Consider the following 56,048-nt stretch of genomic DNA (forward strand, 5'->3'; position numbering starts at 1 on the left):
CATGCCCGATGTCCTTGAGGCGCACCAGCGCGACGTCGCCGGACTGCGCGCGCAGGATCATGTTGTCGAACTCGGCCGGCTCCGTCATGCGGCCCTTGGTGGCAATCGGAAAGGTCAGCTGGACCGCGCCGTCGGTGGGCGACTGGCCGATGCGGCCGGCCGAGAACTGCTGGTTCTGGTTGGCCACCGCGTTCTTCACATCCTCGGTGGTGATGCCCAGCGATGCCATCCGGTCCGGCTTCAGCCAGATGCGCATGGCGTAGTCCGGACTGCCGAAGATGGAGGACTGGTTGGCGCCCGGAATGCGCTTGAGCGCGTCCAGCACGTAGATGTTGGCGTAGTTGCCGACGAAGGTCTGGTCGTAGCTGGCGTCCGGCGAATAGATGGCGATCACCATCATGAACGCCGACGAACGCTTCTGCACCGATACGCCCTGCGAGGTCACGGCCTCCGGCAGCGTGGGCAGCGCCAGGTTGACGCGGTTCTGCACGTCGACCTGGGCCAGTTCCGGATCGGTGCCGATCTCGAAGTACGTGGTCAGCGTCAGGTCGCCCGTCGATGAACTGGTCGAGTTCATGTACATCATCCGGTCCGCGCCGTTGACCTGCTGCTCGATCGGCGCGGCGACGTTCTGCGCCACCACTTCCGCGCTGGCGCCCGGGTACCTGGTAGTGACGGTGATCGACGGCGGCGTGATGTCCGGGAACTGGGCGATCGGCAGCTTGGTCAGCGCCACCAGCCCGCCCACGGTGATGACAATGGAGACGACCGACGCAAAGATCGGCCGGTCAATAAAAAAATGGGCAAGCTTCATGGCTTGCCTCCCGCCGTGGCGACGCCGGACGCCGGCGTCGGCGCCGGTGCGGGTGCGGGTGCGGCCGCCACGCCGCTGGCCGCGGCGGGCGCGGCAGCTGGCCCGGCCTGCACCGCCTTGACAGGCGCCCCGGGCGCCAGCCGCAGCGTGCCGCTCACCGCGACCCGTTCACCCGGTTTCAGCCCGGATCGCACCACCCAGTTGTCGCCGGTCCACTCCCCCACGTCCACCACCCGCTGCTGCGCCTTGTTGTCAGGACCGATCACCCAGACCGCCTGGCCGCGCTGGGTCTGCACGATCGCGTCCTGGGGCACGGCGATGGCCTTGGCGCGCTTGGCGCCATGCACCTTTACGCGCACGAACTGGCCGGGCCGCAGGACGCCTTCCGGGTTGGACACCTCCGCGCGGACCAGGTAGGTGCCGGTATCCGCGCTGAACGACGCGTCGGCAAAGGCGATGCGCCCGTGGTTGGGGAATGACTTGCCGTCCGCCAGCACGATCACGACATCGAACGCATCCTGCTCCGGGAACTTGATGGCGCCCGATTCGCGCTCGGTGCGCATCTTCAGGACTTCGTTCTCGGACAGGCTGAAATTGACCCACATCGGATCCAGCTTGGCCACATAGGTAAGCAGGCTGTTGGTGGTGTCGATATAAGAGCCGGCCTGCCGCTTGGCAAAGCTGGACAGCCCCGCCACCGGCGACTTGATCGTCGTATAGCTCAGGTTGAGCCTCGCACTGATCACGTTGGCGCGTGCCCCTTCCACGGCGGCGGCCGCGGCCTGGGCCTTGCCGGTGGCGTCATCGAGGTCGCGCTGGCTGAGGGCGTTGCGCTCGGCCAGCGGGCGCACGCGCTTGAGGTCGGCCTGGGCCGTCACCAGGCGCGCCTGCTGCTGCGCCAGCTCTGCCTCAGCGGCCTGCAGGGTTGCCTCGAACGGCTTGCGATCCATCAGAAACAGGGTCTCGCCGGCCTTGACCAGTGCGCCTTCGGTATAGACGCGCTTGTCCAGGAAGCCATTCACCCGGGCCCGGATTTCCACCTGCTGCGAGCTCTGCGTCTGCCCGACAAAGTCGAACACGATCGGCACATCGCGCAGCGCCACTGTCATGACTCCGACCTCGGCTGCGGGCGGCGCGGCCGGCGCGGCTTTCTCCTTGCCGCATCCGGCCAGTGCCAGGACAGGAAGCAGCCATAGCGCGCCGCGCCAGTTGAACACGCTTTTCACAGGACCCCCCAACCAGAAATTTGTTGCGTTGCCGTAGCGCGGCCGAAGCGACCGGCGTTGCAGTCGCCCGGCCCACCGGGTGCACCTTTGCCCACCCCTTTCCTCCGGCAGAGTAAGGCCGGGCCCAGTCAGCGCCAATTCAATCTTTCTTGCGCACGTATTAAGTCCTTTCGAGCCGCGTCACGCGCGCGCCATCCCTTTGTTCTGCGCCCGCCGTGCCGTGTCCGGACAACTATCGCCGCCGCGGCGATCAGCGCCGGAACCCGCCATGAAAGCCACCACCGCGCAAACCCCGGCCGCCGAATCCGCCCCCCATGCCGCCACCCATGCCGCCGCGCCCTTGCCACTGCTGCGCGGCTGCGCTGAAGCGCCGCTGCCCCAGCTCGCGCGCCTGGCGCTGCTGGTCCAGCCGGCCGGTGACATCGTTGCCGGGCTGTACCGGCTCCCAGCCGCCGGGGGTGTGCTTTTGCCAGCCGTTGTCGGTGTGCTGATACACGGAGCCGTCGTGGCCGGCATATACGTTGCCGTTGTTCCACACCACCGCGTTGTTCTTGTCCGGGTTGGCGACGAAGCCGCGGCTGCCGGCTGTGTGCTGGCCGGTCTGCGTATTGCCGGCAATGCCCGCCTCGGCCGCGCCGACGCGGCCGGTCTGGGCGTTGTAGCCCGCCGCCTGCCGCCCCGCCGCATAGTCGCCGGTGTAAGTGTTGCCGGCCACGCCGCCGCGCGCCGCGCCTTCGCGCCCGGTCGACGGGTTGGCGAAGGCGCCCTGGCGGCCGGCCGCATAGTTGCCGGAATAGGGATTGAACGCGGCGCCGCGGCTGCCCTGGTAGCGCGCGCCGGTGGCGGGGTTGTAGCCGGCGCCCGCGGTGCCGCGCCATTCGGTGCCGGTCCAGGCGTTCCAGCCCTGCGCGTGCGTCACCGTACCCTGGCCCCAGCGGCCGTAGAAGTTGGCCTGGTTCACGTTGACGTAGTTCCAGTTGTACGGGCCGCCCCACCAGTATGGGCCCCAGTACGGCGAGGCCGCGCCCCAGAACGCGCCCGCGGCGAAGCCGAAGGCAAAGCCCTCGGCCAGGCCGATGCCGAAGCCGGCGCCGTAGCCATAGGTAACCGGATAGCCGTAGTAGACCGCGCCCACGTAGGGGGGATAGACATAGCCCGTGCCGTAGACCACGGTGCCGTCGGCACTCACCACCACCCCCATGTAGCCGGGCGTGTAGCCCACCACCACGGTCTGCGGCGTGACGGCATAGATACGCACGTAGGTGACGTAGTACACCGGCGAGGTCGGCGGGATGGTATAGATCGCCGACGGCACCTCGGTGGCCACCTGCCACGGGCCGGCGGGCGCCGGCGCCGTGAACCAGACGCCGTTGGCCACCGCGTAGTAGTGGCTGCCATCGACCTCGATCACCGGCGTGCCGGTATTGATCGCGTAGCTGAGCGAAGTGCCGGTGATCGGCACGAAATGCGGCGCGCCGTCATACGCCACCGTCAGGCTGGCCTTGCTGCGCGACACCGTGGCGGTCTGCGGGATGGTGGCGGCGATCTCGGCCTCGCGCGCCTGCGGCGTGCCGGGCACGGAGACCAGCACATTGGCCTTGGGATCGGTGGGCGGGATGCGGGCAAAGTCGGGCGGCAGCCGGCTGCCCGGCACGTACTGCCACGGCCCGGTCAGCATCGGCGCGCGGAACCAGCGCCCCGAGACCAGCACGTAATACTGGTTGGCGGCCGGATCGACGAAGACCGCGTGGTCGGCGTTGGCCATGGTCAGCAGGCTGACGCCGCTGACCGGCGCCATCTGCGGCGCGCCGCTGGTCACCACCAGCTCGGTCGGCTGGGTGGCAAAGAGGATGGCCGGGGCGCGGGCGGGGCGCTTGCCGTCGGCGGGCAGCATCGTGTCGGGCTTCATGCTGGCGGCCGCCTTGCCGGCCGCGCTCTCCAGCGCCTTGGGCACGGTCGTCATCACTTCCCAGGCGCCGCCGGCGGATTCCGAGCGATACCAGTAGCCGGCCACCTTCAGCCATAGCTCGCCGTCAGCCGCGCGCAGCAGCAGCGCGCGGCTGTTCAGCGCGCGCTCGTACGACGTCCCCGGCACGGTACGCCAGGCGGGCTCGCCATCGACCAGCACCAGCAGCGTCGGCGTGGTGGCGAACAGGATCTGCGGCGCGTCATTGCGCACCGCGACGCGGCCGGCTTTCGCGATTTGCTGCGACACCGCGTAGCTGGCCTGCAGCTGGTCCAGCGGCACCGTCAGCCCGTTGGCCGGCAGACGCGACACCAGCGACTGGCGCACGCGGTCGGCGGCGTCGGGCTGCGTGGGCACTTCGACGCTGTCGACCGTGATGCGGCTCAGCTGCACCAGCCCGGAGGGCTTGTCGATATCGCCGGTGGCCGAGAAATGGACCACGCCGTAGGTCGGCGAGCCCGTCTTGTCGCCCACCGCCACCGCGGCGCGTCCGGACAGGCGGTTGCCGTCCCAGGTCTCGATCTGGGGCTGGTACAGCTCGATATGGTCGGGGGCCGCATCAAAGTTGCGCGGCCAGGTCAGGGGTGCCGTGGCCACCGCCGACGACTTCTCCGGCGTGGCGGCCTGCGCGGCGAGCGGGGCCAGCGCCAGCCAGGCCGCCGCGATCAGCGCGCTGGTCTGCTTCATCCGAAACGACATGGGGTTTCTCCGGGAGGGCGCCGCCTGCCGGCTGCCGGCTGCCGGCAGGATGCGGGCAGGATGCTGCACAACAGGCGGCCCATTGCGCGAATCTAAATTAGCCCTTCAAGCCGAACAATCCGAATTGAAAACATTCAGGATCCGCCAGAAAAAAGACAGATCAGAGGCGGGCGCCGGCCCAGCGGGTGCGCATCTTGCATCGCCTGCGCCCTCCGCCGCGGCCCTTGAAGCGGTCCGTCGCGGCCTCATCTCTTGGCACTCCACCCCGGCCCACGCCCATGCCTCCACGCACCACCATCCTGACCGCTGCGTTCGTCACGGCCCTGCTGCACGGCTATATCGGGCTGCGCCTGCTGCCGGCGATGCCGGTACCGATGGCGGTCAAGGCGCTGGGGGTAGCCTGGCTGGCGCTATCCTGCGCACTGCTGCCGGCCGGACTGCTGGCGCGGCGCGTCAGCCAGCCCTGGTCGGACCTGGTGTCCTGGGTCGGCATGCTCGCCATGGGATTCTTCTCATCGCTGCTGGTGCTGACGCTGGTACGCGACGTGGCCCTCGCCGCCGCCTGGCTGGCGGGGCAACTGCTTGGCTGGCGCGCGCCCGGCCTGGCCGCCGGCAGCGCCGTGGCAGTGCCGCTGCTGGCATTGCTGGTCACGCTGGCCGGTTATGTCAATGCGCGCCGCCTGGCGCGCGTGGTCGAGGTCGACGTGCCGGTGCAGGGCCTGCCCGATGCGCTGCACGGCTTCACCATCGCCCAGATCAGCGACATCCATGTCGGCCCCACGATCAAGCGGCCTTACCTCGACCGCATCGTCGACCGCGTCAACAGCCTGCAAGCGGACGCCGTCGCCATCACGGGCGACCTGGTCGACGGCACCGTGCGCGAACTGTCGGCTCACACCGCGCCGCTGGCCCGGCTGCAGGCGCGCCATGGCACCTACTTCGTCACCGGCAACCACGAGTACTATTCCGGCGCACAGCCGTGGATCGACGAGCTGCGCCGCCTGGGCGTGCGCGTGCTGATGAACGAACACGTGGTGCTGCACCATGACGGCGACGCGCTGGTGCTGGGCGGCGTCACCGACTATTCCGCCGGCCGCTTCCACGAAAGCCATCGCAGCGACCCGCAGCGCGCCATCGCCGGCGCCCCCGCCGATGCCGGCGTACGCGTGTTGCTGGCCCACCAGCCACGCACCGCGCCCGCGGCGGCGCAAGCGGGTTTCGACCTGCAGCTGTCGGGACATACCCACGGCGGCCAGTTCTGGCCGTGGAACCTGTTCGTGCCGATGCAGCAGCCCTACACCGCGGGCCTGGTGCGGCATGGCTCGCTGTGGATCTATATCAGCCGTGGTACTGGATATTGGGGCCCGCCGAAGCGGTTCGGGGCGCCGTCGGAGATTACGCGGGTGAGGTTGGTGCGGGGGTAATTAGGAAACTGCCGTAGAAGGCGAAGACATTGCGCGGGCATGGCGCAGTAAAAAACCCCGCTCATGTGAGTTGGGGCTCTTGTTTGTAGCGCGGATTCTGCATGCTCATCGCTACCGGCGGTCGGGGCCCTTGCGCTTTACTTGCCCTTCAGGTTCATCGAGCTGAATGCCTTTCGCGCCAAGTCGGAGATACGTTTCTTGTTCCGCCTTAGCTCGGCGATTTCGGATCTCGTCAGATGTACGGAAACCGATGAGGTATCCCGCTTCATCCGCGGTGAGGGCGTGGGTGGCAATGCCGAAGATCTTGCGGATTTCATCGCCATACCTCCTTTCCAGTTCACGAATTACCCTGCCGGGTGCCATCAGTCTACCAGAGCGCCCTGCGCACACGAGGACGATTGCTGCGATCACGCCGCCACCGTGACATTGAATATAGTTGGCAAGCTCGGCTAGCGTGCCCCCCATTGTAGTAACGTCGTCGACCAGCACATAACGCCCATCTGGCACGACATATCCGGAAAAGCTAGCGCGCAGATTCAGCCGCTCCATTGGGTCTGCGCCGGTGTGGAATACCTTGGTCGTCTGCACGATGGTTTCATCGACTGATCCGTCCAGGACATGGTGTAAATACATTGCCAGCACTTGCGGGATGGCATTCTCGCCTGCGGCTTCTTTGGCATGGGGCGCGACGAAGATGCATGAACGTGGAAAGGCTTCGTCGAGCAACCTTGTCACCAGCGGCGGTGCAAGGTCGGCAATCAGCTGTATTGCCGCTTCGGCGCTGCCGGCTTTGGCACCCTTGTAGCTCGGATGCGCCTTCAGTTCGGCATCGGACCGATAGAGGAAAAATGGCGAATCGACCGTCCCCGGAAACGGGTACTCGCGATCCTGTCGAACCTCGAATGGCAGCCGCCTTCGGTGACGTCCAGGTAGCCGCTTTAGAACGAAGAGGTGGATTGACTTTCGCATCCACCAAACCTATCCGGCATCACACTAATGCCAAAGGTCTGGCGACGTGTTTCAGAATTTTCGACAGCGCATACAGCCAGCACCATAAAAAAACCAGGCCCACAGGCCTGGCTCTCTTGCTTGCTCAGCAGTGCCTCACCGCACAATCGGCTTGTACCGGATCCGCTTCGGCTTGGCCCCTTCCTCACCCAGCCGCTTCTTCTTGTCCGCCTCGTATTCCTGGTAGTTGCCGGGGAAGAACTCCACATGCGAGTCGCCCTCGAACGCCAGGATGTGCGTGGCGATCCGGTCCAGGAACCAGCGGTCGTGCGAGATCACCATCACGCAGCCGGCGAACTCCAGCAGCGCGTCTTCCAGCGCGCGCAGCGTTTCGACGTCGAGGTCGTTGGACGGTTCGTCCAGCAGCAGCACGTTGCCGCCGGCGATCAGCGTCTTGGCCATGTGCAGGCGGCCGCGTTCGCCGCCCGACAGCGTGCCGACCTGCTTCTGCTGGTCGCCGCCCTTGAAGTTGAAGCGGCCGATATAGGCGCGCGACGGGGTTTCGTAGCGGCCCACGGTCAGCACGTCGGCGCCGCCCGAGATCTCCTCGAACACGGTCTTGGTGCCGTCCAGCGCGTCGCGGCTCTGGTCGACAAAGGCCATCTTCACGGTCGGCCCGATCTTGATCTCGCCGCTGTCCGGCTGTTCCTTGCCCGTGAGCATCTTGAAGAAGGTCGACTTGCCGGCGCCGTTCGGGCCGATGATGCCGACGATGGCGCCCGGCGGCACCTTGAAGCTCAGGTTCTCGATCAGCATGCGGTCGCCGAAGCCCTTGCTGACGTTGTCGAACTCGATCACTTCGTTGCCCAGGCGCTCACCCACCGGGATGAAGATTTCCTGGGTTTCGTTGCGCTTCTGGTATTCCTGGCTGTTCAGTTCATCGAAGCGGGCCAGGCGCGCCTTGGACTTGGCCTGGCGGCCCTTGGGGTTCTGGCGCACCCACTCCAGTTCCTTGTGCAGCGCCTTCTGGCGCGCCGATTCGCTGGCCTCTTCCTGCTTCAGGCGCGCTTCCTTCTGGTCCAGCCACGAGCTGTAGTTGCCCTTCCAGGGGATGCCGTGGCCGCGGTCCAGTTCGAGGATCCACTCGGCGGCGTTGTCGAGGAAGTAGCGGTCGTGGGTCACGGCCACCACGGTGCCGGGGAAGCGCGTCAGGAACTGCTCCAGCCAGTCGACCGATTCGGCATCCAGGTGGTTGGTCGGTTCGTCGAGCAGCAGCATGTCGGGGCGCGACAGCAGCAGGCGGCACAGCGCCACGCGGCGCTTTTCACCGCCGGAAAGATGTTCGATCTTTGCATCCCACGGCGGCAGGCGCAGCGCGTCGGCGGCGATTTCCAGCTGCAGTTCGACGTTGTTGCCGTCGCTGGCGGCGAGGATGGCTTCGTACTTGGCCTGGTCGGCGGCGAGCGCGTCGAAGTCGGCGTCCGGCTCGGCATAGGCCGCGTAGATCTCGTCGAGCTTCTTGCGCGCCTCGAACACGCCGCCCAGCGCCTCCTCGACTGACTCGCGCACGGTCTGCTCGGGGTTGAGTTGCGGCTCCTGCGGCAGGTAGCCGATGTTCAGGTTCGGCATCGGCGTGGCCTCGCCCTCGATTTCCTTGTCGAGGCCGGCCATGATCTTGAGCAGCGTGGACTTGCCCGAGCCGTTCAGGCCGAGCACGCCGATCTTGGCGCCCGGGAAGAACGACAGCGAGATGTCCTTCAGGATGTGACGCTTGGGCGGAACGATCTTGCCCACGCGGTTCATGGTGAAAACGTACTGTGCCATGGGTGCGTGTTGGTGATGGTGCTGGAGTAGGTGCGGGAATGGCGGAGTGTATCAGGCACGCCGGCGCGCGCAGCCTGGGCCCGGCCAGCTTTGGCCTCCGCCGGTACAATCACAGGTTCGTCTTTCCGCTGATTTTTCAAGCCATCGCCATGAGCAAACCCGCCCTGACCCTGAAGTTCAAGTGCAAGAAGTGCACCAAACCCGTCACGCTGTACCTGCAGAAGACGTCGGCGTGCTCGCACATCACCCCGTACCAGGGTTTCTGCAAGTGCGGCGAAATGATGCGCCACGCCACCGGCGACAAGGACGCGGTCGAGTCCTTCGTCAATTCGCTGGACAACAGCTGGATGCACCACCATCACCACCACCACTGAGCCGGCCACCGTGGTGAACGAGACCTGGCGTCCCGCCGGCAAGGACCCGATGCGCTTCCTGGGCGGCTATCCGCCCGGCGTGCTGGAGCAGGTGCGCGAGCTGGTCGCCGCCGGCCGGCTCGGCGACCATCTGGCCCGCCGCTACCCGGGGCGCCATACCGTGCAGACCGACCGCGCGCTGTACCAATACACCACCGACCTCAAGCAGGAATACCTGCGCAGCGCGCCGCCGCTGCACAAGGTGGGATTCGATGCGCGCCTGGATTCCGCCCAGCGCGCGCTCGGCCTGCATACCGCGATCTCGCGCGTGCAGGGCGGCAAGCTCAAGGCCAAGAAAGAGATTCGCGTCGCCTCGCTGTTCAAGGAGGCGCCGCCGGAATTCCTGCGCATGATCGTCGTGCACGAGCTTGCCCACCTGAAGGAGAGCGAGCACGACAAGGCCTTCTACCGGCTCTGCGAATACATGGAACCGCGCTACCACCAGCTCGAGTTCGATACGCGGCTCTACCTGGCCTGGCGGGAGCTGGAACGCGCCGCTCCCGCCGCCGGCATCGACCCGGGCGCTCAGGCGTCGCAGGCGTAGCGGAACGACCCGTTCAGCGTCCTGGGCAGCACCAGCGTGCGCAGGTTGGCCGCCTGGGCCTTGGCGCACAGCCCGGCGCGCGTGGCGGCGTCCCGGTACTTGGTGGCGTATTCGATCTGGAATACCGGCTTGCCCTGCCCCGTGAACGCGGTATAGGCACCGCACTCGCGGTACTGGAAGCACTGTTCGTTGATGGCGAAGTCAAAGCTCGCGGCCAGCTCGGCCACCTGTCCCACGTCGTTCTTCAAGCCCACCGCCAGCCCGCGCGCATGCGCCTGCGCCGCCAGGAAGCGGTTGTAGTCGAGCTGGGTCTCGGCCGTCAGCGGCAGGCCGGGGCTGTTGGTATAGCCATCGACATTGTCGGGATCGACCGCATCGCAGCCCTTGCTGACCGCCAGGTCCATGCGCGCCTGCATGATGCGACGCACGTTGGCCGAGCGCGTATCCAGCCAGCGCTCGCCGGCCCAGCCCGACAGCGGCGCGCCCTGGTCCGCCTCGGTGAACTGGTTGAAGTCGGGACGCCAGTCCTCGGAACTGCCCGCCGAGAAATAGCAGATCACGCGCCGGCCCTGCGCCTTGAGCGCGTCGATGGTGGCCTGCGGCGTATCGAACAGGTCGAAGTCATAGGCGGTCACCGCATAGCTGGTATTGAGCCTGCCGGTCAGCTGGATCTGCCAGGTGTCGGTAAGCGCCGGGGCCCAGCGCGTGGTGGCGCTGGTGGTAGTTTCGGCGATGGACCGCGTCGTGGCCGCGGCCGTGGGCGACACCATCTCGGTCTGTCCGCCGTCGCCACCGCAGCCCCCCAGTGCCAGGCTCAGCGCAACCGACAGCATCACCGCGGCCTTCTTCGCATCGTTGCCGTGCATATTCTTCCCCCTTCCCTGTGATGAACCCCGTTCGAAGCGAGCGGCCCTGTTGTCGATATGCCGCGGCGGCCGGGCCTGCCGCTGCGGTCCCCGCAATGTAGCGGATTCAGGGCCTGGTCCGGAATGCAGGCAGGCCCCACTGTTCGTGCGGCGCAACACATGATGCGCTTGACCCATGCCGAGGCGCTATGTATAAAGAGCGCGTGGGTAGAAGCGGTCGATTGGACAGCAGCGGTGCAATGCCGCGACGTCCAACTGGAGATTGCTCACTGACGGAGTATTTCGTCGGTGGCGCAGTGGTCCAGACGCTCCCCTGACAAAGACTCCCGATCGCAGCATGCAAGGCCGGCCCCGCGGCGTTGTTCGCGCGCGCCCGCCGCATGCGTGTCCAACCTAGTCATTGTTAGGGGATCTCCCATGATCATCGACACCAGCTGTTATCCGACGAACCTGGTGGACCTGGCCTGGCGCCACGACGGCGACCCGTTCACCGGCGAGCGCCTGATCCAGATGATGGACGGCCCATTCACCATCAACGGCAAGCCGCGCCGCATCGACAAGGCCTTTATCCAGCCGCCGCAGGGCAACACCATCTACACCTGGACCGACGGCGTGAAGTCCGGCGGCGAATCGATCGACGCGTACATGGCCTATACCGTCGAGATGGTGAAGAAGTATCCCGACCGCTTTATCGGCTGCTTCGTCTACAACCCGCGCTGCGGCGTGCAGAACGGCGTCAACGCGATCGAGCACTACGTGAAGAAGCTGGGCTTCAAGATGGTCCAGTTCCAGGCCAACATGCACGCCTACCGGCCGGACCGGGCGCTCGACTGGCTGCGCCCAGCGCTGCAGAAATGCGCCGAGCTGGGCGTGCTGGTCAAGCTGCATACCGGCGACGGCCCCTACAGCATCCCCACCGAATGGGTGCCGATGATGAAGGAATTCCCGACGGTGAACTTCATCATGGCCCACTTCGGCGTGCAGACCGGCGGCGTGTACTGCTTCGAGCCGTTCCAGATGGCGATGGACATGCCCAACGTCTACTGCGAATCGGGCTGGTGCCTGCAGTCGCGCATCGTCGAATTCGCCAAGGTGCTGCCCAAGCACAAGATCCTGTTCGGGTCCGACACTCCGCCGAACGAGCCCGGCATGTGGCTGCGCCTGCTGGAAGTGCTGTGCTTCGAGCCGCCCCAGGGCCTGAACCTGGATGAAGACACGCTCGAGGACTACCTCGGCAACAACGTCGCCCGGATGATCGGCCTGGCGCCGACGCCGGTGCCGCGCACGCTGGAAGAAGCGAAAGCGCGCCTGGCCGCCTGAGCGCAATGCCCGCGCCAACGACAACGGACTCCGGAGCACCCGAACATGATTATCGATACCCACCTGCACCCGACCAACCTGGTCGACGAAGCCTGGCGCCACACCGGCGAGCCTTTCAACGGCGAGCGCATGCTCAAGATGATGGACGGCCCCTACATGATCAACGGCAAGCCGCGCCGCATCGACATGGGCTTTATCCAGCCGCCGCCGGGCAACACCGGCTACCGCGACGGCAACCGCCGCGGCCGCGAAGGCATCCGCGACTACATGGCGTATATCGCCGAGCTGTGCCAGAAGTATCCTGACCGCTTTATCGGCAACTTCACCTTCAACCCGCGCTGGGGCCCGGAGGAAGGCGCGCTGGAACTGGAATTCCACGTCAAGGAGTACGGCTTCAAGATGCTGAAGCTGCATGCCAACATGCACGGCTACCGTCCCGACCGCGCGCTCGACTGGCTGCGCCCGGCGATGAAGGTCTGCGCCAAGTACAACGTGGTGGTGCTGATCCACACCGGCGACGGCCCGTACACGATCCCGACGATGTTCTATCCGATCATCCGCGAATTCCCGATGGTCAATTTCATCATCGGGCATTTCGGCATCCAGACCGGCGGCAACTATTCGTTCGAGGCGTTCTGGATGGCGATGGACACGCCCAACGTGTATTGCGAATCGGGCTGGTGCTTCCAGTCGCGCATCGTCGAGTTCGCGCGCCAACTGCCGCGCGACAAGATCGTGTTCGGCACCGACACGCCGCCCAACGAGCCCGGCATGTGGCTGCGCGAGCTGGAAATGCTGTGCGGCCCCGCGCCGCAGGGCATGGACCTGGACGAGGACGGGCTCGAGGACTACATGGGCAACAACATCGCCCGGCTGGTCGGCATCGAGCCGACCGCGCCGCCCAGGACGCAGCAAGAGGCCCTGGCGCGGCTGAAGGATACCTACGCCAGCACCCGGTAGTCGCCAGCTGTTCGGCAGGCAGGCACGGCACGGCGGCCGGGACCATTCCCGGCCGCCGAAGCAGCCTTCGCCCTGGCCCACCCTGACCGCAGGAGCCGATCCATGAACTCACCCTCAGCGCCCTTCGCCACCGCGACGCCGGCGCGCCAGCCTTTCCACGATACCTCGCAGGACTTCCACCAGTTCCTGGCCGCCTACCGCGAGGCCTTTCCCCACGACGTGCTGCATATCCGCGAGCCGGTCGGCGCCGACCAGGACCCCACCGCGCTGGTGTGGGCACTGGCCGCGCAGGGCCGCCATCCGGCCCTGCTGTTCGACCATGTCGAAGGCCTGGGCACGTCGCTGGCCACCAACCTGTTTGCCTCGCGCGAGCGCGTCGGGCGCATGCTTGGCGGCGTGCCGCCCGCCGGCATCCATGCCGAATACCAGGCCCGCAGCCGCCGCATGGTGGCGCCGCGCGTGCTGGACAGCGGCGCCGTCACCGGCCACGTCGAGACGCAACACATCGACCTGCGCACGATTCCGGCGATCCGGCATTTCGCCACCGACCGCGGCCCCTACATCACCAACGCCATCCTGATCGCGGAAGATCCCGACAGCGGCATCGGCAACGCCAGCTACCACCGCTCGATGCTGCATTCGCCCACCGAGATCGCCACCAGCCTGCATTCGCGCGGCCACCTGTGGCGCATGCAGCAGCGCGCGGCCGAACTGGGCCGCCCGTTGCCGGTGGCGATGGTGATCGGGGCGCATCCGCTGTTCATGCTGGCCGGCGCCGCGCGGCTGCCGTTCGGCGTGGACGAGCGCCATGTGGCCGGCGGCCTGTTCGGCGCGCCGCTGGAAGTGGTACGCACGCCGCGCCACGGCATCCTGGTGCCGGCGCATGCCGAGATTGTGCTGGAAGGCGTGATCGATCCCGAGGCTCGCGTCGACGAAGGCCCGTTCGGCGAGTTCACCGGCTACTCGTCGGACCGCTCGACCAACAACCTGCTGCGCGTGCAGAGCGTGATGCGGCGCACGGACGCGTGGCTGGTCGACGTGGTCGGCGGCAATTCGGCCGAGCACCTGAACCTGGGCCGGATCCCGCGCGAGTCCGAGATGGTGGAGAAGCTGCGCGAGCGCTTTCCCGGCGTCACCGCGGTGCACTACCCCAGCTCCGGCACGCATTTCCACGCCTACGTGGCGCTGCGCCAGAGCCGCCCCGGCGAGGCCCGCCAGGTGATGCTGGGCCTGCTCGGCTGGGACCCGTACCTGAAGACGGTGGTGGCGGTGGACCAAGACGTCGACATCACCCGCGACGAGGAAGTGCTGTGGGCCATGGCCACGCACCTGCAGCCGCACCTGGACGTGGTGGTGGTGGACGGCCTGCCCGGCAGCGCGCTCGATCCGTCCGCGTCCGGCGTCGGCACCACCTCGCGCATGGGGCTGGATGCGACGCGCGGGCCGGGCTTCGACGGCATCCGCGCGCGCATCGATCCTGCCGCGATGGCGCGCGCGGTCGCTCTGCTGGCGCGGCTGGAGCGTGCGGCATCCCACGTGCCGTGAGGCGCGGCTCAGGGATAACCCGCTGAAAACGGCGGATTCATCGTTTCACCCGATCGATAAATCCGCCGCGAACGTTGTACCTTCCCTGCGCCGCTGTCATGCTGGATTGACGAGACAGGACAGGCGCGGGCTTCGCACGAGAGGATGGCAGCACCATCCCGCAAGAGGAAGCGCCGGCACCTTGGCGACACGTTAGCGCAATGCGCAACCGGCGTGATACCGACCAAAGGAGACAGCATGAACCCCACCCTGCCTACGCAAGGGAATGCCGCCGTGCATCCCGTCGACGAGGTCCTGCCCCCGCCGCGCCTGCTGGCCCTGGGCCTGCAGCATGTGCTGGTGATGTATGCCGGCGCCATCGCCGTGCCGATGATCATCGGCGGCGCACTCAAGCTGCCCAAGGACCAGGTCGCCTTCCTGATCGCCGCCGACCTGTTCTGCTGCGGACTGGTGACGATGATCCAGAGCATCGGCATCTGGAAGGTCGGCATCCGCCTGCCGGTGATGATGGGCGTCACCTTCACCGCGATCGCGCCGATCATCGCCACCGGCTCCAATCCGTCGCTGGGACTGCCGGCGGTGTTCGGCGCGGTGATGGTGGCGGGCGTCTTCACCTACTTTGCCGCGCCTTATGTCGGCAAGATGGTGCGCTGGTTCCCGCCGGTGGTGACCGGCACCGTGGTGCTGGTGATCGGGATCTCGCTGATGCGGGTGGGGATCAACTGGGCGGCGGGCGGCAATCCCACCCTCAATACCGCGGCAGGCCCGGTGCCCAATCCCAATTTCGGCCTGCCGGTGAACATTGCCATCGCCGCCGCGGTGCTGTGCACGGTGCTGGCGCTGGTGGCGTTCGCGCGCGGCTTTCTGTGCAATGTTGCGGTGCTGATCGGCATTGCGGTGGGCTTCGGCATCGCGCTGGCGCTGGGCAAGGTCAGCTTTGACGGCCTGCGCGGCGCGCACTGGGTCGAGTTCATCACGCCCTTCCACTTCGGCTGGCCGACCTTCGACGCCATGACCTCGGTCACGCTGTGCGTGGTCATGATCGTGATCATGATCGAAGGCGTGGGCCAGTTCCTGGCGCTGGGCGAGATCGTCGGGCGCCCGGTCGACTCCGAAGACCTGGCGCGCGGCCTGCGTGCCGACGGTGTTGGCGCGCTGGTGGGGGCGGTGTTCAACACCTTCACCTACACCTCCTACGCGCAGAACGTGGGGCTGGTGCAGGTCACCGGCGTGCGCAGCCGCTGGGTCTGCGCCACCGCCGGCGGCATCCTGATCGTGCTGGGCTGCCTGCCCAAGCTGGCCTTCTTCGCGGCGTCGATCCCGCAATACGTGCTGGGCGGCGCGGCGCTGGTGATGTTCGGCATGGTGGCGGCCACGGGCATACGCATCCTCGGCCATGTCGACTTTGTCGACAACAAGAAGAACGCCTACATCGTCGCCGTCAGCGTGGCGCTGGGCATGATCCCGCTGGTGTCCGACAAGTTCTTCGCGCAGATGCCGGAGCTGCTGGCCAAGTTCTGCCAGAACGGCATCCTGCTGGGCACGCTGGCCGCGGTGCTGCTGAACCTGCTGTTCAACGCGCGTTCGCCGGCCCCCCAGCCCCACGGCCTGGCCAAGGAACCGGCATGACGAAGTTGGCCGGCAGTCAGCCGGCCTCGGCCAGCCTGGCGCGGTAGCGCATCAGCAGGTCGCGGAAGGCCTGCGCCGGCGGCGACAGCGACCGGTCCGCGTGCCCCAGCAGCGAGATCTCGCGGTGGATCACCGGATCGGTCGGCATCACCGTGGCCAGCCCCAGCGCGCCGGTAAGACGCGTGACTGCCGCGCTCATCACGGCAATGCCCAGCCCGGCGTCGACCATGCCGACCATGGTCAGCGGCAGGAACACCTCGTGCACCCGCTGCAGCGTGATGCCGCGCGCGGCCAGCGCGGTATCGAGGCAGTCGCGGATCGGGTTGCCCTTGTGCGGCCCGATCACCGGCAGCCCGGCCACATCCTCCCAGCGCAGCGTCTTGCGCCGGCGCAGCGGATGGTGCGCGGGCATCACGATCACGAAGGCATCGTCCATCAACCGGTGCGCGCTCAGGTCGGGCTGGCCCGCGGGAATGGTGCCGATGCCGAAGTCGACCTCGCCCGAACTCACCATCCTGGTCACTTCATGCTCGGACACATCGTGCAGCTCCACCTTCACGCCCGGATGGCTGACGCAGAACTCGCGGATCACGCGCGGCAGCATCAGCGCCGCCTGGATCGACGATGCCGCGATCGATACGCGCCCGCGTCCCAGCGTGCGCAGCTCGCTGGAGTTCTCGATCACGCTGTCGATATCGGCCACGGCCTTCTTCACCAGGGGCAGCAGTTCCGCGCCCGCCTGCGTGATATGCAGCTGGCGCGTGTGCCGGTCGAACAGCTTCAGGCCGAGGTTGGCTTCCAGCTCGTGGATCAGCGCGCTGACCGACGACTGCGACAGGTCCAGCTTTTCCGCCGCGCGGGTGAAGTGGCGCTCCTGCGCCACGGCGATGAAGGCGCGCAGCTGGCGCAGCGACACGTTCATGTTGCTGAGGTTGGGCACGTTGTCTACCTCCGGAGGTTCGGGGTGCGCGCTTGCTGTGGCCTGGGTCCGGCTGGCGCGTCTGATTCAGAGGGTAACACGATCAATTAATCCGTTTCCGGGTCTTTACCGATGAAGACCGGCCGCCCATGATGGCTTCGACGGCGCGCGCCTCGCATGACCTCGGCAGGACCGGCAGCCGCCGCCGATGGCACAGACCAGGAGGAGCAATGAGAGCGTTTGAGTATTTCGAACCGGCGACGCTGGCCGAAGCCTCGGCCATGCTGCACCGGTGCGGCGGCAGGGCCAGCGTGCTGGCCGGCGGCACCGATCTGCTGGTGCAGATCAAGGAGTCCGTGCGCAAGCCCGAGCAAGTCATCAACATCAAGAAAATCCCGGGCATGGACGTGCTGACCTTCGATCCGGTCAACGGCCTGCGCATCGGCGCGCTGGTGACCACGCGCGCGGTCGAGACTTCCGGCTTCGTGCAGCGCCATTACGCCGGCCTGGCAAAGGCGGTGACGGATTTCGCCTCGATCCAGGTGCGCCATCGCGCCACCGTGGTCGGCAATGTCTGCCGCGCGTCGCCGTCGGCGGATTCGATTGCGCCGCTGGTCGCCGACGGCGCCTCGGTGCACCTGTACGGCATGTCCGGCTCGCGCGAGCTGCGGGTCGAGGACTTTGTCACCGGCGTCGGCAAGACTGCCATCGCGCCGGACGAGATCGTCACCCGCATCACCGTGCCGGCGCCTCGGCCCGGCACCGGAAAGGTCTATCTGAAGCATGGCCGCCGCGTGCAGATGGAGCTGGCCACCGTCGGCGTGGCGGTATCGCTGACGGTGGAGGGCGGCCACTGCGCCGATGCGGCCATCGTTCTGGCGGCGGTCGGCCCCACGCCCGTGCGCGCGCTGCGCGCCGAGCACGTGCTACGCGGCCAGCGCGTGACCGACGCCCTGATCCTGCAGGCCGCGCACGCCGCCATGGATGAAGCCCGTCCGATCAGCGACGTGCGCGCCAGCGCAGCCTACCGGCGGCAGATGGTCAGCGTGCTGACCCGCCGCGCCCTCGAACAAGCCCTGGAGGCCGCCCTGCGCGGAGCATCATGCGAAAAATGATCGAACTCGTCATCAACGGCGAGCCGCGCGAACTGGCGGTGGCACCGCACAGCACGCTGCTCGACGCCCTGCGCCACGACGCGGGCCTGACCGGCACCAAGAAGGGCTGCGACGTGGGCGAATGCGGCTCGTGCACCGTCATCATCGACGGCAGGCCGATGAACAGCTGCCTGGTGCTGGCGCCCGAGGCGCACGGCTGCCACATCACCACCATCGAAGGCGTGCAGCCCGCGCCCGACACCGTGCATCCGCTGCAGGAGCAGTTCATGCGCTGCGGCGCCGCGCAGTGCGGCTTCTGCACGCCGGGCTTCGTGGTGATGGCCAAGGCGCTGCTGGACGAGAACCCGCATCCCACGCGCGACGAGATCCGCTTTGCCATTGCCGGCAATATCTGCCGCTGCACCGGCTACACCAAGATCATCGAGGCCATCGAGCAGACCGCCGCGGCCATGGACCCCGCCGGGTGCGTACACCGTACCCGCGCCAGCGAGGAGGCATGATGACCCACGCCGTGATCGGACACAGCGTCAAGCGCACCGACCTGCTCGGCAAGGTCACCGGCAACGCCAGATACGTTGCCGACATGCCCTTCCCCGGCCTGCTGTACGGCAAGATCAAGCGCAGCAATGTCGCCCACGCCCGCATCCGCCGCATCGACACCTCGCGCGCGCTGGCGTTGCCCGGGGTCAAGGCCGTGCTGACGCACGAGAACGTGCCGCGCGTGCTGCATGCCGGCTCGCCGCATCCGCGCTCGGCGTCGGTGACCTGCGACCAGTACATCCTGGACGACAAGGTGCGCTACTGGGGCGAGGGCGTAGCCGCGGTGGCGGCGGTCAGCGAAGAGATCGCCGAGCGCGCGCTCGAGCTGATCGAGGTCGAGTACGACACGCTGCCCGCGGTCTTCACCACCGAAGACGCGGAGCGCTCCGACGCACCGCGCATCCATGAGCGCGAGCCCGGCGGCAACCTGGTGCTGCCGCCGGTGATCGTCAGGCGCGGCGATGTCGAAGCCGGCTTTGCCGAGGCCGACTTCATCCTCGAAGGTGTCTACGAGGGCGGCCGCCCCACCCCCGCCTACATGGAGCCCAACGTGCTCACCTGCAGCTGGGACGGCAACGGCAACCTGACGGTGTGGATCTCGACCCAGACCGCCTTCATGGTGCGCGGCATCATGGCCGAGGTGCTGGGGCTGCCGCTGCACAAGGTGCGCGTGCTGGTCGACCACATGGGCGGCGGCTTCGGCGCCAAGCAGGACCTGTTCCAGCATGAATTCCTGTGCGCGCTGCTGGCGCGCGAGACGCGCCGGCCGGTGCGCATGGAATACACGCGCGAGGAGACTTTCCTTGGCGGCCGCACGCGCCATCCGGCAAAAATCTGGCTGAAGCAGGGCTTTCGCAACGACGGCACCATCACCGCGCGCCAGGCCAGGGTGGTGTTCAATTCCGGCGCCTACGGCTCGCACGGCCCGGGCGTGACCAATGTCGGCACCGCCGCGCTGGTCTCGCTTTACCGGTGCGACAACGTGCTGCTCGAAGGCCGCTGCGTCTACACCAACAGCCCCATCGCCGGCGCCTTTCGCGGCTACGGCGTGGTGCAGACCTACTATGCGCTCGACGTGCAGATGGACGAGGCCGCCGCGCACCTGGGCATGGATCCCGCCGAACTCAAGCTCAGGAATGCCGTGCGCGAAGGCGATATCGCGCCGTCGAACCATCCGCTGATCGGGCACGGCCTGGAGGCCTGCATCGAGCACGGCATGGCACTGCTCGACTGGCCCGCGCTGCGCCGCCGCCCGCGCGACACCACCGGCGCGGTCCGCACCGGCTGGGGCCTCGGTTGCGAGATGCACGGCAGCAGCGCCTATCCCGGCATCAAGGAGCAGGGCAACGCCATCATCAAGATGAACGAGGACGGCACCGTGGTGCTGCTGACCGGCGCGGCCGGGCTGGGTACCGGTGCGCATACCGCGCTCGCGCAGATCGTTGCCGAGGAACTGACGTTGCCGTTCGAGGCGGTATCGGTCGTGCACGGCGACACCGACGTGGTGCCCTGGGACATCGGCGCCTTTGCCAGCCACACCACCTACATGGTCGGCAAGGCCGCGCAGATGGCGGCCGGCGAAATCAAGCGCCAGCTGTTCGAGCGCGCCGCGACGCTGATGGAGTGCGAGCCCGAGGCCCTGACGCTGGCCGACGGCATCATCGCCGTGCGCGACCGCGACGGCCCCACGCTGACGGTGCGCGAGGCGGTGATGCCGCGCAAGGGCATTCCCGCCGCGCAGCTGGTGGGCACTGCCACCTATCACCCGACCAAGTCGTATTCGTTCGCCGCGCATTTTGTCGAAGTCGCGGTCGATACCGAGACCGGATTCATCACCGTGCGCCAGGTAGTGCCGGTGCATGACGTCGGCAAGGTGATCCACCCGGTCGCGGCCGCGGGCCAGATCGAAGGCGGCATCCAGCAGGGCATCGGCCATACGCTGTACGAGGACTACCAGATCGACATGCGCACCGGCCGCTCGCTCAACGCCAACTTCGTCGACTACAAGATGCCGCTGGCGATGGATATGCCCGAGATCCGCACCGTGATCCTCGAAGCCGCGCCAGATCCCGGCGGCCCGTTCGGCGCCAAGGGCGTCGGCGAAGACCCGATCGTCGCGATCGGGCCGGCGATTGCCAACGCGGTGTTCGATGCCATCGGCGTGCGCTTCCGCCACTACCCGATCAAGCCCGAGCAGGTGCTGCAGGCGCTGGCGGAGAAGGCGGCGCGGGAAGGCGGGCGCGCATGAGCCGCAAGCAACGCCTGGTGGTCGCCATCACCGGCGCCAGCGGCGCGGTGTACGGCGTGCGCATGCTGCAGGCGCTGGCGGCGCTGGAGGGCTGGGAGACCCACCTGGTGTGCTCGCCGTCCGGCCTGCTGACCGCGCATCATGAACTGGGCCTGCAGCGCCCGCAGATCGAGGCCATGGCCGACGTGGTGCACAACGTGCGCGATATCGGCGCCACCATCGCCAGCGGATCGTTCCGCTGCGACGGCATGGTGGTGGCGCCCTGCTCCATGCGCACGCTGGCGGCCATTGCCACCGGGCTGGCCGACAACCTCGTCACCCGCGCCGCCGACGTGATGCTCAAGGAGCGCCGCCGGCTGGTGCTGCTGGCGCGCGAGACCCCCTTCCACCTGGTGCACCTGCGCAACATGACCACGGTGACCGAGATGGGCGCCATCGTGCTGCCGCCGGTGCCGGCCTTCTACGCGCATCCGCAATCGGTGGACGACATCGTCGACCACACCGTGGGGCGCGTGCTGGACTTGTTCGACGTGCCGCACGATGGACTGGTGCCGCGCTGGCAAGGCCTGCGCCCCAGCGTCGCCACCGCTTGAAGAGTACTTCCGCCTCGCGCTCGCGGGGAACGCAGCACCCTAATCAGGAGACAACATGAACGCACCTGCCGTCGCACAACAGCCGCCCGTCCCGGTCACCATCCTTACCGGCTTCCTCGGCTCGGGCAAGACGACGCTGCTCAACCACATCCTGACGCAGAAGCACGGCCACCGCATCGCCGTGATCGAGAACGAATTCGGCGAGGTCGACGTCGACTCCGACCTGGTGATGACCTCGGACGAGGAGATCTACCAGATGACCAACGGCTGCATCTGCTGCGTGGTCGATGTGCGCACGGACCTGGTGCGCATCCTGCAGAAGCTGCTGGAGCGCCCCGAGCGCTTCGACCATATCCTGGTCGAGACCAGCGGCCTGGCCGACCCGACCCCGGTGGCCGCCACCTTCTTCATGGATAACGAAGTCGCCAGGCAGGTCACGCTCGACGGCATCCTGACGCTGGTCGACGCGGTGCATATCGAAAGCCATCTCGACGACCCCCAGCTGACCGGCTTCGACAACCAGGCCGTCGACCAGATCGTCGCCGCCGACCGGGTGATCCTCAACAAGACCGACCTGGTCGACGCCGTGCAGCTCGACCGGCTGGAAGCCCGCATCCATCGCCTGAACGAGGGCGCGCAGATCCTGCGTTCCAACTTCGCGCAGGTGGATCTGGGCAAGATCCTGGGCATCGGCGGATTCACGCCGGGCACGATCCAGGCGCAGGCGCACGACGACCACGATGCGCGCGATGCGCCCGATGCGCACGGGCACGCCGGCCACGCGCACGATCGGCAGGACGCGCAGCACGACCACGTATGCGACGAGCACTGCGACCACGCGCATGATGACGACAGCCACGGCCACCGCCACGATCCGTCGGTGACCTCGGTTTCGCTGGTGTTCGACCAGCCGTTCGACCGCCAGCGCCTCGAGCATGGCCTGAAGGCACTGCTGGCCGCACAAGGCGACGATGTGTTCCGCATGAAGGGTATCGTCGCGGTGGAGGGCGATGAGCGCCGCTACGTGCTGCAGGCGGTGCACCGGCTGATGGACTTGCACCCCGCCGAGGCGTGGGGTACGGAACCGGCGCAAAGCAAGTTCGTGTTCATCGGCCGCCATCTCGACAAGCTGCGGCTGCAGACGCTGCTGAAGGTGTGCCTGCCGGTGGCGCACGCGGCCTGACTGCCCTGGCGGCAGCGGGACTGGCTTGCCGTCAGTCCCGCTGCGACGCTGCCGTGCGCAAGGTCTGCGACGGCAGCTCGCCGAACTCGCGCCGGTACTCGCGCGAGAACAGGCTCAGGTGGCTAAAGCCGTGCCGCAGCGCGATCGCGCCGACCATGCCCTTCTCGGGCCGTGCGCGCTGCAGGTCGGCGCGCGCGCCATGCAGGCGCAGCAGCCGCAGGTACTCCATCGGCGTGGTGTCCTTGCTCTTGCGAAAACCCAGCTGCAGCGTGCGCGCCGACACGCCGCAATGCGCGGCGATCTGCTCCAGCGTCAGCGGCTGGTCCAGGTTGGCGCGCAGATAGGCAATCGCATGGCGCACGTAGTCAGGCAGCACCGCTTCGAAGCGGCGCGGCAGCATATTGCCGTCGGCGGCAAAGCGGTCGAGCAGCAGCGTCGACAGCACGATGCGCTCGATGCTGGCATCGACCGCCGGCACGCCGCCGCCTTCGCGCCGCACCCTGGTTTCCGCGCGCAGGTAGCCCACCAGCGCCTGCCAGCGCTCGGCACGGCCATCGTCCGCCACTGGCTGCATGTCGAATTCGATCGGCGCCGGCGGCTCGAAGCTGAATTGGTGGCGAAATGCCTCTTCGATCAGCTGGCGGCGGATCACCACGCTGAAACGCTCGCAGCCCGGATCCAGCGACAGCGTGGTCGGCACGGTGGGCGAGAACACAAAGGTCGCTCCTGGCGGCATCCGCATCGCGCCACGCGGCGTTTCCACGCGGCAGCCGCCGGCCAGCACGGTCTGGATCACGAACTCGTCCTTGTTCGGCTGCGGCTCGATCTGCACCGCCTGGTTGTAGGCGATGGTCACCAGCGTGAGCCGGCCGACGGTGCTGGTATCGATGCGCGCATCGAGCGCCGCATCGTCCTGCGCCGCGCGCAGCCGGGTTGGCCCGAACACGCGGCCGGACAGCGACTGGATGCGATCGAGGTCCCCGCCGCGGCCAAGGGGCGAACGGGAGGGTGCGGCAAACCATCCGGCAGTGGGTGACATGGCGTTGGACAAAAAGTGAACGGATCAACGGCTACCGCTCCATCAACATCCGACTGTTTGCTCCCCTCTCCCGCTTGCGGGAGAGGGGCGGGGGAGAGGGCAGGAGCTGGCAATTGCGATGCAGATCAAAAGCCACCGGCGCAAGGCACAGCCATACATACCACCTCGCTTTTGCACACGCCGGCCCTCTCCCCCAACCCCTCTCCCGCGCGCGGGAGAGGGGAGCAAACCAGCGCATCCATCGTATTGCCACCCCTGCCCTCACGCAACCCAAGGGAAACCCCTGATCCCCCCGGCGCAATTTTGCAAGCCCGCTTGCGGCTCCGTGCCACGGCCTTCGCAATAACGCTATGACGGCGTGCCGCGCATCACTACTGTGCAAGGCATGCGTGGGCGATGCGCCGCGCATGGCACCGTGACGGACCGAGCCCGGCAACCACAGACCGGGCCAGCCGCCGCCGGCATGGCGCACTTTTCCCCAGCACGCGGCAGGAGACCACATCATGCAAGCAGCGGTTCACCCCGTCGACCAGATCCTGCCGGCACGCGCCATGGCGTCGCTCGGCTTCCAGCACATGCTGGTCAGTTACCTCGGTGCCATCGCGGTGCCGATGATCGTCGCCGGCGCGCTCAAGATGACGCCGGCGCAGACCACCATGCTGATCAGCACCGCGCTGTTCACTTCCGGCATCGCCACGCTGCTGCAGACCGTGGGCTTCTGGAAGTTCGGCGTGCGCCTGCCGCTGATGCAGGGCGTGGCGTTCAGTTCCGTGGGCCCGGTCATCGCCATCGGCACCGATCCCGCGCTCGGCTTCAACGGCGTTTGCGGCGCCATCATCGCCGCCGGCGTGATCGCGATGTTGCTGGCGCCCGTGATCGGCAAGCTCAAGCGCTTCTTCCCGCCGGTGGTGAGCGGCTGCACCATCACCGCGGTTGGCCTGTCGCTGTTCCCGGTTTCGTTTCACTGGTTTGGAGGCGGAAGGGGCGCGCCGGATTTCGGCGCGCCCATCTTTTTCCTGGTCGCCTTCGGCGTGGTGGCACTGATCCTGCTTATCAACCGGCACGGCGGCGAACTGGTGCGCAACCTGTCGGTGGTGATCGGCCTGCTGGCCGGCGGCGCGGTGGCGTGGATGCTGGGCATGGGCAGCTTCGATGAAGTCGCGCGCGCGCCGTGGTTCACCATGGTGACGCCGTTTGCGTTCGGCATGCCCACCTTCAACATCGGCGCCATCACCACCATGGTGATCGTGATGGTGGTGCAGATGGTCGAGTCGATGGGCCTGTTCGTCGCCGTCGGCGACATCGTCAAGCGCCCGCTGACCGAGCGCGACGCCACCCGCGGCCTGCGCGCCAACGGCCTGGCCAGCGCCATCGGCGGCATGTTCGCGGCGTTCCCGTACATCGCCTTCATGGAGAACGTGGGGCTGGTGATCGTCACCGGCGTGCGCAGCCGCTGGGTCGTCGCCACCTGCGGCGTGATGCTGTGCGCGGTGGCGCTGGTGCCCAAGATCGGCGCGCTGTTTGCATCGATCCCGGCCGCGGCGCTGGGCGGGGCCACCATGGTGATGTTCGGCGTGGTCGTCGCCGCCGGCATCAAGACGCTGGGCGAGGTGGAGTACGAGCGCAATCCCAACAACCTCTCCATCGTCTCCATCACGCTGGGCTGCGCAATGATGCCGGTGATGCTGCCCGGCATGCTGGAGAAGCTGCCCGGCTTCCTGCAGCCCTTCGTCCATAGCAGCGTGATCATCGCCTGCGTGGTTTCCGTGGTCCTCAACCTGATTCTCAACGGCCTGCCAGCCCGTGAAGCCGACGAGCTGCCCGCCAGTGCCGACAACGTCCAAGGGGTCTGACAACATGGTGCACAACACCAACGCCACCACCGCCACCACCGCCACCAACGCGCCGGCCGGCGCGCTGCTGATCCGCAACGCCGCCGCCGTGATGACCGGCCGCGCGGGCGCCGCCGCGCGTGCCGGCGCCGCCGACATCCGCATCCGCGACGGCCGCATCGCCGAGATAGGCACCGGCCTGCCCCGCCACGACGGCGAAGCCCTGCTCGACGCCAGCGGCTGCGTGGTCTACCCCGGCTGGGTCAACACCCACCATCATTTGTTCCAGAACCTGCTGAAGGCAGTGCCCAGCGGCATGAACGCCGGACTCGAGCAATGGCTCGCGGCCGTCGCTTACCCGCGCCTGGCGCGCTTCACCCCCGAAATCTTCCGCACCGCGGTGCGCCTGGGCATGGCGGAGCTGCTGCTGTCCGGCACCACCACGTGCGCCGACCACCACTACCTGTATCACCACGGCCACGGCGCGGAGACCGGCGACGTGCTGTTCGAGGTGGCCGAAGAACTGGGCATGCGCCTGGTGCTGTGCCGCGGTGGCGCGATCCAGTCCGCCTCCGATCATCCCGGCATGCGCGCCACCGCGCTGGTGCCCGAGACGCTGGACGAAATGCTGGCCGATATCGAACGGCTGAAATCACGCTACCACGACCCCGCCGCCGACGGCCTGCGCCGCGTGGTGGTGGCCCCGACCACACCCACCTTCTCGCTGCCGCCCGCCCTGCTGCGCGAACTCGCCGCCTTTGGCCGCGGCATGGACCTGCGCCTGCATTCGCACCTGTCCGAGACCGACAACTACGTCAGGTTCTGCCGCGAGAAATACCAGTGCACGCCGGTCCAGTTCGTCGCCGACCACGACTGGCTGGGGCCCGATGTCTGGTTCGCGCACCTCGTCACGGTCAACCCGGAAGAGATCCGCATGCTGGCCGTGACCAACACCGGCATGGCGCATTGCCCGGTCAGCAATGCGCGGCTCGGCAGCGGTATCGCGCCAGTGCGGGCGATGGCGGATGCGGGCGTGCCGATTTCACTCGGCGTCGATGGGGTCGCTTCCAACGAGTCGGGCAGCATGGTGCATGAGGCCAATTTTGCGTGGCTGGTGCATCGCGCGCTCGGCGGCGCCGCGCAAACGCGGGTGGAGGAGGTAATTCATTGGGGCACTGCCGGCGGGGCGCAGGTTCTGGGGCTGCCCGGTATCGGCACGCTTGCGCCGGGACAATCGGCGGACCTGGCGATCTATGACGTCAGCGGGCTGCGGTTTCATGGGTTTCATGACATCGGTACGGCGCCGGTCGCGGCGGGGGAGCCGACGCCGGTTCGGGATGTGCTGGTGCGGGGGCGGCAGGTGGTGCGGGATGGGGCGGTGGTGGGGTTGGATTTGGAGAAGTTGAGGCGGGAGGCGCGGGAGGCGTTGATGGGGTTGGTGGATTGAGGGGGATTGGTGTCGCTTTGGCTATGGGTCTGGGACGAACCGCATTGAGCGGATGATGGCCAGGACGTCGGGGAGTGCCTGCTCTGATCGTTTCAAGATCGGCTTGCCCCGTGTTGCGGTGATCTCACGCGGATCGTAGCCCAACAGCCAGTCGCCGTTCTGAGTCATCACTGCCCGATGCTCATCCCCCATGCAGAAGGCCAATGTCCGACGCCGAGGGGGCGCCACTGCGCTCCATGTGTAGATGTACGCTTCGCTGTAGTAATGGGGGTTCAGCTCGTCAATGCGCCGGAGTTGTACATCCCGGGCATAGTCCTTGTCATCGCCGCGATATGCCTCCATTAGCTCGGGACATATCGTCTTTGCGTTCCCGGGATGGCAGCTGATCGAAAAATACATCTCACGTGCGTAGCGGCCCTTGGGATAATACTTGTCGTGACGAAACCAACCCATTGGCAGCGAGGCCGTTTCATCTACCCTGGCCTCTCCGCCGCCCTTAGCCACGAACGCTAACGCGCAATCTTTGATTGGTATCACGTAGCGCTGCATTCCTTTCCCTAAGGACTCTTCATCATTCTCCCCACCATGAGCACTTAAGCTGATTGCCAAGAGCAATGGTGCTATCCAATGTCCGCTCAATATCTTGCGCCTTGGCCTTATTTTTTCCATTGATATTCCTCTGGCTTGAATTGCAGCGTGCCCGACGCGTCAGGGAACTGGGGCTGATCGAACAGCAGTACTTGCGCGTAGGCGTAAGCGTGATAACGGTCCACTAGGCCGTTCAGAGAAGGATTAGCTCGCTCCAGGTGGTTCGGGAGGTTCACGAGGCAAGATGCGCGACGGAACGAGACATTCTCATAGAACACGAACAGATCGCGATCGAGCGGCCCTTCTCCATCCAGCGCATACAGACGATGAGTAGAGGAAAAGAGATGTTGGTAGAGGCTTGCAGTGTCCATGTCCCGATCCGTCAAACCGCCATGTTGTTCGCACGCGCTACTGCGACTTCGGCGCTTAGCAATCGGCTATTTGTGCCCCTGCATCTAAAGGAAATCAACGGCGGGATCCGGATTCGAAGCGCGATATTCATCTCGATCAAATACCGGGAGCCTTTCTTTCCCTTCAACGGGACGAATTTTCGTTTCGAATGTGCTCTTAGCATTTCGGCTATTGGCTAGCGGGCGAGGCTCGGGCAGCATGCGGCGTCCGTATCGGATTGCGAACTGTCTTATCGCGCCGCGTGCCGTGGCGCGGGAGACTGGGGCTGTCATCGAACAACGGTGACCGAGTGTGGAAACTCGAATGCCTACCCCTGCGGCAATCGCTCTTGCGATTGCCCGCATCCGCGTACGCGCGCCACTCAGCTTTATGGCGGGCCGGGCGAGGCAGCCGTCAGGCTGACCGGGATTGGGGCAAGCACCGGTTTCCACCCTCGTCGTCAGGCCCGCCGCCCTCCTCTTGCGTCGCGCGGCGGACCTTCATGCAACGATTGGAGGTCCTATGTCGGAAATCGATCTATCTACGGCGCGGTACAGTCTCTTGGCGGTGGCAGCAAGCATTGATGGGGTACTTGCCTTGCTGGAGCAGCAGAGTGAATGGTGGGAAGGCGGCTTTGCGGCGTTTTGCCTGTTGGGATTGGTGAAGGCGCAGTTGGAGCGGGTGCTGGAGGACGATCTGCCGGCCTCTTGATGCAGACCGCTTGCCGGCACGAATGGTTGGCATTGCGGTTAAGCACGTCTCCTTGCGCTTGTTTGCCCCCCTCTTCCGACTGACTACGGGAGAGGGGCGGACTAGCTGATCAGGCTTACACGAAGTCAGGCCGAATGCGAAGTGTCCTATCGCTTTGAGCGCCGGGAAGCGTGAAACTGGGATACACTTCAACCTATCAAAATAATAGGTGACCCAGTGAGGCACCCGTCGACACGTCAGTTGGAAAAGCACATTCACGCATGTGCTATGGAAACGTCGAACATTGTGTTCGCGGCTCATGCGCGAGACCGAATGCGGCTGCGGATGATCAACGACCCGATGGTTCTCGAAGCGCTTCGTAAAGGCCTGATTTCGCGCGAACCGGAGCCTGACATGCGGACACCCGGCCTTCGCTGCGTGATGGAGCGTTATGTTTCGGGGATCAACGTTGGCGTCGTTGTCCTGGTCGATTACCCAGCGTCCGACTTGACTGTCATTACGGTGATGGATGTGACCAAGAGGTAAGAAGATGTACCACTACACAGACGGCGGCCTCAAGAACGTGTGGCTGGTCAATGGCTACAAGGTTCATAACACGCCCTATGGCGAAGGCGTGTCTATCGAGAATCTAGATGGTCTCTGCGTCGCCATTTGCCTGGCCCTGGCCAAAAAACCCTCCCCTCTCACCGGTACGGAATTCCGCTATATCCGCAGCGCAGGCTTGATGCAGTCGCAAGCCGGTCTGGCGAAATTGCTCGGCAACAATGAGCAGGCCGTAGCGCGTTGGGAGAAGACCGGCAAGTTGCCTAGCTGGGCCGACAAACTGGTGCGCCTCCTTTACCTGGCCCGCGCGGAAGGCAATGCACCGATTGCCTCAGTGATTGAGCGCATCAACGCAATCGAGCGCGCGGAGAAGCAGAAGATCGTGCTACGCACTGTAAAGTCAGGATGGGCATCCAAGTTGGAGCCGCAAAGCAGTGGCGGAAGCGTTGCTGCATAAGACTCCTGCATGCCCCACTACCGGACAGCGGTCGATGCAGACCGTAGAGCGCCTTAGGATTTCGTACCATCGTCGTGCCGTCGGTCCCTGAGGCCGCTATCCAGATAGTGGTACACCTTCGATGTTCGTTGCGTTGGTGACTTCGTTGATGCGCCGGCCCTCTCCCCCGCCCCTCTCCCGCAAGCGGGAGAGGGGCGCAAACAAGCGGGAGGGAAAAATTCTATGTGCTCCTCCGCTACAACGGCGCGCTCACCGATGCCCCCTGCGGGGCGCTAAGGCCCGCCCCCTGAGCGCCGAGCCAAGTAAAGCCCAATTACAAAAACCCAATCGAAAACCAAGGCACCAACGTCAACAGCACCAGCGCCACAAACAGCGCCGCCATATGCGGCCACACCTTTGGCATCGCCACGTCCGGCGACACGCGCCCGATCGCGCAGGCAGCATAGAACCCCACGCCGAACGGCGGCGCGAACAGCCCCAGCCCCATCGCGAAAATCACGACCATGGCGTAATGCACCTCATGCACGCCGACCAGCTTCGCAATCGGGAACAGCAACGGCCCGAACAGCACGATGGCGGGGATGCCTTCGAGCAGGCTGCCCAGGATCACGAACGCCAGCGCCGACACCAGCAGGAAGCCGGTCTTGCCGCCGGGAACGGCCGACAGAATTTCCACCAAGTCTTGCGCGAAGCCGGACTGGGTCAGCGCCCAGGCCATCGCGGTGGCACAGCCCACGATCAGCAGGATCGCCCCTGACAGTGCCGCCGTGTCCAACAGCATCGGGTAAATCCGGCGCCAGTCGAACTGGCGGTACACCAGGACCCCTGCCACCACCGCATAGAAGATGCCGATGGTGGATACCTCGGTGGCAGTGGCCACGCCCTCCACCACGGCGGTGCGAATGATGACGGGCAGCGCCAGCGCCGGCAGCGCCACCAGCAGCGCCTTCACGATCGCCGGGCGGGATGGCCGCGGTACTCGGCTCATGTCTTCCTTGCGGGTCTGGAACCAGACCACCAGCGACATCATCACCAAGCCTACCGCCGCTGGCATCAGGCCACCGATGAACAGCGAGGTGATGGACACCCCCGTTACCGATCCCACCGTGATCAGGACGATGCTGGGTGGGATGGTCTCGGACATCGCGCCCGAGGCCGACAGCAGCCCGATCAGGTCGCCGTCCTTGGCACCGCGCCGCTTCATTTCGGGGAACAGGCTTGGCGCCACGGCGGCCATGTCGGCGGCCTTTGCACCGGAGATGCCGGAGACGATATACATCGCGCCGAGCAGCACATACTGCAAGCCACCGCGCAGATGGCCGATCAGGCTGACCAGGAAGTGGATCATCGCGCGCGCCAGGCCGGTCATCTCGATCAGCGCGCCCAGGAAGACAAAAAGCGGCACCGCCAGCAGGATCAGGTGCGACATGCCCTCCTGCATGCGATTCGGAATGATCGACAGCGGCGTGGCGGTCGACAGCGACAGGTAGCACAGCGTGGCCAGGCCGAAGGCGAAGGCGATCGGTACGCCGATCGCGACGCATGCGACCAGCATCAGCAGGAAGAAGATCACCAGGTTGATATTGCCCAGCGTCATCAGCGTCGGCGACAGCAACCACAGCAGGCCGCCGCACAATGCCACCATCAGGCCGGTCGCAGCCACCGGCTTCCAGTGCGCCGACAGCAAGCGCAGGATGGCCGCCACCAGCATCAGCACGACGCCGGCCAGCACCGCGGCGGCGCGGTAGCCTTCACTGATCTCCAGCGTCGGCGTCGACACCTCGAGGTGCTCGGTCAGATGCTCCCACGCCGGCCGCAGCAACAGCGACAGGAATGCCACCACGAGCCACATGCCGAGCGCATCCACCCAGGCGCGCCTGGCCGGCGGCAGGGCCTTGATAAAGGTGGTCAGCTGCATGTGGGCACCGCGGTCCAGCGCGATGATGGCGCCGAGCATCGCCAGCCACAGGAACAGGATGCTGGCCAGTTCATCCGTCCAGGGCACCGGCTGGTGCAGGGCGTAGCGCGCGAACGCGCCGCCGCCCAGCAACAGGATCTCTGCCAGCACGATCAGCGCAGCCGGCACCTCCACCACGCAGGCCATCAGGCGGCGCCAGCACGCCGCGGCGGCTGACGGCGTTGACCACGCCAATGGCGCCGGCGCAATGGCTTCAGCGGTGTGCTCCATCGATGTCTCCTTTCCTTCTTTATCGTTAGTGCCAGCCGTCATGCGAGACGGCCCGCATATTTCTCCAGCCGGGACCACGCTTCGTCGCCGTACTTCTTCTTCCATTCGGCATAGAAGCCGGCGCCTTGCAGCAAGGCACGGAACGGCGCGGGATCGGGCTGGTTGAAGACGATGCCGAGGCGGCTCAGCTCGGCTTGCGCATCGGTATTCAGGCGCGCGATGTCCTCGCGCTGCTTCAGCGCCGCCGCGGTGAAATGTGTCGTGATGGCGGCCTGGACTTCAGCCGGCAGCGCCCGGAATTTCTTCGCGTTGCCGAAGATGAAGTGACCATCCCAGGTGTGTCCGGTGAGCGCGCAGAACTTCTGCACTTCATAGAGCTTGGCGCTGCGGATCAGCGCCAGCGGATTCTCCTGTCCGTCGACGACACGGGTCTGCAGCGCCGAATAGAGCTCGCCGAACGGGATGGCCGTGGGCGACGCGCCGAGTGCCTTGAACATCGAAATCCACAGCGGGATGCCCGGCACGCGCACCTTGAAGCCCTTCAGGTCCGCCGGCGAGTTGATCGGCCGGCTTGCCGAGGTGATGTTGCGATAACCGTTGTCCAGGCATTTGTCGAAGACGTGCAGATTCACCTTGCCCAGGGCAGCACGCACATAGGCACCGACGTCGCCGTCCATCGCCGCCCAGACCGTGGCGTAGTCCTTGAAGGCAAAGGCCACGCCGTTGATGCCGGCGGTCGGCACCAGGGTCTGCAGGTTGGTGCCGGCCGTCGACATGAAATCCATGGCACCGGTTCGCACCTGCGCGATCATGTCGGGCTCGCTGCCCAGCTGGCTGTTGGGATAGACCTGCAGGTCGACCTTGCCGCCGGTGTCCTGGCGGATCGCCACCGCCGCCTGCTGGATCCGCAGCGTGCCCGGATGGTCGGCGGGAAAGGCGGTGCCGTACTTGAGGCGGATGGAAGCGGCCTGCGCCAGTACATGTGCGGCCGGCAGTGTCATTGCCAGCGTGCCGACGGCAAGCGCGCCAAAGCGGCGGCGGGTTAGCGGAACAGCCATGGTGCGGTGGTCTCCTTGTTGTCGGGTGGGGATGGTTCAGGACGACAGCAGTGCGGCGGCGCCGCCAAGGCGCAGAACCGACAGATGCGAGGCCAGGCGGTCCGCAAGCGGCGCCGGCCACGGCTCGCTGCCAAATACTGGCGTGTGCGCGAGCGCCCTGCCAACGGCGTCGGCATCGCTGTGCGCGCCCCGCAGGCACGCTGCCAGCGCAGGCGCACCCGGGTCGTCGAATGCAAGCGCCTGGCCGCTATCGCTGCGTCCACTGCGCAGGCAATGCAGCCAGGCGGAGAGCGCGCGTTCCAGCCACGGCCGCTCGGTCCCGGCGCTGGCGCGCAAGGCGGGCAGCCAGCGCATCGGCACCTTCTGCGTGCCGTCGGCCGCAATCTGCGCGGTGCGATGGTCGAGTGCGGCATTGCGAAAGCGCTGCAGCAAGGCCTCGCTGTAAGCAGCGACGTCATACCCGGGCGGCGCTTGTACGGTGGCGCGCAGGTCAGCCATCACACCGCGGGCGAAGGCGCCCACCAGCGGATCGTCCACGGCCTCGGCAACGGTCGGCAACCCGCGCAGTTGCCCGGCATAGGCGATGGCGGAATGCGTGCCGTTGAGCAACTGCAGCTTCATCGCCTGGAACGGCCGGACATCGCCGGTCATCAGCGCGCCGCCCGCCTCCCATGCCGGCCTGGGCCCGGCGAAGCGGTCCTCGATCACCCACTGCGTGAAGGCTTCGCAGACGATCGCGGCCTCGTCGCGCAAACCCAGGCGGCGCTGCGCGTCGCGGCGCGATGCCGGCGTGGCGGCGGGGACGATGCGGTCCACCATGGTGTTGGGGAACGCCACGTCGTCGCGCACGCGGCGGGCCAGCGCGGGCTGCGTCAGCGCTGCGTACTGCGCCAGCAGCTTGCGCAGCGTGTCGCCGTTGGTTGGCATGTTGTCGCAGCAGACGATGCTCAGCGGCGCCCCGGCGGGCCGACGGCGCAGTCCGGCAGCCAGTACGCCGAGCGTGCTTCTGGGCGCGTCGGGATGCGCCAGGTCGTGTCGAATATCGGGGTGTTGCGTGTCAAGGTCGGCGCTGGACGGATGCTGGCAGTAGCCCTTCTCTGTCACGGTGCAGGTCACCACGGCGATGCCGGGATCAGCCAGCGCGCCGAGCACCTCCTCCTGGGCATGCGGGGCATACCACGCCTGCACCACGGCGCCGACGATGCGCGTCGTGGCCGCCGCGCCTTCGCACTCGGTCACCGAATACAGGAAGTCCTGTGCCGCCAGCGTGCGCGGTGTGCGGGGCTCGCGCAGGCTGACGCCGACAATGCCCCAGCGGCGGTCCCCGGCGCGGATCGCGGCCTCGGTGTACAGCGCCTGGTGCGCGCGATGGAACGCACCGAGTCCCACATGCAGCACGCCGCGCGACAAGCGGCTGCGATCGTAGCCGGGCTGTTGCACTTCAGGGTTGGCGCGGCAACAGTTGCGTTGCGTGAGCCTCATCGGCGGTACCTCGGCAAGTCAGTTGTCAGCAGCATCGTGCGTGCATCCGGCGTTGTCTTCGATGCGAGGAAGTTTGCACGCAGCCGTGGTGTCCAACGTGCGGTGCTTTCGCCATTCACTACGGCAAAGGCTGCATTTGATTGCGGAATCGGCCGTACTCCGCCGCATTCGGCCCGCAGTACTCTGGCCGCATCCACACCGATGCTGGCGTTCCGCAAACAGGCGGCGCCATCGGGCTAAGACAACGACGATCCGGCCGGAGACACCCTTTGAAGATCGAACAGATAAAGACCATCGTCACCTGCCCGGGGCGCAACTTCGTGACGGTCAAGGTGGTGACCGATGCAGGCGTGTACGGCCTGGGCGACGCCACGCTCAACGGCCGCGAGCTGGCAGTACAGGCGTACCTGGACGAGCATGTGATTCCGTGCCTGATAGGCCGCGATCCGCGCAGGATCGAGGACCTCTGGCAATACCTCTACCGCGGCGCTTACTGGCGGCGTGGTCCGGTCACGATGACCGCCATCGCGGCCATCGACATGGCGCTGTGGGACATCCTGGGCAAGCTGGCCGGCATGCCGGTGTACCAGTTGCTGGGCGGGCGCAGCCGCCATGGCTTGATGGTGTACGGTCACGCCACCGGGCGCGACCACGCCGAGGCTATCGACGCGGTGCACCGCCATATCGAACAGGGCTACAAGGCGATTCGCGTGCAGTCGGGCGTGCCGGGCTTGTCCAAGGTGTATGGGGTCGGCACCCAACCCGGCCACTATGAACCTGCGCAGAAGGGCCTGCCGCCGGAGGAGCCCTGGGACACGGTGCTGTACCTGCGCCACACCCCCGAACTGTTCCGCAAGGTGCGGGAGGCCGTCGGCTTCGGCCCGCATCTGCTGCACGATGCGCACCACCGGCTGACACCGATCGAAGCGGCCAGCCTCGGCAAGGCGCTGGAGCCCTTCACCCTGTTCTGGCTGGAAGATCCAACGCCAGCGGAGAACCAGGAGGCATTCCGGCTGATCCGCCAGCACACCACCACGCCGCTCGCGGCCGGCGAGATCTTCAATTCCCTGTGGGACTGCAAGGAGCTGATCAGCCATCAGCTGATCGACTACATCCGCGCCACCATCGTCCACGCCGGCGGCATCACGCATGTGCGCCGCATCGCGGACTTCGCCGCAATCCACCAGGTGCGCACCGGCTTCCACGGCGCCACCGACCTGTCGCCGGTATGCATGGCGGCGGCAGTCAACTTCGGGCTGTGGGCGCCGAACTTCGGCATCCAGGAACTGATGCCGCACGGCGCGCTGATCGACGAGGTGTTTCCGCACAACTATCGGCTGGAGGACGGCTACCTGGTGATGGACGACGTGCCCGGCCTTGGCGTCGATATCGACGAGGCGCTGGCGGCCCGCTATCCATACGAGCGCGCCTACCTGCCGGTGGCGCGGCTGCGCGACGGTGCGATGTGGAACTGGTAGCCGCCGCATCAGTTGACCGGAACAAGGAGCAAGCATGTTGAGCATCGTCGTCGAGCAACCGCATCGCATGGCCGTGCGCGAGCGGCCCAACCCATGCCCTGCCGAAGGCGAGGTGCGCGTGCGCGTCCGCCTCGCCGGCATCTGCGGTTCGGACCTGCACATCTTCCATGGCAAGAATCCGTTCGCGACGTATCCGCGCGTGATCGGTCATGAGTTCGCCGGCCATATCGATGCGGTCGGCGCTGGCGTCGGCAACAACCGCATCGGCGAGCGGGTGGTGGTGGATCCGGTGATCAGTTGCGGCCAGTGCCATGCCTGCCGCATCGGCCGGCACAATGTCTGCCAGCGGCTCCAGGTGATCGGCGTGCACCGCGATGGCGGCTTCAGCCAATTCGTATGCGTGCCGGCACGTAACGCCTACACGGTGCCCGACAGCATGCCCACCGCCAGTGCCGCGGTGATCGAGCCGTTTGCCGTGGCGGCCAACGCCACCCATCGCACCGGCGTGCTGCCCTGCGATGTGGCGTTGATCTACGGTGCGGGACCGGTCGGCCTTAACCTGCTGCAGGTGTTGAAGCGCGTGTATGGCGTCCGCACCTTCATCACCGACCATGTCGATGAACGGCTGGCCCTGGCGCGCGGCTGCGGCGCGGAAGAGGACGAGATCATCAACACCGCGCGCGAGCCGCTGGCCCGCGCCCTCGAACGGCGCGGCGTGGCGGGGGGGCCGACACTGATCTACGACGCGGTCTGCCATCCCGCCATCCTCGAGGAAGCCGTGGCCCTGGCCGCGCCGGCAGGCCGCATCGGCGTGCTTGGGTTTTCCGCCACGCCGTCGGCCGTGCCGCAGCAGGCGCTGACCAGCAAGGAACTTACCTTGTACGCCTCGCGCCTGAACTGCGCGATGTTTCCCACCGTGATCGACTGGATCACGCGCGGGCTGGTGGACCCGGGCCGGATCGTCACGCACCAGATCAACTTCCGCGACGTGGCCGGCGCCTTCGACCTCGCCGAAAGCCACCCGCGCGCCTGCTGCAAGGTGCTGCTCGACCTGGGCGAGGACGCCTGAGATGCGGGCGACCTTCGACATCGTCGCGCTCGGCGAGCCCATGGTGGAGTTCAACCACGCCGGCCCGCGCGATTCGCGCACCTATGTGCAGGGCTTTGGCGGCGATACCTCCAACGCCATCATCGCCGCGGCACGCCAGGGGGCGCGGTGCGCCTACCTGACCAGGCTGGGCGACGATGAATTCGGCCGCATGTGCCTGTACCTGTTGCGCACCGAGCGCGTCGACACCAGCGGCGTCGTCATCGACGCTTCGGCACCTACCGGCCTCTACTTCGTCCATCACGGGCCGGAGGGCCACGCCTTCACCTATCGGCGCGCGGGTTCCGCCGCTAGCCGGCTGCAGCCCTCGGACCTGCCGGTCGCAATGATTGAAAGGGCCACGTGGTTCCATGTCTCGGGAATCAGCCAGGCGATCAGCAACTCCGCCGCGCGTACCGTGCGCGAGGCCGTCCGCATTGCGCGCCAGGCTGGCACCAAGGTGTCCTACGATCCCAACCTGCGCCTGGCGCTCTGGCCCCTGGAGCGCGCCCGGGAAGTAATCGTCGCCACTCTTCCCCTGTGCGACCTGTTCCTGCCAAGCCTTGACGACGTGCGTCTGCTTGCGGGCATCGACGATCCCGCCGGCATCGTGGCGTGGTGCCACCGCATGGGCGCACGGCAGGTGGTGTTAAAGCTGGGCAAACAGGGCTGCCTGGTATCCGACGGCGTGCAGCTGACCGTCGTGGCGCCGTACCGCGTCGACGCGGTCGATACCACCGGTGCAGGCGATTGCTTCGACGGGACCTATCTGGCGCGTCTGGTTGCCGGCGATGACCCGGTGTCCGCCGCGCGATGGGCCGGCGTGGCGGCGGCGCTGGCCACCACGGGCTACGGCGCCGTGGCACCGCTGCCGCGGGGGCAAGCGGTCCGGCGTGCGCTGTCAGGGCAAGACCGGGCAGCCAGCCCGGCTGCCTGAGCGGCTGCCTGAGTGGCTACCTGAGCGGCTGCGCCTGCTGCCTGCCACATGCACCCGTGCGCGCCGATCAATCCCCCTTGAAGCCCGACGCCTTGATCACCGGCGTCCAGCGTGCGGAGAGTGCGCCGGCATACCTGGCGACTTCTTCCGTGGTGCCGCCGGGCAGGATGTCATAGCCGGCGCGCGCCAGCTTGTCGCGCACGTCCGGCATGGCTAGGACCTTGCGCACGGCCTGATACCACTGCGTCGCCACCTCGGGCGGCGTGCCGGCGCGGACATAGAGCAGGTAGCGCGACGAGGTCACGAGGTTGGGAAAGCCGGATTCCGCAAAGGTCGGCACATCGGGCAAGGCATCGGCACGCTTTTCGCCTGCCACGGCCAGCACGCGCAGCTTGCCGCCGCGATGCAGTTCGGTAAAGGTGGTGATGGCGTCCATGCCTGCCGCGATCTGGTTGCCCATCATTTCCGTCGCCATCGCCGCGCCACCGCGATATGGCACCAGCGTGCTGCCGGTGCGGGACTGGCTGACAAACTCCACCGCCAGGAAGTGCAGCAGCGTGCCAACCGTGCTGATGCCGATCGCATACTCGGCCGGTCTGGCCCGGGCGGCGTTGATGAAGTCCGCCAGCGTCCTGATCGGTGAGCTGGCGCTGACCGCTATGCCGAACTGGACGCCGGTCACATCGGTGATCGCCGTGAAATCGGTGGCGGGGTTGAAACGTATATTGCTGTAGATCAGCGGCCCGATGAACATCGGATCGACCGGTGCGAGCAGAACCGTGTTGCCGTCGGCGGGCGCGTTCTTCAGGAATTCCGCGGCCACGCGCGTGCCGGCACCGGGGCGGTTTTCAACGATGACCGTACGGCCCATGGCGTCTTTCAGCTTCTCGGACAGCAGGCGGCCCATGTAGTCGGCCGGCCCGCCCGGCGGAAACGGCACGATGAGGCGCGATACGGTCTGCCCCCATGCGGCCCGGGAGAGCAAGCCACCGGTGCAGAATGCTGCGGCGGTGGCCGCCAGCATGGCGCGGCGCGAAAGCTGTGGGGCGTAAGCATGACTGCGATCGTTCATGGCAAGCTCCTGAGTCTAGATGCCGGGTTGCACGTGGGTGAAAGGGGTAAAGCGCGCCGCGTCTTCAACTATCTCGCCGGCGCGCAGCAACAGGTCCTCCCGGAAGCGCCATGCCATCAGCTGCACGCCGACGGGCACGCCACCGGCCATGCCTGTCGGCACGGACAGTCCCGGCATGCCCAGCAACGCCGTTGCCAGCAGTGGGCTCTGGGCGTCGAGCAAGGCCCGGTTTTCTTCGCGAGAGCGGATATCCGCGTCCTGCACGCTGGGGCGCTGCCACGACACCGGCATCAGCACCAGCGGATACGTTTGCATGAACAGCGACCAGTTGCGGGCGATCGCCTGGCGCCGTGCCAGCGCATCGAGAAAGCCATCGCGATCGGTTTCCTGCATCCCGTCCAGCATGTTGCGCTGGCTTTGCCGCATCGCTTCGTCGCCATGCTGGTCCACACCTGCGATGATGTTGCGGCGGCTGTCGTCGACCGTAAGCGTGCGCCACAGCGCCGCCGCTTCCAGGAAGTCGGGCAGGCAGGCTTCCTCGACGGCGTAGCCCGCTTGCTGCAGCCCGTGCGCGGCACGGTCCAGCGCTGCGCTGACCGCGGGATCGATGGGAATGCCCGGACAGCGGCTGAACAACGCCACGCGGATCGGCCCCTGTGGCAGCGGCAGTTCCAGCGGCACCGGCACCCAGGCGGGGTCGCGCGCGTCGTATCGGGCCATGGCGTGGTAGCCAAGCCGCAGGTCGGCAATGCTGCGCGCAAGCGGGCCCTGCACGGACATCAGTTGTGGCGTGATGCTGCGCTCGGCGGTGGCCGACGGGTTGTACGCCGGCACCCGCCCTGCCGTTGGCCGCAGGCCGAGCACGCCGCAGGCATAAGCCGGATAGCGAATCGAGCCACCGATGTCATTGCCATGCGCCAGCGCCCCCATGCCGGCAGCGACGGCAGACGCGGCGCCGCCGCTGGAGCCACCGGGGGTGATATCCGCATTCCACGGGTTGAGCGTGCGCCCATGCAGGCCGTTTTCCGTAAACCACCGCGATGAATAGGTTGCCGTATTGCTGCGCCCGACGATGATGGCCCCGGCACTGCGCCAGTGCGCCACCACGGGCGCGTCCTCGTGCGCGATGTTGTGCTTCAGCGGAATCACGCCATTGGTGGTGGCATGGCCGGCCTGGTCGACATTGATCTTGATCGTGACTGGCACGCCGTGGAGCGGCCCCAGCTCGGCGCCCTCGGCAACCTTTCGGTCGGCGGCATCGGCACTGGCCAGCGCCTCGTGCGCCAGCACCTCCGGCAGTGCGTTGAGTCTCGGATTAAGGGCTTCGATGCGCTCCAGCACGCTGGACGTGACCTCGCGGCAGGAAATCTCGCGCCGCCGCACGGCATCGGCAATATCGACAGCGCTCCAGCGCCAAAGCGGTTCAACAGGTTTCACGTCAGGGCTCCCAGGATTCAGGCGATAGGAATCCCACCCGCCGTGTCGGCTGCGACGCTGGCGGTTGGGTGTGCAGAAAAAGGGGGGACGCTGGCGCGTCAGGGAATCAGTCGCCCGGGCTCATCAGCAAGCTTCCGCGATCCACCCGGGATTCGGCTTCCAGGGCCAGCGCTTCCGCATGCGCCATGTGCTCTTGCATCAGGGCACGCGCACGTTCCGGGTCGCGCGACCGGAAGGCTTCGATCAGCGCGCTGTGGCTGTGGAAGATCTCTTCATCGAAGTCGCTGAAATCGTCTTGCGCGTTTCGTACCACGATGACACGGCGGATGATGTCATTGAGCAGGCGGCAGAACAGCGCCAGCATCGGACTGCTGCAGGCGTCGGCGAGGCGATCGTGAAACAGCGGGTCGGCCTCGCGCCGCTCGTTCCAGTCCGCGCTGCCGCCATGTTCCGGGTGGCTCAATCCGACCAGGGCTTCAAGATCGTCGATGTCGGCATCGGTCAGGCGCAAGGCGGCATTGGCGGCCAGTTCCGGTTCCACCGCGCGGCGCAGCGCGTAGAGCGTGACAATGTCTACGGACTGGAAGTACAGGAAGTTGGAGACCGCCTCCAGGCATCGCTCATACGGCGGCTGCGTCAGCGTGGCGCCGCCGTTCGGCCCCGTACTGACCTTAACCAGCCCCTGCGCCTGCAACGAGGCAAGCGCCTCGCGCACCGTGCCGCGCGCCACGCCCATCTGTTCGATCAGGGCCGCTTCCTGCGGCAGCTTGTTTCCGACCTTCTGGTGCGTCTGCACGATCCAGCGCTTGATATCGCTGACCACCTGGTCCGAACGCTTCACGCGTTTGCTGCCCTCTATCTGTGGCGCAGGCTTGGAACTCATGGCTGACTATTTATGATCATAATTATCATGATTATGAGCGACGCTTCGGCTTTTCCTATGCGGGTATTCCCGGCAACGGGCGCCGCGTGATGCGGGCGCAGGAAATCAGGCTAAGGCAGGGGCAAAGCGGCCGACATTCACGCGGTGCGCGTAACCAATGACGAACGAAATTCGTCGATTCGGCCCATGGGCCTGGAGCGACGCCGGGTAGTGGCCTATACCTGTCGCATGCCAACCTTACTGATAACGGGGTATCCCATGCACCACGCTTTCCCGCCCAACGATCCCAACGCCATGGCCTACTGGCGCGCGCGCCGCATGGTGCGCGCCCTGCGCGGCTGGTATATCCACCTGCTGGTCTACGCCGTGGTCAATGCGTGGCTGTGGTTCCGCTTCTTCTACTTCCCGTCGCCGCCGTGGTCGCATTACGCCACCACCAGCTGGCCCTGGCCGCTGACCACCACGCTGGCCTGGGGCCTGGGGCTGGCCTTGCACGGCTTGCTGGTCTGGAGCCGGCTGTCGCGCCGCGGCCGGGACTGGGAACAGCGCAAGATCCAGGAATTCATGGATCGGCACTAGCCGGCCCTGTGGCCGGCGCCCAATGACACCGGCCGGCTTACATCTGCCGGAACCGATGCATGTAGGCGCGCGACACCGGCAGTTCGGCATCGCTGCCGCGCATCCTGACAAAGAGCCGGCCTGACTCGTCGCGCCGCGTGCCGGCCACGTATTCCATATTGACGATGGACGAGCGGTGGATCTGCCAGAACACCTCCGGGTCCAGGGCGGCCATCAGTTCCGCCAGCGGCGTGCGGATCAGGTGCTCGCCATCCCGGGTATGGACCACCACATACTTGTCGTCGCTCTGGAAGTACATCACCTCCTGGATCGGCACGTGGCTGGTGGTATTGCCGCGGCTGGCCCGGATCCATCGCAACTGCCCGCCACCTTCCGCGCGCGGCTGGGCGCGGGTCAGCTGGTTCAGCAGCTGCGCCAGTTCGGGCAGGGGCGCCGCCTCCTGCAACGCCTTGCGCAAGCGCTCGATGGTGCGGCCAAGCCGTTCCTCGCTGACCGGCTTGACCAGGTAGTCCACCGCGGCGCGCTCGAACGCATCGAGCGCAAATTCGTCATAGGCCGTGACGAACACCAGCCGCGTATCGGTTTCGATGCCCTGCGCCACTTCCAGCCCGGACAGGCCGGGCATCTTGATATCCAGGAAGGCAACGCTCGGCGACAACCGCGCAATGGCGTCTGCGGCCTCGATGCCGTTGGTCGCCTCGGCAACGATCTGCAACTCCGGCCACAGGCGCTGCAGCTTGCCACGCAGGTATGCACGCAGGTGCTCTTCGTCATCGGCGATCAGGGCGGTTGGCGTCATCGGGCGTCTCCGGTTCAGGATGCAGTCGGCAGCGGGAGATCGATCAGTACGGCAGTGCCGGGCGAGCGCTCTTCGATCCTGACGTGGGCGTCGCCGTCATACAGCACCGCCAGCCGTTCGCGCAGGTTAGACAGCCCAACGCCTGCACCAGCCGATGGCCGAAAACCCATGCCATCGTCCTCGATCGTCGCCAGCATGCGCGCGCCGCGCCGCTCCAGCCGGACCAGCAGCCGCCCGCCTTCGATCTTCGGCTCCAGGCCATGCTTGATCGCATTCTCGACCACCGGCTGCAGCAACATCGGCGCCAGCGGCATCGGTTCGAGTTGCGGGTCGACATCGACCGTGTAATGCAGCCGCTCACCCATGCGAATGCGGATCAGCGCCAGGTAGTCGCGCAGCAGCTTCGCCTCCTGCGCCACCGTGCCCTGCGTCGCGCGGCTGGCGGCAAGCGACACGCGCAGGTAGGCGATGAAATGCTCCAGCATCATCGTCGCCTTCTGCGGCGCGGGCTCGATCAGGCTGACCACGTTGGCCAGCGTGTTGAACAGGAAGTGCGGCTCGATCTGCGCCTGCAGCAGCTTCATGCGCGCCTCGACCAGCTGCTTCTCCGTCGACAGCGTGCGCACCTGTTCCTGCGCCATGTATTCGGCAATCTTGCGCTCTTCCCACCGCCGCCCCAGCAGGCCCACACGTCCCCAGGTCATGATCCCGTGCACTGCCAGGCCGATCCCCCACCCCATCAGCGGACCACCGGCCCAGGGCCGATGCGACGATCCCATCAGATGGAAGCCGATCAGCATCGCGTTCACCACCACATAGACCATGGCGTGCAGATAGAAGAAGCGCAACGCGCGCACGCGGTGGCGGGCTTCTTCATAGGCACGTTGCTCGGGGGCGGCGCGCCAGAGGCGGGAGTGGGGGAAAGGCACGGGTGGGTGGTTGGGGCGGCGATTGGGCGCAGGTTACCACTGGCCCACGGGGGCTGATATGCGAGTGCCGGGAATCGACGGGATGGCGGCGTGAAACGACGGAAATAAGACGTCGACGCCCAGTGTGGCCGGCTACCGCTGTGACAACGCCTCGGACACCGCCAAAACAAAACGGGCTACGCAATGCGTAGCCCGTCTTTCAATTCTGGTGCCGGCTGCAGGACTCGAACCCGCCACCTGATGATTACAAATCAACTGCTCTACCTGATGAGCTAAGCCGGCATATGGATGCAGACCGCGATTCTACTGCATTGCGGTCGGCTTTGGGATGGCTTACTTCACCACTTTCAGTGCGGGCTTCTTGCCGCCGATGCGGGGCACCGGGGGCGGCGTGTCGTCGTCGCCGGGGCCGGGGTCGCTGGTGGTTGCCGGGGTTTCGGCTTCGACCGGGGCGAGCTTGGGCGGCGGGTTGTTTTCACGCTCGGTGGCGGCCTGGGTTTCCGGCACGCTGCGTTCGACCGGGAAGGCCATGCCTTGCCCGTTCTCGCGGGCGTAAATCGCCAGCACGTTCTCGACCGGCACGTCGATCTTGCGCGAGACACCGCCGAAGCGTGCGCTGAAGGTGATCCACTCGTTGCCCATGTCCAGGCCGCTGGTGGCGTCGAAGCTGACGTTCAGCACGATTTCGTTGTTCTTGACGAACTCGCGCGGCACGTTGGTGTTGGCGTCGACGAAGACGGCGATGTACGGCGTGAAGCCGTTGTCCGTGCACCATTCGTAGATGGCGCGGATCAGGTAGGGCTTGGTGGAGGTTTCAGGCATTGTGCTTCCAATGGCGCCGGCAATGGCCCGAGGGCGGTTGCCGTCGGGCCGGTGCCGGTTAGCGGCGCATCACCTTTTCGGACGGGGTCAGCGCTTCGATGTACGCGGGACGGCTGAAAATGCGTTCAGCATACTTCAGCAGCGGCGCGGCGTTCTTCGACAGCTCGATGCCGTAGTGGTCCAGGCGCCACAGCAGCGGCGCGATGGCGACGTCGAGCATCGAGAACTCTTCGCCCAGCATGTACTTGTTCTTGACGAAGATCGGCGCCAGCTGCGTCAGCCGGTCGCGAATCGCGGCGCGGGCGCGTTCGTGGTTCTTTTCCGCGGCCTTGCCCTTTTCGTTCTCCAGCGTGTAGACGTGGGTGAACAGTTCCTTTTCGAAGTTGAACAGGAACAGGCGGGCGCGGGCGCGCTGCACCGGGTCGGCCGGCATCAGCTGCGGGTGGGGGAAGCGCTCGTCGATATATTCGTTGATGATGTTCGACTCATACAGGATGAGGTCGCGCTCGACCAGGATGGGCACCTGGCCGTACGGGTTCATCACCGAAATATCTTCGGGCTTGTTGAACAGGTCGACGTCGCGGATTTCAAAATCCATGCCTTTTTCGAACAGGACGAGGCGGCAACGTTGGGAAAACGGGCAAGTCGTACCCGAATACAACACCATCATGGTTGGATTCCTTGGGCTTAGCCGGAGCTGGGTCGGACAGTAAGGTCTGCCATTCTGCCAAAGTCGGCTACCGAAAAGCAAATAAGTGGCAAATGCGGCGCTTTTTATGACTATCGCCTGAAAAAAGCCAGGGGCGGCGCTGCCTTTTTCGCAGCGACCGCCCCTGGCTTTCTGGGTCAGGGCCCGATCAGGCCCTGCCACGGTTTACTTCACGTCTTTCCAGTACGCCGCGTTCAGGCGCCAGGCGAACACGGTGAACACGCCCAGGAACAGCAGCACCCACACGCCCAGGCGCTTGCGGTGGTTCTGCGCGGGCTCGGCCATCCAGTCGAGGAAGCTGACGAGGTCGGCGGTCATCTGGTCATACTCGACCTTGCTCAGCTTGCCCGGGCTCAGTTGCTCGAAGCCGGCGAACTTGTGCACCTTCTCGCCATGCTCTTCCACTTCAGTGAACTTGGCGGCGCGCTGGCCCTGCAGTTCCCACAGCACGTGCGGCATGCCGACGCTCGGGAACACCAGGTTGTTCCAGCCGGTGGCGCGGCTGTCGTCGCGGTAGAACGTGCGCAGGTAGGTGTAGAGCCAGTCGTCGCCACGGGCGCGCGCGATCACCGACAGGTCCGGCGGCTGCGCGCCGAAGAAGGCCTTGGCCTCCTTCGGCTGCATGGCGATGTTCATGGTTTCGCCCACCTTGTCCGCGGTGAACAGCAGGTTCTCGCGGATCTGGTCGTCGGTCAGGCCGATGTCCTTGAGCCGGTTGTAGCGCATCATCGATGCGCCGTGGCAGTTCAGGCAGTAGTTGACGAACACCTTGGCGCCGCGCTGCAGCGACGACAGGTCGGCGGTGTTCACCGGCGCCGGCTCGAGGGGGAAGCCCCCCTCGGATGCCATGGCGGGCGCGCCGGCAATGCAGGCGCCGGCCAGCGCGAGGATCGAAAGCAGCTTTTTCATCTTGTGTCCTTGTGCTCTTGTCGGGGTTCGCTTCGCTCAGTGCGGGTGGAACGTGACACGCTCCGGGACCGGCTTGAACTCGCCGACACGGCTCCACAGCGGCATGGTCAGGAAGAAGGCGAAGTACAGCAGCGTACCGAGCTGCGACACCTTCTCACCAACCGGCGACGGCGGTTGCACGCCGAGATAGCCGAGCACCAGGAACACCACCACGAAGACGATCAGGATGGTCTTGTGGAAAGCGGGACGATAGCGGATGGACTTGACCGGCGAGCAGTCGAGCCACGGCAGGAAGAACAGGATCACCACCGAGCCGCCCATCACCAGCACGCCCCAGAACTTGGCGTCGATGAAGTAGAAGCCCACGGCCAGGATCACCGCGATGGCGATGGCACCGATCTTCACGCGCGCATCCTTGCTGCGCAGGAACACCATGCCGAGCAGCAGCGCGAAGAACACCCACAGGATCGGCAGGAAGTTCGACGTGGTGGCGCGCAGCATCGAGTAGAACGGCGTGAAGTACCAGACCGGCGCGATATGCGGCGGAGTCTTCAGCGGGTCGGCCGGGAAGAAGTTGTTGGCTTCCAGGAAATAGCCGCCCACCTCGGGGAAGAAGAAGATCACCGCCGAGAACAGGATCAGGAAGCCGCCCACGCCGAGCAGGTCATGCACCGAGTAGTACGGGTGGAACGGGATGCCGTCCAGCGGGATGCCGTTTTCGTCCTTCTTGGCCTTGATCTCGACGCCGTCCGGGTTGTTCGAGCCCACTTCGTGCAGCGCGATGATGTGCGCGATCACCAGGCCCAGCAGCACCAGCGGCACGGCGATGACGTGGAACGAGAAGAAGCGGTTCAGGGTCGCGTCGCTGACCACGTAGTCACCGCGAATGAACAGCGACAGGTCCTGGCCAATCACCGGAATGGCCGAGAACAGGTTCACGATCACCTGGGCGCCCCAGTACGACATCTGGCCCCACGGCAGCAGGTAGCCCATGAAGGCTTCGGCCATCAGGCACAGGAAGATCAGGCAGCCGAAGATCCAGACCAGCTCGCGCGGCTTGCGGTACGAACCGTACAGCAGCCCGCGGAACATATGCAGGTAGACCACGACGAAGAACGCCGAGGCGCCGGTCGAATGCATGTAGCGCACCAGCCAGCCCCACGGCACTTCGCGCATGATGTATTCCACGCTGGCAAAGGCCACGGGAATGCCGGCGGCGTTAAGCGTGCCGTCCGGCTTGTAGTTCATCACCAGGAAGATGCCCGTGACGATCTGGATCACCAGCACCAGCAGCGCCAGCGAACCGAAGAAATACCAGAAGTTGAAGTTCTTCGGCGCGTAGTAGCGGGACAGGTGGTCTTCCCACAATTGGGTCGCGGGAAAGCGGGCGTCGATCCAGCCCAGCAGGCCGGTCGTCTTGACTTGTTTTTCGGCCGCCATGATCAGGCTTCTCCTTTCTCGTCCTTGCCGATCACGATCTTGCTTTCGGACAGGAACTGGTAGGGGGGAACATCGAGATTCTGCGGAGCCGGCTTGTTCTTGAAGACGCGCCCGGCCAGATCGAAGGTGGATCCATGGCAGGGGCAGAGGAAACCGGGATCAGTGCCGAGCTGAGGATTGGCACCGGGGGCGAAGGGGCCCGAGGGGGAACAGCCGAGATGGGAACAGATGCCCACTACCACCAGCACGTCCTTGTGCTCCGGACGCGAACGGGTTTCGTTCTTGCAGTACTCGGGCGTCTGCATGGTGAACGGGATATCGGAATTGGGATCGGCCACTTCGCCGTCCGTCTTCTTCAGCGACGCCAGTTGCTCCTCCGTGCGCCGCATGATCCAGACCGGTTTGCCGCGCCACTCGACGGTCATCATCTCGCCCGGCTTCAGGGCGCCGATATCCGCCTCGACTGGGGCACCCGCGGCCTTGGCCTTCTCCGATGGTGCAAAGGTACTGACGAAAGGAACCGCTACCGCCACGCCTCCGACGCCGCCAGCGACGGATGTCGCGATCAACCAATTGCGGCGACCTTTATCCACGCTCTTCACGTCTTGCTGGTCACTCATTCCAAACCCCAGGGGAAGTCAATTTAGATTTTGCGTCAACCATAAAGTGTACCTTAGACACCTGCGCACTAGATAGGCAGAAAATGCCACGGCCTCGCGCGATTATCGGACATGCATCCCGGAAATCCGCCTGCACGCTTGATTTCCGGTGAGTGATGCGGCAGGCTTCCAGCTTGAAACCGTTCACCCATCGCCACAAGAAGGAGAACCCCCCATGGGCATGATCTCGGAATTCAGAACCTTCGCCGTACGCGGCAACGTCATCGACCTGGCTGTCGGTGTGATCATTGGCGCGGCGTTCGGCAAGATCGTGGATTCGGTGGTCAACGACCTGATCATGCCGTTGGTAGGACGTGTGGTGGGCAAGCTGGATTTCTCCAGCATGTTCATTGTTCTGGCCGATCCCCCTCCCGGGACCCCGCTCACGCTCGATGCCCTGAAGAAGGCCGGCGTACCGGTGTTTGCCTATGGCAATTTCCTGACCATTGTTGTCAACTTCATCATCCTGGCCTTCATCATCTTCCTGATGGTGCGCGCCTTCAACCGGATGCGCGCGGCAGAACCGGCGCCGCCGCCCGCCGCCCCGCCCGAGGAAGTGGCGCTGCTGCGTGAAATCCGTGACAGCCTGAAGGCCCGCTGATTTCGAAGCCAGAACGATAAAACGGCCCCGCTGGGGCCGTTTTGTTTTTTGTCAGATCAGACCGGATTCGGAATATCGATAAAGGTATGGCGCAGGCCGAAGCGCTCGGCCACATGCTGGCCCAGCGAGCGGATGCCATAGCGCTCGGTCGCGTGATGGCCCGCCGCCAGATACGCCACGCCGCTCTCGCGCGCCAGGTGCGTGGTCTGCTCCGAGACTTCGCCGCTCAGATAGGCGTCGACGCCGGCGGCCACCGCGGCATCGAAATACCCTTGCGCCCCACCCGTGCACCAGCCAACGGTGCGGATCATCTGCTCCGGCGCGCCGATCGCCAGCGGTTCCCGCCCGAGCACGCCGCCGACATGCGCAGCCAGCGCGGCAAGCGGCATCGGCGCGGGTAGCGTGCCGGTCCAGCCCAGCTGGTCGTCACTGAAGCGGCCGGTGGGCGTGAAACCGAGCTGCAGGCCAAGTTGCGCGTTATTGCCGAATTCCGGGTGATTATCCAGCGGCAGGTGGTAGGCGAACAGATTGATATCGGCGCCGAGCAGGCGCTTCAGGCGCGCATGCTTCTGCCCCACCACGCGCGCATCCTCGTTTTTCCAGAAATAGCCGTGGTGCACGAGGATGGCGTCGGCGCCCGCCTCGACCGCGGCATCGACCAGCGCCAGGCTTGCCGTCACCCCGGTCACCACGTGTGTGATCTCCGAGCGACCTTGCACTTGCAGCCCATTGGGACAATAGTCCTTGTAGCGGGAAACTTCCAACAGGTCGTTCAAGTACAATTCAAGCTCTTTTGTTTTCATTTTCTGCTCAAAACTCCAATATGTTGCGGCGCTTTTGGCTGTTCTTTGCCCAGGCTGTCACCGTCGTGCTGGCGGTCTGGTTCGTCGTGGCAACGCTCAAGCCTGAATGGCTGCAGAGGGGGCGCGTCGCGGTCCAATCCGGCTCGCCCATCGTGGCGCTCAAGGAGGTCGTGCCCAACGTGTCCGGTCCTGCGGCCGAAGGGTCATACAGCGAAGCCGCCCAGCTGGCCATGCCGGCGGTGGTCAATATCTTTACCAGCAAGAACGGCAACAAGCGCTCGCCCAACCCGCAGGCCGAGGATCCGTGGTTCCGCTTCTTCTTCGGCGACCGCCTGCCGGAGCGGCAGGAGCCGGTTTCCAGCCTGGGGTCGGGCGTCATTGTCAGCGCCGAGGGTTACATTCTAACCAACCACCACGTGGTCGACGGCGCCGACGAGATCGAGATCGCGCTGACCGATGGCCGCAAGGCCAACGCCAAGGTGGTCGGCTCCGATCCGGAAACCGACCTGGCCGTGCTGAAGGTGACGCTCAAGGATCTGCCCGCGATCACGCTAGGCCGGCTCGAGAACGTGAAGGTCGGCGATGTGGTGCTGGCCATCGGCAACCCGTTCGGCGTGGGCCAGACCGTGACCATGGGCATCGTGTCCGCGCTGGGCCGCAGCCACCTGGGTATCAACACCTTCGAGAACTTCATCCAGACCGATGCCGCGATCAACCCCGGCAACTCGGGCGGCGCGCTGGTCGACGCGCAGGGCAACCTGCTGGGCATCAATACGGCGATCTATTCGCGCTCGGGCGGCTCGCTGGGCATCGGCTTCGCCATTCCGGTATCGACGGCCAAGCAGGTAATGGAGTCGATTATCTCGACCGGCAGCGTGACGCGCGGCTGGATCGGCGTCGAGCCGCAGGACATGACGCCGGAGATTGCCGAATCGTTCGGACTCGATGCCAAGGAAGGCGCCCTGATTGCCGCCGTGGTCCAGGGCGGTCCGGCCGACAAGGCGGGCGTACGGCCAGGCGATGTGCTGACAAAGGTAGATGGCTTGTCGATCACGGATACCACGGCGCTTCTCAATGCCATTGCGCAGCTCAAGCCAGGCGTGGACATCAAGATGACCGTGATCCGGCGCGGCAAGCCGACGGACCTGACGGTGACCATCGGCAAGCGGCCACCTCCGCCGCGCCGCTCGCTGCCGTTCGAAGAGGAAGAATAAGCCGGGCCGCGCCTTTACCGGAGTCAGCAAACCCGCCAGCGATGGCGGGTTTTTTCATGCCCGCATCGATTCCGGGACGGGGCGGTAGCGGCGAGATGGATCGGCCTGCGTCCGATTTCGGCAGAGCCGCAGCGTCCTGCCTTACAGCGCCAGTTGTCCTGGCGATGACAGCCCGTCTGAATGGGTCTGCCACCGTGCCTTGCCGGGCCGCTACTATCCGCGTGGTTTGAATGGGCAAATGCAGACCGGCCCGTCCCAATGGAAATTCGCACGGTCTGACGGCAAGCGGACGCAGTACAAGGCGCCAGCCATTCTATCGATTGCCTCGCCTTGGATTGCGCAAAAGAAAACGCCGGCATCCTTGCGGATGCCGGCGTTTTTCAAGTCAACCGTCAGCGGGCGGAGGCCCGCGTCAGATTAGAACTTGTGGCGCAGGCCGACCACAGCACCGAACTGGTCCTTGCCAGCTTGGACGGTGTTGAAGCCGTTCACGCCCAGCAGCGAACCGTTGTCGTTCAGAGCGTACGACAGCGAGGTGTACACGTCGGTACGCTTCGACAGCGCGTAGTCGGCGGTCACGACGAATTGCCACGGATCGGCGTCGGTCTTGCGGAAGTCTTGGTAGTAAGCAGCGCCCGACAGCGAGAACGCCGGGGTCAGCTGGTAGCCCAGACCCAGCCAGTACAGGTTGGAGGTACCGTTGATGCCCAGCGGGTTGGCGGCAGTCGCCACTTGGCCCGGCAGAGCGGCGCCGTCAGCAGCCTTGGCCCAACGGTAGCCAGCGTAGACCTTGGCCGGACCGAAGGCGTAGTTGGCACCAACGGTGGCGCGGCGGATACGCTGACCGCTTGCGTCGACAGGAGCAGCGGCGGTGCCGGTGGTCGTGCCGTGCACTTCGTCATAAGCAGCACCAACCGAGAACGGGCCGGCTGCGTAGTTCAGCATGGCACCGTACTCTTGGCCGCGGCGGAAGGCGCCGGCAACTTCTTGGCCGTTGTTGTTGAAGCTGTAGAAGGCCGAAGCGGTCAGGCCACCGAACTTGCCGATGTACTTGACGGTGTTGTCGGCGCGCGAAGCGAAAGCGGCGTCCTGAGCCAGGATACCGTAGCGCGACGAGATGGCCATCGGGTCATAGATCAGACCGAAGTCGTAGAAGGCGGTCTGTTGACGGCCCAGCAGCAGCGAACCGAAGTTGCTTTGCAGACCGACGTAGGCTTGACGACCGAACAGACGACCGCCTTGGGCCGAACGACCGTCATCCAGGTCGAAGCCGCTTTCCAGGACGAACACGCCCTTCAGACCGCCACCCAGGTCTTCCACGCCACGCAGGCCCCAGCGCGAACCGGACTGGTTACCCGACGACATGCGGAACAGATCGTCGCCGGCAGCGTTGGCCTTGCTGACGTATTCGAGGCCGACGTCAGCCACGCCGTACAGGGTCACGCTCGACTGGGCATACGCGCCACCAGCGGCCAGAGCGGCGACGGCAGCAGCAAACAGTTTCATCTTCATATCGACACTTTCCTTGTCAACTGATTGGGAAATCTTGGTTGCCCAAGTGCTTGGGCGACGCATTTACATTCACGTCTGCTGCGTATTATGTGCCAGCCCCCCCGGCCGTCAGAAGGCTTTTTCGGCGTAAACCATGCTTACTGGCGGTTTTTGTTGTCGGAGAGCAACAGGAATGCGGGCAAAAATCCCCATTTTGGTGCAAACGAACAACACAGCCTGCGAAAAAGCCTGCCTCAGCGCGATTCGTCCGGCTGCGTTTCTGCGGAAGTGGCCTCCTCGGCTGCCGGGCGGCCGATGAAACGGGCCAGGATCAGGCCAAGTTCATAGAGGGCCACGAGAGGAACCGCCAGCAGCAGTTGCGACAGCACGTCCGGCGGCGTGACGATGGCGGCGATGATGAAGGCCCCGACGATCACATAGGGGCGGATCTGCTTGAGCTTTTCCAGTTCGACCACGCCGAACCGCACCAGCACGATCACCACCACCGGCACTTCGAAGGTAATGCCGAAGGCCAGGAACGTGGTCATGGCGAAGCTGAGGTATTTGTCGATGTCGGTGGACATCTCCGCCCCCAGCGGCGCGTTGTAGTGCGCCATGAAATGGAACACAGTGGGGAACACCAGAAAATACGCAAACGCCACGCCGCACAAGAACAGGAAATAACTGCTCGATACCAGCGGCAGGATCAGGCGCTTCTCATGCTGGTACAGGCCGGGCGCGACAAACTGCCAGACCTGGTACAGCACCCATGGCAGCGCGATCAGGAATGCCACCAGCAAGGTCACCTTCATCGGCACGAAGAACGAGCCGGTCACGTCCGTGACGATCATCTTGCCGCCCTTGGGCAGCGATTCCATCAGCGGCGCGGAGAACAGGTTGAAGATGACGGGCGCCCAGTAGACCAGCGAGACGAACACCAGGATGATGCCGGCCACCGCCTTGACCAGTCGCTGGCGCAACTCGATCAGGTGGGAGATGAAGGTTTCCTGCTGCGACTCGTCTTGCGGGTCTTGGGGATCGGAGGACCGGGTGTCGCTCATGGCGTGAACCGCTCAGCCGCGAGGGCTGGCAAGTGGATCGATGAAACCGCAACGCGGCGGCGTGGGAAGGCGGACACAACGACAGCGGCCACGGCGGCCGGCAGGAGTTCGCCGCGCGCCATGCTTATTCGAAGAAGGAACGGGAGGGCCGGCTGGCCGGCCGGTGCCGCTTGACGCGCGCCGCGCCCGACTGCACCCAGACGCGGACATTGTGCTGGCGCTTGAACCACAGCGGACGCGCGCCCTGCTTGACGCGCCAGCTCTTGCGCCCGTTGTGCGCCTTGTGCGCCGCGTCCCAGCTGGGCACGAAGCCGCCACCGGCGTCGCTGCTGCCGCCGGTGCCGCTGGCTGCGCCGGTTTCGGCGCCGCCCAGCGCTTCGTTGAGCGCCTGGGTCTGCTCGCTGACTTCCTTATGGATGGTGCGCTCGACATCGCGCGCGGCGTCCTCGAATTCCGTGCGCATCTTGCGCAGTTCTTCCAGTTCCACCTCGCGGCTGACTTCCGCCTTGACGTCGTTGATGTAGCGCTGCGCACGGCCCACCAGCGCGCCTACCGTGCGCGCGACCTTGGGCAGCCGTTCGGGACCGATCACGATCAGTGCCACGGCGCCGATCAGCGCCAGCTTGGAAATGCCGAGATCAATCATGCGGACACATCATGCGGACAACATGCGGAATAGCGCAGGCGCGCAACGACACGCGCAGCGAGGTTTGCGTGGAAGGGAGGGCACACCGCCGGCTTATTGCTGGCGGGACTTTTCTTTGGCGTCGACGTCGATGGTGGTGGAATCGCGCAGTTCCTTGGACGCGCCCGGCTGGGCGCCCTTGTCCTCGCCGTCCTTCATGCCGTCCTTGAAGCCCTTGACCGCGCCGCCCAGGTCCTGGCCGATATTGCGCAGCTTCTTGGTGCCGAATACCAGCATGACGATCACCAGCACGATCAGCCAGTGCCAAATGCTAAACGAACCCATCTCTTGCTCCTGATGCAGCCGCGGGCGCAATCATAGATGCCCGGACCCGTTGTTCCGTCCCGTGATGGCCGCGCCGGGCGACGGTTGCCGGCACAGCTTCTGCCCGGGCGTTGCCGCCGCGGACGCTCCCCTGCCAAGGCTGCCCGGTCAGGGCAGCGGTCCCTTCCAGGCGTGGCGCGGTCCACCGAGCACATGCAGGTGCAGGTGGTAGACCTCCTGTCCGCCGTCCGGGCCGGTGTTGATCACCGTCCGGAAGCCGTTGGAACAGCCGGCCGCGCGCGCCAGTTCTGGCACCTTCAGCATCATTCTAGCAAGCACCTCTCCTTCGCCGGCGCCGCAATCGGCCAGCGAGTCGACATGTGCCTTGGGAATGACCAGCAAGTGTACCGGGGCCTTGGGATGGATATCGTGGAAAGCCAGCATGTCGTCGTCTTCATAGACTTTGTTCGACGGCAGCTGGCCAGCCACGATCTTGCAGAAGATGCAATTATCCTGAGCGTTCATGAAAATTTCATTGCGACGGCCGCGGCGCCGGTGACCACCTCGTGCATCGGTCTGCCCGACCCTCAGAATTGCTGATCCGGGTACATCGGCTTGCTGTCGTTCAGATACAGCCAGCCCTTGACGATACGATACAGCATCCACAACGACAGCACGCCCCAGACGGCAAAGGCCAGCGGCATCAGCACAACTGTCGCGAACAGCACCCCGCCCAGCACGCCCCAGGCCACCGACCACCAGAACGAGCGGATCTGCCAGGCGAAGTGCGAGGCATACAGCGAGCCGCGCGCGTCATCGCGCTTGACGTAGTCGATCACGATGGCGATCAGCGCGGTGATGCCGCCGGTGAGCCAGAAGATCGCATACAGCGCGTAAAGGATGTGCAGCAGCTTGCGCAGGCTGCCAAGCTGTTCGCCGCTGGGAGTAGTGACCTGCCCGGTGTAGTCGTTCGCCATAATCGCCCTCGGTTGGAAGCCTGCCTGAGGCAGGCGGGAGACCGGCCGGCACCCGCGCCGGCTAGTCCTTGCGCCGGGCCTTCTCTTCCAGGCCGGACAGCCCTTCGCGCCGCGCCAGCTCGTTGACCACATCCGCCGGCGTCAGGCCGAAGTTTGCCAGCAGCACCATGCTGTGGAACCACAGGTCGGCCACTTCATAGACTACTTTGCCGGCCGCGGCGCCGCTTTCACCGGCGGCGCGCGCATCCTTGGCGGCCATCACGGTCTCGGTGGCTTCCTCGCCAATCTTCTTCAGGATGGCGTCGTCGCCCTTGCTGAACAGGCGAGCCACGTAGGACTTGTCGGGGTCGCCGCCGTTGGCGGGCTTGCGCGATTCCAGCACCTCGGCCAGGCGCGCCAGGACATCGTTGCTGCTGAGTGCGTTGTCGCTCATGGCTTGGTGTAGATCTGGGCAGGGTCCTTCAGCACCGGCTCGACCGTCTGCCAGTCGCCGGCGTCCGCATCGCCCTCGAATTTCTGGAAGAAGCAGGAATGGCGCCCGGTATGGCAGGCGATGCTGTCGATTTGCGTCACCTTCAGCAGCACCACGTCTTCATCGCAGTCCAGACGGATCTCGTGCACCTTCTGCACGTGGCCCGACTCTTCGCCCTTGTGCCACAGGCGCTTGCGCGAGCGCGACCAGAACACGGCCTCGCCCAGCT

The 56,048-nt window shown here is 65.9% G+C and carries 55 protein-coding genes and 1 tRNA gene (2 of these 56 running past the window's edge); 23 read left to right on the plus strand and 33 right to left on the minus strand.

What is annotated here, in order from left to right:
* The 3 genes from CBM2588_RS15675 to CBM2588_RS15685 all read right to left on the minus strand — a co-directional run.
* On the minus strand, positions 1–814 hold the 5' portion of the coding sequence (locus CBM2588_RS15675) for an efflux RND transporter permease subunit (RefSeq protein ID WP_115681260.1). It extends 2,375 nt beyond the left edge of the window; the window shows 814 of its 3,189 coding nt (coding positions 1–814); its start codon is at positions 812–814; the stop codon falls past the left edge of the window.
* Positions 811–2,040, minus strand: coding sequence for an efflux RND transporter periplasmic adaptor subunit (locus tag CBM2588_RS15680; protein WP_115681261.1), 1,230 nt, complete (start codon positions 2,038–2,040; stop codon positions 811–813). The genes CBM2588_RS15675 and CBM2588_RS15680 overlap by 4 nt, the downstream gene beginning before the upstream one ends.
* A 250-nt stretch (positions 2,041–2,290) precedes the next feature.
* On the minus strand, positions 2,291–4,705 hold the full coding sequence (locus tag CBM2588_RS15685) for a carbohydrate-binding family V/XII (protein WP_115681262.1): 2,415 nt from the start codon (positions 4,703–4,705) through the stop codon (positions 2,291–2,293).
* A 278-nt stretch (positions 4,706–4,983) separates the two neighbouring features.
* Here CBM2588_RS15685 and CBM2588_RS15690 point away from each other — a divergent pair, with 278 nt between their 5' ends.
* Entirely contained in the window at positions 4,984–6,129 is a 1,146-nt protein-coding gene (locus CBM2588_RS15690; protein ID WP_115681263.1) for a metallophosphoesterase, read from the plus strand.
* A gap of 111 nt (positions 6,130–6,240) precedes the next feature.
* Here CBM2588_RS15690 and CBM2588_RS15695 read toward each other — a convergent pair whose 3' ends face one another.
* Both CBM2588_RS15695 and ettA read right to left on the minus strand, forming a co-directional pair.
* Entirely contained in the window at positions 6,241–7,098 is an 858-nt protein-coding gene (locus tag CBM2588_RS15695; RefSeq protein ID WP_115681264.1) for a conjugal transfer protein TraN, read from the minus strand.
* A 135-nt stretch (positions 7,099–7,233) separates the two neighbouring features.
* Positions 7,234–8,901 carry an energy-dependent translational throttle protein EttA gene (gene ettA / locus CBM2588_RS15700; RefSeq protein ID WP_018005229.1) on the minus strand — a complete coding sequence of 556 codons (1,668 nt, stop codon included), beginning with the start codon at positions 8,899–8,901 and terminating at the stop codon, positions 7,234–7,236.
* A 149-nt stretch (positions 8,902–9,050) separates the two neighbouring features.
* Here ettA and CBM2588_RS15705 point away from each other — a divergent pair, with 149 nt between their 5' ends.
* Both CBM2588_RS15705 and CBM2588_RS15710 read left to right on the plus strand, forming a co-directional pair.
* Positions 9,051–9,275: a hypothetical protein gene (locus CBM2588_RS15705; RefSeq protein ID WP_010812270.1), complete on the plus strand. Its 225-nt coding sequence runs from the start codon at positions 9,051–9,053 to the stop codon at positions 9,273–9,275.
* Positions 9,276–9,324: 49 nt separating this feature from the next.
* Complete coding sequence (locus CBM2588_RS15710; RefSeq protein ID WP_115681504.1) at positions 9,325–9,858, plus strand: M48 family metallopeptidase; 534 nt, start codon at positions 9,325–9,327, stop codon at positions 9,856–9,858.
* Here the strand turns inward: CBM2588_RS15710 and CBM2588_RS15715 are convergent.
* Positions 9,840–10,724: an endo alpha-1,4 polygalactosaminidase gene (locus CBM2588_RS15715; RefSeq protein ID WP_115681265.1), complete on the minus strand. Its 885-nt coding sequence runs from the start codon at positions 10,722–10,724 to the stop codon at positions 9,840–9,842. The two genes, CBM2588_RS15710 and CBM2588_RS15715, sit on opposite strands and share 19 nt — an antisense overlap.
* 417 nt (positions 10,725–11,141) lie before the next feature.
* Between CBM2588_RS15715 and CBM2588_RS15720 the strand changes: the two genes are divergently transcribed.
* From CBM2588_RS15720 to CBM2588_RS15735, 4 genes are all read left to right on the plus strand, one after another.
* Positions 11,142–12,044, plus strand: a complete 903-nt coding sequence (locus tag CBM2588_RS15720; protein WP_115681266.1) for an amidohydrolase family protein — start codon at positions 11,142–11,144, stop codon at positions 12,042–12,044.
* 45 nt (positions 12,045–12,089) lie between these two features.
* Positions 12,090–13,004 carry an amidohydrolase family protein gene (locus CBM2588_RS15725; protein WP_115681267.1) on the plus strand — a complete coding sequence of 305 codons (915 nt, stop codon included), beginning with the start codon at positions 12,090–12,092 and terminating at the stop codon, positions 13,002–13,004.
* Positions 13,005–13,106: 102 nt separating this feature from the next.
* Positions 13,107–14,549, plus strand: coding sequence for a UbiD family decarboxylase (locus CBM2588_RS15730; protein ID WP_115681268.1), 1,443 nt, complete (start codon positions 13,107–13,109; stop codon positions 14,547–14,549).
* 237 nt (positions 14,550–14,786) lie between these two features.
* The gene (locus CBM2588_RS15735; RefSeq protein WP_115681269.1) at positions 14,787–16,178 is read left to right on the plus strand and encodes a nucleobase:cation symporter-2 family protein; all 1,392 of its coding nucleotides are present in this window, start codon (positions 14,787–14,789) and stop codon (positions 16,176–16,178) included.
* 16 nt (positions 16,179–16,194) lie between these two features.
* Here CBM2588_RS15735 and CBM2588_RS15740 read toward each other — a convergent pair whose 3' ends face one another.
* Positions 16,195–17,100, minus strand: coding sequence for a LysR family transcriptional regulator (locus CBM2588_RS15740; RefSeq protein WP_115681505.1), 906 nt, complete (start codon positions 17,098–17,100; stop codon positions 16,195–16,197).
* A 227-nt stretch (positions 17,101–17,327) separates the two neighbouring features.
* Here CBM2588_RS15740 and CBM2588_RS15745 point away from each other — a divergent pair, with 227 nt between their 5' ends.
* The 5 genes from CBM2588_RS15745 to CBM2588_RS15765 are packed head-to-tail and all read left to right on the plus strand — an operon-like array spanning position 17,328 to position 22,776.
* Positions 17,328–18,212, plus strand: coding sequence for an FAD binding domain-containing protein (locus CBM2588_RS15745; RefSeq protein WP_115681270.1), 885 nt, complete (start codon positions 17,328–17,330; stop codon positions 18,210–18,212).
* A complete protein-coding gene (locus CBM2588_RS15750) occupies positions 18,200–18,712 on the plus strand; it encodes a (2Fe-2S)-binding protein (protein ID WP_115681271.1) in 513 nt (170 codons plus the stop codon). The genes CBM2588_RS15745 and CBM2588_RS15750 overlap by 13 nt, the downstream gene beginning before the upstream one ends.
* Complete coding sequence (locus tag CBM2588_RS15755; RefSeq protein ID WP_115681272.1) at positions 18,712–21,000, plus strand: xanthine dehydrogenase family protein molybdopterin-binding subunit; 2,289 nt, start codon at positions 18,712–18,714, stop codon at positions 20,998–21,000. The genes CBM2588_RS15750 and CBM2588_RS15755 overlap by 1 nt, the downstream gene beginning before the upstream one ends.
* A complete protein-coding gene (locus CBM2588_RS15760; RefSeq protein ID WP_115681273.1) occupies positions 20,997–21,593 on the plus strand; it encodes a UbiX family flavin prenyltransferase in 597 nt (198 codons plus the stop codon). Before CBM2588_RS15755 ends, CBM2588_RS15760 begins: the two co-directional genes overlap by 4 nt.
* Before the next feature lie 55 nt (positions 21,594–21,648).
* On the plus strand, positions 21,649–22,776 hold the full coding sequence (locus CBM2588_RS15765) for a CobW family GTP-binding protein (protein WP_115681274.1): 1,128 nt from the start codon (positions 21,649–21,651) through the stop codon (positions 22,774–22,776).
* A gap of 31 nt (positions 22,777–22,807) precedes the next feature.
* Here the strand turns inward: CBM2588_RS15765 and CBM2588_RS15770 are convergent, their stop codons facing one another.
* Positions 22,808–23,815 carry an AraC family transcriptional regulator gene (locus CBM2588_RS15770; protein ID WP_115681506.1) on the minus strand — a complete coding sequence of 336 codons (1,008 nt, stop codon included), beginning with the start codon at positions 23,813–23,815 and terminating at the stop codon, positions 22,808–22,810.
* A gap of 503 nt (positions 23,816–24,318) precedes the next feature.
* Here CBM2588_RS15770 and CBM2588_RS15775 point away from each other — a divergent pair.
* Positions 24,319–25,668, plus strand: a complete 1,350-nt coding sequence (locus tag CBM2588_RS15775) for a nucleobase:cation symporter-2 family protein (RefSeq protein ID WP_115681275.1) — start codon at positions 24,319–24,321, stop codon at positions 25,666–25,668.
* A 4-nt stretch (positions 25,669–25,672) separates the two neighbouring features.
* Positions 25,673–27,094: an amidohydrolase family protein gene (locus CBM2588_RS15780; RefSeq protein WP_115681276.1), complete on the plus strand. Its 1,422-nt coding sequence runs from the start codon at positions 25,673–25,675 to the stop codon at positions 27,092–27,094.
* 21 nt (positions 27,095–27,115) lie between these two features.
* On the opposite strand, the gene CBM2588_RS15785 is transcribed toward CBM2588_RS15780, so the two are convergent.
* Together CBM2588_RS15785 and CBM2588_RS15790 are read right to left on the minus strand one after the other, a co-directional pair.
* Positions 27,116–27,709, minus strand: a complete 594-nt coding sequence (locus tag CBM2588_RS15785) for a hypothetical protein (protein WP_197717963.1) — start codon at positions 27,707–27,709, stop codon at positions 27,116–27,118.
* A 41-nt stretch (positions 27,710–27,750) separates the two neighbouring features.
* On the minus strand, positions 27,751–28,053 hold the full coding sequence (locus tag CBM2588_RS15790) for a hypothetical protein (protein WP_147298417.1): 303 nt from the start codon (positions 28,051–28,053) through the stop codon (positions 27,751–27,753).
* A gap of 541 nt (positions 28,054–28,594) precedes the next feature.
* On the opposite strand from CBM2588_RS15790, the gene CBM2588_RS15795 reads away from it, so the two are divergent.
* From CBM2588_RS15795 to CBM2588_RS15805, 3 genes are all read left to right on the plus strand, one after another.
* The gene (locus CBM2588_RS15795) at positions 28,595–28,783 is read left to right on the plus strand and encodes a DUF1484 family protein (RefSeq protein WP_115681278.1); all 189 of its coding nucleotides are present in this window, start codon (positions 28,595–28,597) and stop codon (positions 28,781–28,783) included.
* A gap of 267 nt (positions 28,784–29,050) precedes the next feature.
* Entirely contained in the window at positions 29,051–29,308 is a 258-nt protein-coding gene (locus CBM2588_RS15800) for a DUF4258 domain-containing protein (protein WP_115681279.1), read from the plus strand.
* A 4-nt stretch (positions 29,309–29,312) separates the two neighbouring features.
* Positions 29,313–29,783 (plus strand): hypothetical protein, encoded by a 471-nt coding sequence (locus tag CBM2588_RS15805; RefSeq protein ID WP_115681280.1) that lies wholly within the window; start codon positions 29,313–29,315, stop codon positions 29,781–29,783.
* 313 nt (positions 29,784–30,096) lie between these two features.
* On the opposite strand, the gene CBM2588_RS15810 is transcribed toward CBM2588_RS15805, so the two are convergent.
* From CBM2588_RS15810 to CBM2588_RS15820, 3 genes are read right to left on the minus strand one after another with little or no spacing between them, the layout of a single operon-like run.
* Positions 30,097–31,971, minus strand: a complete 1,875-nt coding sequence (locus CBM2588_RS15810) for a TRAP transporter large permease (RefSeq protein WP_115681281.1) — start codon at positions 31,969–31,971, stop codon at positions 30,097–30,099.
* A 38-nt stretch (positions 31,972–32,009) separates the two neighbouring features.
* Positions 32,010–33,029, minus strand: coding sequence for a TRAP transporter substrate-binding protein (locus CBM2588_RS15815; protein ID WP_115681282.1), 1,020 nt, complete (start codon positions 33,027–33,029; stop codon positions 32,010–32,012).
* 36 nt (positions 33,030–33,065) lie between these two features.
* The gene (locus CBM2588_RS15820) at positions 33,066–34,511 is read right to left on the minus strand and encodes a mannitol dehydrogenase family protein (protein WP_115681283.1); all 1,446 of its coding nucleotides are present in this window, start codon (positions 34,509–34,511) and stop codon (positions 33,066–33,068) included.
* A 269-nt stretch (positions 34,512–34,780) separates the two neighbouring features.
* On the opposite strand from CBM2588_RS15820, the gene manD reads away from it, so the two are divergent.
* From manD to CBM2588_RS15835, 3 genes are read left to right on the plus strand one after another with little or no spacing between them, the layout of a single operon-like run.
* A complete protein-coding gene (gene manD / locus CBM2588_RS15825) occupies positions 34,781–35,989 on the plus strand; it encodes a D-mannonate dehydratase ManD (protein ID WP_115681284.1) in 1,209 nt (402 codons plus the stop codon).
* Between the two features lie 34 nt (positions 35,990–36,023).
* On the plus strand, positions 36,024–37,058 hold the full coding sequence (locus tag CBM2588_RS15830) for a Zn-dependent oxidoreductase (RefSeq protein WP_115681285.1): 1,035 nt from the start codon (positions 36,024–36,026) through the stop codon (positions 37,056–37,058).
* Between the two features lies 1 nt (position 37,059).
* Entirely contained in the window at positions 37,060–38,013 is a 954-nt protein-coding gene (locus CBM2588_RS15835; protein ID WP_115681286.1) for a sugar kinase, read from the plus strand.
* A 67-nt stretch (positions 38,014–38,080) separates the two neighbouring features.
* Here the strand turns inward: CBM2588_RS15835 and CBM2588_RS15840 are convergent, their stop codons facing one another.
* The 3 genes from CBM2588_RS15840 to CBM2588_RS15850 form a co-directional block, all read right to left on the minus strand.
* Complete coding sequence (locus CBM2588_RS15840) at positions 38,081–39,085, minus strand: Bug family tripartite tricarboxylate transporter substrate binding protein (RefSeq protein WP_115681287.1); 1,005 nt, start codon at positions 39,083–39,085, stop codon at positions 38,081–38,083.
* Positions 39,086–39,100: 15 nt separating this feature from the next.
* Positions 39,101–40,522, minus strand: a complete 1,422-nt coding sequence (locus CBM2588_RS15845) for an amidase family protein (protein WP_115681288.1) — start codon at positions 40,520–40,522, stop codon at positions 39,101–39,103.
* A 106-nt stretch (positions 40,523–40,628) separates the two neighbouring features.
* A complete protein-coding gene (locus CBM2588_RS15850; protein WP_231942149.1) occupies positions 40,629–41,345 on the minus strand; it encodes a FadR/GntR family transcriptional regulator in 717 nt (238 codons plus the stop codon).
* Between the two features lie 318 nt (positions 41,346–41,663).
* On the opposite strand from CBM2588_RS15850, the gene CBM2588_RS15855 reads away from it, so the two are divergent.
* A complete protein-coding gene (locus CBM2588_RS15855; RefSeq protein ID WP_115681290.1) occupies positions 41,664–41,984 on the plus strand; it encodes a 2TM domain-containing protein in 321 nt (106 codons plus the stop codon).
* A gap of 37 nt (positions 41,985–42,021) precedes the next feature.
* Here CBM2588_RS15855 and CBM2588_RS15860 read toward each other — a convergent pair whose 3' ends face one another.
* The 8 genes from CBM2588_RS15860 to petA form a co-directional block, all read right to left on the minus strand.
* The gene (locus tag CBM2588_RS15860; protein WP_115681291.1) at positions 42,022–42,783 is read right to left on the minus strand and encodes a LytR/AlgR family response regulator transcription factor; all 762 of its coding nucleotides are present in this window, start codon (positions 42,781–42,783) and stop codon (positions 42,022–42,024) included.
* A gap of 14 nt (positions 42,784–42,797) precedes the next feature.
* A complete protein-coding gene (locus CBM2588_RS15865) occupies positions 42,798–43,712 on the minus strand; it encodes a sensor histidine kinase (RefSeq protein ID WP_115681292.1) in 915 nt (304 codons plus the stop codon).
* 206 nt (positions 43,713–43,918) lie between these two features.
* Positions 43,919–43,994 (minus strand) — tRNA-Thr (locus CBM2588_RS15870).
* 51 nt (positions 43,995–44,045) lie between these two features.
* A complete protein-coding gene (locus CBM2588_RS15875; protein WP_115681293.1) occupies positions 44,046–44,534 on the minus strand; it encodes a ClpXP protease specificity-enhancing factor in 489 nt (162 codons plus the stop codon).
* Positions 44,535–44,592: 58 nt separating this feature from the next.
* The gene (locus tag CBM2588_RS15880) at positions 44,593–45,204 is read right to left on the minus strand and encodes a glutathione S-transferase N-terminal domain-containing protein (RefSeq protein WP_010812311.1); all 612 of its coding nucleotides are present in this window, start codon (positions 45,202–45,204) and stop codon (positions 44,593–44,595) included.
* A gap of 204 nt (positions 45,205–45,408) precedes the next feature.
* Complete coding sequence (locus CBM2588_RS15885) at positions 45,409–46,152, minus strand: cytochrome c1 (RefSeq protein WP_012354072.1); 744 nt, start codon at positions 46,150–46,152, stop codon at positions 45,409–45,411.
* Between the two features lie 36 nt (positions 46,153–46,188).
* Positions 46,189–47,592 (minus strand): cytochrome b, encoded by a 1,404-nt coding sequence (locus CBM2588_RS15890; RefSeq protein ID WP_012354073.1) that lies wholly within the window; start codon positions 47,590–47,592, stop codon positions 46,189–46,191.
* Between the two features lie 2 nt (positions 47,593–47,594).
* On the minus strand, positions 47,595–48,212 hold the full coding sequence (petA, locus tag CBM2588_RS15895; RefSeq protein WP_018004948.1) for a ubiquinol-cytochrome c reductase iron-sulfur subunit: 618 nt from the start codon (positions 48,210–48,212) through the stop codon (positions 47,595–47,597).
* Between the two features lie 214 nt (positions 48,213–48,426).
* On the opposite strand from petA, the gene mscL reads away from it, so the two are divergent.
* On the plus strand, positions 48,427–48,852 hold the full coding sequence (gene mscL, locus CBM2588_RS15900) for a large conductance mechanosensitive channel protein MscL (RefSeq protein ID WP_111521354.1): 426 nt from the start codon (positions 48,427–48,429) through the stop codon (positions 48,850–48,852).
* A 56-nt stretch (positions 48,853–48,908) separates the two neighbouring features.
* Here the strand turns inward: mscL and CBM2588_RS15905 are convergent, their stop codons facing one another.
* Positions 48,909–49,655, minus strand: coding sequence for a Nif3-like dinuclear metal center hexameric protein (locus CBM2588_RS15905; protein ID WP_115681294.1), 747 nt, complete (start codon positions 49,653–49,655; stop codon positions 48,909–48,911).
* 20 nt (positions 49,656–49,675) lie between these two features.
* On the opposite strand from CBM2588_RS15905, the gene CBM2588_RS15910 reads away from it, so the two are divergent.
* Positions 49,676–50,869, plus strand: coding sequence for a Do family serine endopeptidase (locus CBM2588_RS15910; RefSeq protein WP_018004945.1), 1,194 nt, complete (start codon positions 49,676–49,678; stop codon positions 50,867–50,869).
* A gap of 417 nt (positions 50,870–51,286) precedes the next feature.
* Here the strand turns inward: CBM2588_RS15910 and CBM2588_RS15915 are convergent, their stop codons facing one another.
* From CBM2588_RS15915 to hisI, 8 genes are all read right to left on the minus strand, one after another.
* A complete protein-coding gene (locus CBM2588_RS15915) occupies positions 51,287–52,381 on the minus strand; it encodes a porin (RefSeq protein WP_115681295.1) in 1,095 nt (364 codons plus the stop codon).
* 233 nt (positions 52,382–52,614) lie between these two features.
* A complete protein-coding gene (tatC, locus tag CBM2588_RS15920) occupies positions 52,615–53,421 on the minus strand; it encodes a twin-arginine translocase subunit TatC (protein ID WP_115681296.1) in 807 nt (268 codons plus the stop codon).
* A gap of 124 nt (positions 53,422–53,545) precedes the next feature.
* Positions 53,546–54,067, minus strand: a complete 522-nt coding sequence (gene tatB, locus CBM2588_RS15925; RefSeq protein WP_115681297.1) for a Sec-independent protein translocase protein TatB — start codon at positions 54,065–54,067, stop codon at positions 53,546–53,548.
* 93 nt (positions 54,068–54,160) lie between these two features.
* Entirely contained in the window at positions 54,161–54,391 is a 231-nt protein-coding gene (gene tatA / locus CBM2588_RS15930; protein ID WP_018004941.1) for a Sec-independent protein translocase subunit TatA, read from the minus strand.
* 147 nt (positions 54,392–54,538) lie between these two features.
* Positions 54,539–54,895 carry a histidine triad nucleotide-binding protein gene (locus tag CBM2588_RS15935; RefSeq protein ID WP_018004940.1) on the minus strand — a complete coding sequence of 119 codons (357 nt, stop codon included), beginning with the start codon at positions 54,893–54,895 and terminating at the stop codon, positions 54,539–54,541.
* 62 nt (positions 54,896–54,957) lie between these two features.
* Entirely contained in the window at positions 54,958–55,347 is a 390-nt protein-coding gene (locus CBM2588_RS15940; protein WP_115705107.1) for a DUF4870 family protein, read from the minus strand.
* A 61-nt stretch (positions 55,348–55,408) separates the two neighbouring features.
* The gene (locus CBM2588_RS15945) at positions 55,409–55,780 is read right to left on the minus strand and encodes a phosphoribosyl-ATP diphosphatase (RefSeq protein ID WP_012354084.1); all 372 of its coding nucleotides are present in this window, start codon (positions 55,778–55,780) and stop codon (positions 55,409–55,411) included.
* On the minus strand, positions 55,777–56,048 hold the 3' portion of the coding sequence (gene hisI / locus CBM2588_RS15950; protein ID WP_092317504.1) for a phosphoribosyl-AMP cyclohydrolase. It continues 133 nt past the right edge of the window; 272 of the gene's 405 nt are visible here — the last part of the coding sequence; the start codon falls outside the window, past its right edge; the stop codon is at positions 55,777–55,779. Before hisI ends, CBM2588_RS15945 begins: the two co-directional genes overlap by 4 nt.

It is taken from the genome of Cupriavidus taiwanensis, assembly GCF_900250075.1.
GTDB classification, from domain to species: domain Bacteria; phylum Pseudomonadota; class Gammaproteobacteria; order Burkholderiales; family Burkholderiaceae; genus Cupriavidus; species Cupriavidus taiwanensis_C.

Coding starts and splice junctions, on each gene's coding strand:
- CBM2588_RS15685 (WP_115681262.1), bottom strand. CDS start 4,705: ATGTCGTTTCGGATGAAGCAGACCAGCGCGCTGATCGCGGCGGCCTGG.
- CBM2588_RS15690 (WP_115681263.1), top strand. CDS start 4,984: ATGCCTCCACGCACCACCATCCTGACCGCTGCGTTCGTCACGGCCCTG.
- CBM2588_RS15695 (WP_115681264.1), bottom strand. CDS start 7,098: ATGCGAAAGTCAATCCACCTCTTCGTTCTAAAGCGGCTACCTGGACGT.
- ettA (WP_018005229.1), bottom strand. CDS start 8,901: ATGGCACAGTACGTTTTCACCATGAACCGCGTGGGCAAGATCGTTCCG.
- CBM2588_RS15705 (WP_010812270.1), top strand. CDS start 9,051: ATGAGCAAACCCGCCCTGACCCTGAAGTTCAAGTGCAAGAAGTGCACC.
- CBM2588_RS15710 (WP_115681504.1), top strand. CDS start 9,325: ATGCGCTTCCTGGGCGGCTATCCGCCCGGCGTGCTGGAGCAGGTGCGC.
- CBM2588_RS15715 (WP_115681265.1), bottom strand. CDS start 10,724: ATGCACGGCAACGATGCGAAGAAGGCCGCGGTGATGCTGTCGGTTGCG.
- CBM2588_RS15720 (WP_115681266.1), top strand. CDS start 11,142: ATGATCATCGACACCAGCTGTTATCCGACGAACCTGGTGGACCTGGCC.
- CBM2588_RS15725 (WP_115681267.1), top strand. CDS start 12,090: ATGATTATCGATACCCACCTGCACCCGACCAACCTGGTCGACGAAGCC.
- CBM2588_RS15730 (WP_115681268.1), top strand. CDS start 13,107: ATGAACTCACCCTCAGCGCCCTTCGCCACCGCGACGCCGGCGCGCCAG.
- CBM2588_RS15735 (WP_115681269.1), top strand. CDS start 14,787: ATGAACCCCACCCTGCCTACGCAAGGGAATGCCGCCGTGCATCCCGTC.
- CBM2588_RS15740 (WP_115681505.1), bottom strand. CDS start 17,100: ATGAACGTGTCGCTGCGCCAGCTGCGCGCCTTCATCGCCGTGGCGCAG.
- CBM2588_RS15745 (WP_115681270.1), top strand. CDS start 17,328: ATGAGAGCGTTTGAGTATTTCGAACCGGCGACGCTGGCCGAAGCCTCG.
- CBM2588_RS15750 (WP_115681271.1), top strand. CDS start 18,200: ATGCGAAAAATGATCGAACTCGTCATCAACGGCGAGCCGCGCGAACTG.
- CBM2588_RS15755 (WP_115681272.1), top strand. CDS start 18,712: ATGACCCACGCCGTGATCGGACACAGCGTCAAGCGCACCGACCTGCTC.
- CBM2588_RS15760 (WP_115681273.1), top strand. CDS start 20,997: ATGAGCCGCAAGCAACGCCTGGTGGTCGCCATCACCGGCGCCAGCGGC.
- CBM2588_RS15765 (WP_115681274.1), top strand. CDS start 21,649: ATGAACGCACCTGCCGTCGCACAACAGCCGCCCGTCCCGGTCACCATC.
- CBM2588_RS15770 (WP_115681506.1), bottom strand. CDS start 23,815: ATGTCACCCACTGCCGGATGGTTTGCCGCACCCTCCCGTTCGCCCCTT.
- CBM2588_RS15775 (WP_115681275.1), top strand. CDS start 24,319: ATGCAAGCAGCGGTTCACCCCGTCGACCAGATCCTGCCGGCACGCGCC.
- CBM2588_RS15780 (WP_115681276.1), top strand. CDS start 25,673: ATGGTGCACAACACCAACGCCACCACCGCCACCACCGCCACCAACGCG.
- CBM2588_RS15790 (WP_147298417.1), bottom strand. CDS start 28,053: ATGGACACTGCAAGCCTCTACCAACATCTCTTTTCCTCTACTCATCGT.
- CBM2588_RS15795 (WP_115681278.1), top strand. CDS start 28,595: ATGTCGGAAATCGATCTATCTACGGCGCGGTACAGTCTCTTGGCGGTG.
- CBM2588_RS15800 (WP_115681279.1), top strand. CDS start 29,051: ATGGAAACGTCGAACATTGTGTTCGCGGCTCATGCGCGAGACCGAATG.
- CBM2588_RS15805 (WP_115681280.1), top strand. CDS start 29,313: ATGTACCACTACACAGACGGCGGCCTCAAGAACGTGTGGCTGGTCAAT.
- CBM2588_RS15810 (WP_115681281.1), bottom strand. CDS start 31,971: ATGGAGCACACCGCTGAAGCCATTGCGCCGGCGCCATTGGCGTGGTCA.
- CBM2588_RS15815 (WP_115681282.1), bottom strand. CDS start 33,029: ATGGCTGTTCCGCTAACCCGCCGCCGCTTTGGCGCGCTTGCCGTCGGC.
- CBM2588_RS15820 (WP_115681283.1), bottom strand. CDS start 34,511: ATGAGGCTCACGCAACGCAACTGTTGCCGCGCCAACCCTGAAGTGCAA.
- CBM2588_RS15830 (WP_115681285.1), top strand. CDS start 36,024: ATGTTGAGCATCGTCGTCGAGCAACCGCATCGCATGGCCGTGCGCGAG.
- CBM2588_RS15835 (WP_115681286.1), top strand. CDS start 37,060: ATGCGGGCGACCTTCGACATCGTCGCGCTCGGCGAGCCCATGGTGGAG.
- CBM2588_RS15840 (WP_115681287.1), bottom strand. CDS start 39,085: ATGAACGATCGCAGTCATGCTTACGCCCCACAGCTTTCGCGCCGCGCC.
- CBM2588_RS15855 (WP_115681290.1), top strand. CDS start 41,664: ATGCACCACGCTTTCCCGCCCAACGATCCCAACGCCATGGCCTACTGG.
- CBM2588_RS15860 (WP_115681291.1), bottom strand. CDS start 42,783: ATGACGCCAACCGCCCTGATCGCCGATGACGAAGAGCACCTGCGTGCA.
- CBM2588_RS15875 (WP_115681293.1), bottom strand. CDS start 44,534: ATGCCTGAAACCTCCACCAAGCCCTACCTGATCCGCGCCATCTACGAA.
- CBM2588_RS15880 (WP_010812311.1), bottom strand. CDS start 45,204: ATGATGGTGTTGTATTCGGGTACGACTTGCCCGTTTTCCCAACGTTGC.
- CBM2588_RS15885 (WP_012354072.1), bottom strand. CDS start 46,152: ATGAAAAAGCTGCTTTCGATCCTCGCGCTGGCCGGCGCCTGCATTGCC.
- CBM2588_RS15890 (WP_012354073.1), bottom strand. CDS start 47,592: ATGGCGGCCGAAAAACAAGTCAAGACGACCGGCCTGCTGGGCTGGATC.
- petA (WP_018004948.1), bottom strand. CDS start 48,212: ATGAGTGACCAGCAAGACGTGAAGAGCGTGGATAAAGGTCGCCGCAAT.
- mscL (WP_111521354.1), top strand. CDS start 48,427: ATGGGCATGATCTCGGAATTCAGAACCTTCGCCGTACGCGGCAACGTC.
- CBM2588_RS15905 (WP_115681294.1), bottom strand. CDS start 49,655: ATGAAAACAAAAGAGCTTGAATTGTACTTGAACGACCTGTTGGAAGTT.
- CBM2588_RS15910 (WP_018004945.1), top strand. CDS start 49,676: ATGTTGCGGCGCTTTTGGCTGTTCTTTGCCCAGGCTGTCACCGTCGTG.
- CBM2588_RS15915 (WP_115681295.1), bottom strand. CDS start 52,381: ATGAAGATGAAACTGTTTGCTGCTGCCGTCGCCGCTCTGGCCGCTGGT.
- tatC (WP_115681296.1), bottom strand. CDS start 53,421: ATGAGCGACACCCGGTCCTCCGATCCCCAAGACCCGCAAGACGAGTCG.
- tatB (WP_115681297.1), bottom strand. CDS start 54,067: ATGATTGATCTCGGCATTTCCAAGCTGGCGCTGATCGGCGCCGTGGCA.
- tatA (WP_018004941.1), bottom strand. CDS start 54,391: ATGGGTTCGTTTAGCATTTGGCACTGGCTGATCGTGCTGGTGATCGTC.
- CBM2588_RS15935 (WP_018004940.1), bottom strand. CDS start 54,895: ATGAACGCTCAGGATAATTGCATCTTCTGCAAGATCGTGGCTGGCCAG.
- CBM2588_RS15940 (WP_115705107.1), bottom strand. CDS start 55,347: ATGGCGAACGACTACACCGGGCAGGTCACTACTCCCAGCGGCGAACAG.
- CBM2588_RS15945 (WP_012354084.1), bottom strand. CDS start 55,780: ATGAGCGACAACGCACTCAGCAGCAACGATGTCCTGGCGCGCCTGGCC.